A 55,907-nucleotide genomic window follows, 5' to 3' on the forward strand; every position below is an offset into this window, starting at 1 on the left:
TCTTGTTCCGGTGTGCACACCGGAGCGCATTTTCACTTGCGCATGTGGCCGCGCATCTCCAGCGCATGCAGGTAGGTGCCCGAGATCGACGATGCGCCGTGATGCACGATCTTCTCGTCGATGAGCGCCCACACCGACTTGCCCGCCGCGCGCACGCGCCGGCAAAACGACAAATCTTCCGAGAGGTACACGCCTTTCTCGCTGACGGTGTCGAAGAACGCATGGAACTTGCCGTCCGGCAGGTAGCCCGCGTACTGCGCGGGGGGCCGGTAAAGCGCCGTGTGTGCCGCGATCGCCTCCAGCGCGTCGCGCCGCACGAGGAAGATGCCCGTGCCGACATGACTTACTTCGGCCCAGCCGTCCGACACGACGCTGCTGCCCGCTTCATCCGCGAGGATCGCCGTGTTGTAGTCCACGGTCTTTTCCTGCCATTCGCGCAGCGTGAGCCCGACGTCGGCGCTCGTGATCCGCTGTTCCCGGTCGAAAAAGCGGTACGGGCAGGCAATGCCGGCCACGGGCTTGTCGCCGGCGAGCAGGCGCAGAACCGCTTCGCGCGAGAAGTCCATGTCCGTGTCGAGAAAGAGGAGATGGCTGAACTCGCGATGGCTCAAAAAATAATTCGCAAAGAAATTGCGCGCACGGATGATGTGCGACGAGGCCGTGTGGATGTACTCATAGCGGATGTGGCGTTCCTTGAGCGCCTCCATGAGCCGCGCGAGGGCCATGGCGAAGTCGAAATGCACGGCGTTGTCGTAAGTGGGCAGCGCGATCAGGATGTTGAGTGCCGCGTTCGGCGTGGAGGAGATGGGGGCGGGATTGCTTGGGGTCATGATCGAACTGACTGCTCGCGATGTAAGATATTTCTCATTCTTGACGGCGGCTTGTGCTCGAACAATCGGAGATCTCTGAAAATTCCGCGTCCGGCGTCATCGGGATGACATGGATTGCTGCGGGTTACTGCGCTAGCGACGCCGCAGCGCCGGTACAATCGGTCCTTTGAATTTGCGGCCCCGGGGTTCTCTGCCACCGCCGCGCCACTTCGGTCCATCGATGCCTATCACCTACAAGTCTGCCGACGATCTCGCCCGCCTGCGCATTTCGGGCCGGCTCGCCGCCGACGTGCTCGCGATGATCGGCGAGCACGTGAAGCCGGGCGTCTCCACCGACGACCTCGACGCGATCTGCAACGACTACATCGTCAACACGCTCAAGGCCGTGCCGGCCAATGTCGGCTACCTCGGCTTTCCGAAGACGATCTGCACGTCCGTCAATTCCGTGGTCTGCCACGGCATTCCGAGTCGCGGCGAGGTGCTCAAGGACGGCGACATCATCAACATCGACGTGGCCGTGATCAAGGATGGCTATTTCGGGGACACTAGCCGCATGTACTGCGTCGGCACGCCGAGCACGGTTGGCCGCCAGCTGATCGACACGACCTACGAGGCGATGCTCGCGGGCATCCGCCAGGTGAAGCCGGGGGCGACGCTCGGCGACGTCGGCAACGCCATCCAGAAGCGCGCCCAGGCGGACGGCTTCTCGATCGTGCGCGAGTATTGCGGTCACGGCATCGGCAAGGTCTACCACGAGGAACCGCAGGTGCTGCACTACGGCCAGCCGGGGCAGGGCGTGCGCCTGAAGCCGGGCATGGTCTTCACGATCGAGCCGATGGTCAACGCGGGCCGCGCGGGCACGTCGGTGCAGCGCGACGGCTGGACGGTCGTCACGAAGGACCGCTCGCTCTCGGCGCAGTGGGAACACATGGTCGCGGTTACCGACGACGGCTACGAGCTCCTCACGCCCTGGCCGGACGGCACAGGCGCCTACGCGGCCCCGTGAGCGTGCCTGTGCGGCCTCTGGGGCCGGCTGTCAAGGCTCGCGCGCAGGGCGTCGCGTGCCGGCGATTGTCAAATAAGGATTTGACTCTCAAGCCAGTTCGGTTAAAGCTACGCGTTAGCGCTTTATTGGGGTTTACGACTGCATGAGTCCGTCACTGACCGTTCGCCGTATCGCTGCCGATCAGGGTGCCGTGCTCCGCGAGCTTCGAACAGCTTCGCTGCGCGACGCGCCTTATGCATTCGGCGACACGCTCGAAGACGCGCTATCCGCCGATGCCGCCGTTTTCGACGCCGCGGCGGCCCGGCATGCGGTCTCGCACACGGGCACGTCGTTCATTCTCTATACCGAGGGCCATCCGGCCGGTCTGATCGGCGCGAGCTTCGAAAGCGCGCCGGCGCGCCGCGCGTTCGTCTCGGCGCTGTGGGTCGCGCCTGCGGTGCGTCATCTGAGCGGCGGCGAACTGCTGCTGAACAGCGCCATCGACTGGCTCGTGAGCGAAGGCGCCACGCAGGTCTACGCCTGGATCACCGACACGAACGCCACGGCCATGCGCTTCTACGAGCGCCTCGGCTTCGTGGCCACCGGCGATCACGCGCGCAGCCAGCAGCAGCCCGAGCAGTGGGAAACGCTGCTCATGCGCACGCTCGGCGAACACACGAAGTCCGCCTCCTCGCCGTAACGCCGGCGTTCGCGCCGCTGCGCGCGGCGGCGGTCGCGTTTAGCTTCATTGCGTACGACACGCCGAACGGGCAACGTTTGTGCACGTATGGCGTGCTCGCGCTTCGCGCGCTTTTTTTTGCGCCATTTTTGTCAGTGCGTATCTGGCAGCGAATTTGGCCGAATACACCATTAAAAATAATGGCCGTGTGCGCCCGCGCCTGTAAAATACGCAAAATTTTTAGCCGAACGCCATGTCGCCCAAGAAATCGCCATATTTTGAACTGAAGAGCGGTTCAGTCGATACGCTTCTGTTCGTGGTCAAGACGACCGAGCTCGATGCCATGCGCGCCGAACTCACGCGGCGCTTCGAGGCGACGCCCGAATTCTTCGCCAACGACACCGTCGCGATCGACGTGCGGCGTCTCGCCGGCGGCGAGCGGGTCGCGCTCGGCGACATCGCGCGTCTGCTCGAAAGCGTGCGCATGCGTCCGGTAGGCGTGGTAGCGCAGCCTGAACAACACGACTGGGCCGCCGCGGCTGGCCTGCCGCTCCTCGAAGCACGCGACCGCCGCGGCCCGGGCGCGAAGTCTTCCGCCGAAGAAGGCGCCAGCGACGGCGAGGCAGCGAATGCTTCGGCCACCGCTTCTGCGAGCGCTTCGGCCGCGCCGCAAGCCACCGCCGCGCAGCCCGAACTCTTTACCACCGAAACGGACCCGGCCGCCGCCGAAGCGAGCGCCGCGGCCACGGTCAACGCAGCGGCTGCGCTCGACGCCGGCGCATCCGGCGCGCGCGCGGAATCCACGCTCGTGATCGACCGGCCGTTGCGCTCGGGCCAGCGCATCTACGCGAAGGGCGACGTGGTCGTGCTCGGCCTCGTGTCCAACGGCGCGGAAGTGATCGCCGAGGGCAACATCCACATTTACGCGCCGCTGCGCGGCCGCGCGCTCGCGGGCGTGCACGGCAACCACGACGCACGCATTTTCTGCACGAGCCTCGAGGCGGAACTGATTTCGATTGCGGGCATCTACCGTACCACTGAAGTTCCACTCGCCGACGACGTGCGGGGCAAGCCGGCTCAGATCCGGCTCGAGGAAGAAAAGCTGTTGATCGAACCGTTGAGGCTCACCTGAGTCGCAGCTCGAGCGTCGTGCGCAGGCGAGCAGGGGCATGAGCGGCACGCGATGAGACCAAACTGAGAAACTGACGAACGCAAGGTAAGGGAATGGCAAAAATCATTGTGGTGACTTCGGGCAAAGGCGGTGTCGGCAAAACGACCACGAGCGCGAGTTTCGCATCGGGCCTCGCGTTGCGCGGCCACAAGACCGCGGTCATCGACTTCGACGTGGGCCTGCGTAATCTCGACCTCATCATGGGTTGCGAGCGCCGCGTCGTGTACGACCTGATCAACGTGATCCAGGGTGAGGCGAACCTCAATCAGGCGCTCATCAAGGACAAGAAGTGCGAAAACCTCTTCATCCTGCCGGCCTCGCAAACGCGCGATAAAGACGCGCTCACGAAAGAAGGCGTGGAGAAGGTGATCGAGGACCTGCGTAAGATGGACTTCGAGTACATCGTGTGCGATTCGCCCGCGGGCATCGAGTCGGGCGCGCTGCTCGCCATGCACTTCGCCGACGAAGCGCTCATCGTGACGAACCCGGAAGTCTCTTCCGTGCGCGACTCGGACCGTATCCTCGGCATGCTGTCGTCGAAGACGAAGCGCGCGATCGAAGGCAAGGACCCGATCAAGGAGCACCTGCTCATCACCCGCTACAACCCGAAGCGCGTGAGCGAAGGCGAGATGCTCTCGCTGAACGACATTCAGGAAATCCTGCGCATTGAACTGATCGGCGTGGTTCCCGAATCGGAAGCGGTGCTGCACGCGTCGAACCAGGGTCTGCCGGCAGTGCATCTGGACGGCACCGACGTCGCCGAGTCGTACAAGGACGTCGTGTCGCGCTTTCTCGGCGAGGACAAGTCGCTTCGCTTCACCGATTACCAGAAGCCAGGCCTCTTGCAGCGCCTCTTCGGTAGCAAGTAAGGGAGGCGAACGTCATGTCGTTTCTTTCGTTTTTTCTCGGCGAGAAGAAGAAGTCCGCCTCGGTAGCGAAGGAACGCCTGCAGCTCATCATTGCTCACGAGCGCGCAGGCGGCCATCCGCCCGCCGACTATCTGCCGGCCCTGCAACGCGAACTGGTCGCGGTGATCTCGAAGTACGTGAAGATCTCCGATGAAGACATTCGCGTGAGTCTCGAACGTCAGGACGATCTCGAAGTGCTCGAGGTCAAGATCGAGATTCCGCAGGCTTGAGTTTCAACGCGCGCAGCCGCTGCGCTGCGCGCGTCGTTCGTCGCGCCGTTCGTCGCGTCCTCCTCATATCGCGCGCTTTTTCCCTCCGCGCCTTTCTTCTCGCGCGTTGCGCTTTGGCGCGGCCGCCCGCCTTGCCGAAATATTCCGTTTCACTTCACCCTTCGCCGTAACACTGCCACTGTCAGCGCAACGCCATGCTCGCGCATTGATCGGGTAACGCCAATCAAGGCGTCAAACAATCAAGGGTGGCCAACATGAACAACTCCATTCGCCTCTTCATCGCCAAGGCCGCAATCGTTGCCGCTGGCACCTGCGCGGTCGCGGCTCCGGCGCTTGCCGAAATCGTCGTGGTCGAGCCGACCGCGCCGCCGCCTGCCGAACGTGTGGAAGTCGCGCCGGCGCCGCGCGTGGGCTACGTGTGGGACAAGGGCCACTGGCGCTGGGACCACGGCCAGTACGTGTGGGTGAGGGGCCACTGGCAGGCCGAGCGTGTCGGCTACCACTGGGTGCCGGGCCACTGGATCGCGCACGGTCCGAACTGGCGCTGGGTCGAAGGCCACTGGGCTGCCTGATCTTTCAAGCCTCAGGGAGCCCTATCATGAGTAAAAAACTGCTCGCGGCGGCAATGCTCGCGCTTATGCTGGCGGGCTGCATCGTCGTGCCGGCGCGGCCCATGTACGTGAGAACCGCACCGGTCGTCGTCTACTAGTCGTCGACCGTTATTATCGATCCCTCGACGGATCGCCCCGACTGGGCCCGGCGCGCATAGGCGTGTCGGGCCCGGCGCGTTTTGCGGCGGCCTTTTGTCGCAGTTGCCCGGGGCATCGGTAAGAAAGGGACAGATTTGGCTCGTCCTGGAGTGCCATTGCGACCTTGCTCCCTCGCCTGACGGTCTCCCAGGTCGCACAGCGCATCGAGGATTGCGCGCTCGTGGTCGGCACCGACACGGGCTTCGTGCATCTCTCGCACGCGCTCATCAAGCCGACCGTGATGGTCTTCGTTTCGACCGACGCCGAGCACAGCGGCGTGCGTGCGCCCAATCGCTCGATTTCGATCGGCGACGGCCATCACGTGCCGTCCGTGCAGGTGGCGATCGATGCCGTCGATCGCATCTACCCGGCGCGCGCCGGCGGCGCGTCGGCGCCGTCATCGCGCGTTCACGCGGCTTGAGTTTTAGCGCGTCGGCATGTGCGTTGAGGCGTGCTTTCCCCGCCGTTTCCCATTACGAGCTTGTTAAAAGTGTCGCGCTTGTATTGCAGGCGCGGGCCTGAAAGCGCTCGCAAAAGGCTTTGAGCGCCCGTGCTGTTACACGGGCCACACCCCTGCTTACAAATTGCAACGCCGCACGCCTTCGCCGTCGTGTTCAATCGTAACCGTCCTGCCCGACATTGCATGGCCGGACACGTACACTGACTTGAAGGGAGAACACTGTGAAACGATTGACGCTTACCCTCATCGCCGGCGCCGTGCTCGCGGCTTCGCTGGGCGGCTGCGTCGTGGTGCCGGCCGGCGGCTACTACGGCGGCGGCTACCATCACGGCTACTACTATCGCTGATCGCCGCCGGTCGGAGCCGTAGAAACGGCACCAGCGGCAGGGCGGCCGTCAGGCAAGCAGCATTTCAATCGCGACGACCGCGGCAATTGCCGCGGCGTTCGCCGCCACTGCCTCGAGCAGGACCGCACGCCAGTTCGCGGTGCGCAGGCGAAACGCCAGCAGGAGCGAAATGCCCAGGGCGAGGGCGATCATCAGAACAATATCGGCGTTGCTCAGATGCAGGTTCATCATCGGCTCCCCGGAAGATCGCTCCCCGCTTGCTGATTCGAGTATAGACACGCATCGCGCGTACCCAAAGCGGTCAAAGAAGGCATGAAAAAAAGCGGAGGCCGCTTGGGCGGCCTCCGCTTTTTGTCGAGCGTTTTCGTCGATGTGGCGATGCGTTACGAGAGCGACATATGGCGCGTCTCGCGCATGCACAGGACACCGAACAGGCTCACGCAGGCGGCGATCGACACATATGCGCCGACCCACGAGAGACCGCCGCGCGCGGCAAGCACCTGCGCGATATACGGCGCAACTGAAGCGCCGAGAATGCCGCCCAGGTTGTAAGCGACGCCCGCGCCCGTGTAGCGCACGCTGGTCGGGAACAGCTCGGGCAACAGCGCGCCCATCGGCGCGAACGTGGCGCCCATCAGGAACAGCTGGATCACGAGGAAGAGCAGCACGAGCGGCGTCGCACCGCTGCCGAGCAGCGGCTCCATCGTGAAGCCCGAGAGAATCGCCAGAATGCAGCCGACGATCAGCACGGGCTTGCGGCCGAAGCGATCGGAAAGCCAGGCCGAGATCGGGGTAGCGATGCCCATGAACACCACCGCGATGCACAGCATGCCCAGGAAGGTCGGACGCGGAATGTGCAGGGCCGTCACACCGTGCGAGAGCGAGAACACTGTGGCGTTATAAAAGAGCGTGTAGCACACGACCATGGCGAGCGCGCCGAGCAGCGTCGGCCACCAGTACTGCGAGAGCAGCGTCGCGAACGGCACCTTGACGCGTTCCTCGCGCTCGACAGCGGCCTTGAAGGCGGGCGTTTCGGCGATCTTCAGGCGCACGTAGAGACCGAGGGCGACGAGCACCGCCGAGACGATGAACGGCACGCGCCAGCCCCAGTCGCGGAATTGCTGGTCGGACAGCGTCGAGGCGAGGCCGAAGAACAGGCCATTCGAAGCGAGGAAGCCCACCGACGGCCCGAGCTGCGGGAACATGCCGAACCAGCCGCGCTTGCCTTGCGGCGCATATTCCGTCGCTAGCAGCGCGGCGCCGCCCCATTCGCCGCCCAGACCGATGCCCTGGCCGAAGCGCAGGATGCACAGCAGGATCGGCGCGAGGCTGCCAATCGCGTCATAGCCGGGCAGGAAGCCGATCAGCGTCGTGGAGAGGCCCATGACGAGCAGCGACGCTACCAGCGTCGATTTACGGCCGATGCGGTCGCCGAAATGGCCGAAGATGAAAGAGCCGATCGGCCGCGCGACGAACGCGATGCCGAAGGTGACGAACGCCGAGAGTGCCTGCGCCGTGGCCGAACCGTGCGGGAAGAACACGGGACCGATCACGAGCGCAGCGGCCGTTGCGTACACATAGAAGTCGTAAAACTCGATTGCGGTGCCGATAAAGCTCGCAAAGATCACGCGTGCGGTGCTTTGCTGCTTCGCTGCGTCTGCCTGATCGGCGCGCGCGGGCGAAATGGGTGAGATGGACATCCAGGGTCTCCAGTCGTTGTGACGCGCTTGCGCCTCGCTTGCGGCTGAATCTTGCGAGGCTTGCGTGGGCGTCTTTGTTCAGGCTCGAAGCGTGGCCGGCGCTCGACGCTGCGGCAGCGTCCGTCAGGCGGCGACGCCTCGTCAGTATGCATCGCACGGCGCGAGCCGCGCGCGTTGATTCCTGACCGGCCGGGGCGCGCGCCGATAGGCGCAAAAGGGCGAAAGCGCGGTCGAAGCCTCGCACGGCGGCGCGGATGGCGCGTGGCGAGAGGCATAGCCGGCGGGCGCCGGCTGGGGATAGCGAAAAATTATAACGACCGTGCGCGCGGTGCGGCAAGGCGGGCGTAAGCACGCGGCCGCGCGTCAGGCACTAGCAAAGCTGGCTGGTCACTGGTAGTTCTGCGCCTGCGGCGAAGCGAGTGTGCGCAACTGGAACTTGCCGTTGTCGTTGAAGAGCCAGTCCTCGAACATTTCGAGCTGACCCGCGGAATTGAGCAGGCCGCCCGGCGGCGGCGGCAGCGGCGCGGCGCGGCGCAATGTTGCGAGGGCGGTGGCTTCGGCTTCGTCGTCGCCGTTGGTCCGGTAAACCGACGACTTCACGATCTGGCCACTGCGATTGACCGTGAACGACACGACCACGAGCGAGCGCAGCATGGCCTGGGGTGCGCCGTGCAGAACGTAGGACGGGTTGTGCGCGACGATGTGTTTCGCGACCGTGGTGCGGTAGTCGTCGAGCGTGACGCTGTTGATCACAGCGGGGGGAATGACGAGGAGCGGCCTGGCCGGCGGCGTGATCGTGCAGGCGCCGAGGCAGCCGAGCATCGCGAGCAGCAAAACCAGACCGGGGCGCCGTGCGAGGGAGGCGCGAAGTGCGGATGAACCGCAAGACCACTGGACGCGGATGAGCATGTCGACCAAGCTCGGAAGCGGGACGTGAATCGAGCTTAGACGATACGCAGCGGGAAGCAATCAGAACTGTCCCGCGTAGTCACGGGACGTGCGAAACGGCGAGGATGCCTGAGGCTGCTTATTCGACTGGGAACTGCGCGCAGGGATCGGCCGCGGTCGTCGCGCAGGCGTACGAATACTCGCCGCTCTTCAGGAACAGCTCCTTGCCGACCTGGAAGTTGTCACGCAGATTGGGCGAGCTTTCCCACGCGATGTAGCTTGAGCACATCACGGCGAACAGGACGACAAGCGAAAACGCGAATTTTTCGAACACTTGGTATTGGTGCGGCATGGCAATCTTTCCCATCTGAATGCGTGGGATTTTACTTCATGATTAGGGTTTTCACCTAGTGAATTGGACGCAATTTGCCGAGTCGATTTTTGAATTTGACCCTTTGAATGCAATCGCGGTGGCTGATACGCTCCGCGCGAGTGCGATCTACCGTCGCAAATGACTGGCAGTCCTGATTATTCATGATGCGATGTTGACGAGGCATGCTTGCGTGGTGCAAGGGCAGTATTGCGTTGATCAGTGGCGCATCGGCCTGACGGTCGGCACTTTGACGACACGCTGGCGCTGGGATGCGCCAGGTTTCACGAATTGGCGGAGGCGGTGAGATTCGAACTCACGGAAGGGTTACCCCTTCGCCGGTTTTCAAGACCGGTGCATTCAACCACTCTGCCACACCTCCGAAGCCGCGCATTGTAACCCGAAACGCACACGCGACGGCAGTCGCCCGGTCGATCCAGGCCGACCTCAGTGCGGGTCCTTGAGGAACAGCGCCTGCAAATCGTTGAGGAAGCGCTGCCCTAATTCGGTCGGCGCGATCTTCTCGTAATCGCGCGTGATAAGCCCGCGCCGCTCGGCTTCCTGCAGCGCGGGTTCGATCGTCGTGATCGGCAGTCCCGTGCGCTCGATGAAACGATGCACCGGAAACCCTTCCACGAGTCGCAACGCATTGAGCATGAACTCGAACGGCAAGTCGCGCGCGCTCACTTCGTGCTCTTCCTGGACCGGCGTGCCCGCCCGCGCCTGCTCGATAAAGGTCGCCGGATGCTTGTAGCGCGCCTGGCGCACGATGCGGTTCGGAAACGAGAGCTTCGTATGCGCGCCCGCGCCGATCCCGAGGTAGTCGCCGAAGCGCCAATAGTTGAGGTTATGCCGGCATTGGCGATCCGGCTGGGCGTAAGCCGAAACCTCATAGCGTCCGTATCCCGCTCCCGACGTGCGCTCGTGAATCCAGTCCTGCATGTCGGCGGACTGGTCGTCGTCGGGCAGGGCAGGCGGAAACTTGGCGAACAGCGTGTTCGGTTCGAGCGTCAGGTGATACAGCGACAGATGCGGCGGCTTGAACGAGAGCGCCGTCTCGATGTCGGCCTCGCATTCGGCGAGCGTTTGCTGCGGTAACGCGAACATCAGGTCGAGATTGAAGTTGTCGAAGGTCTTCGCCGCGACCTCGACCGCATGGCGCGCCTGCGCCGCGTCGTGAATGCGTCCGAGCGCTTTCAGATGTGCCTCGTTGAAGCTCTGGATGCCCACCGAAAGCCGGTTCACGCCGCTCGCGCGAAACTGCGCGAACTTCGCGGCTTCGAACGTGCCTGGATTCGCTTCGAGCGTGATCTCGGCGTCGGCGTCGAGTGGCAGCAGGGCGCGCACGTCCGACAGCATTCGATCGAGACCCGCTGCGGAAAGCAGGCTAGGCGTTCCCCCCCCGATGAACACCGTATGCACCTGGCGTCCCCAGACAAGCGGCAGCGCCTGTTCGAGATCGGCGCGCAGCGCGTCGAGGTAATCGTCTTCGGGAAAGCGCTCGCCTTTCCATTCATGCGAGTTGAAATCGCAATACGGGCACTTGCGCACGCACCACGGAAAATGCACGTAGAGCGCGAGCGGTGGCAGCGAAGTAAGGCGAATGCTGCCAGGCATCGTGAACGACTGGACCACTTCGATGCCAATTCGATGCTGCTGGCTCACGCTTCCTCCTGGAGTCGCGCGAGCAGTTGGCGCAGGGCAATTGCGCGATGGCTCGACGCGTTCTTGAGCGCCGGATCGAGCTCGGCCGCCGTGGCCTCGAGCTCTGGAACGTAGAAGTAGGGGTCGTAGCCGAAGCCGTTGTCGCCCCGCGGCGCGTCGAGCACCACGCCGTGCCAGCGGCCTTCGGCGATGAGCGGCTCCGGGTCGTCGGCATGGCGCACGAGCGCGAGCACGCAGTAGTAGTAGCCGCGGCGATCCGCGTGATCCTTCAGGTTCGCGACGAGCAGCGCGTTGTTCGCCGCGTCGCTCTTCTCGCCGCCTGCTAGCTGCGCGTAACGCGCCGAATACACGCCCGGCGCGCCGAGCAGTGCGCGCACACACAGGCCCGAGTCGTCGGCGAGCGCGGGCAGGCCCGTGAGCTTCGCCGCTTGGCGCGCCTTGGCGAGCGCGTTTTCCACGAAGGTCGGATGCGGCTCCTCGGCTTCGGGCACGTTGAGCGCGCCTTGCGGTACGAGCTCGATGCCGGCCGCGCCGAGCAGCGCCGCGAACTCGCGCAGCTTGCCCGCGTTGTTCGAGGCGAGCACGACGCGTGCGAACGCGCGAGCCGCGGTTTTAGCCGTTGAATCCGGCTGTAGATCAGCCATGCGAAATCTCCAGCGCCGCCTTCTGCTTTTCGATCAGCGCACGGATGCCGTTTTGCGCCAGATCGAGCAGCGCATTCAGTTCTTCACGCGAGAACGGCGCGCCTTCTGCCGTGCCCTGGACTTCGACCATACCGCCCGAGCCCGTCATGACGATGTTCATGTCGGTGTCACACTGCGAGTCTTCGTCGTAGTCGAGGTCGAGCACGGGCACGCCTTCGTACACGCCGACCGAAATCGCGGCCACGTAGTCGGAGATCGGCGAGCGTTCGATCCGGCCCGTGGCCAGCAGCTTCGAGACGGCGTCGTGGGCCGCCACGAACGCGCCCGTGATGCTCGCCGTGCGCGTGCCGCCATCGGCTTGCAGCACGTCGCAATCGAGGTTGATGGTGCGCGCACCGAGCGCTTCGAGGTCGAACACGGCGCGCATCGCGCGGCCGATCAGGCGCTGGATTTCCTGCGTGCGGCCCGTTTGCTTGCCGCGCGCGGCTTCGCGGTCGCTGCGCGTATGCGTGGCGCGCGGCAGCATGCCGTACTCGGCGGTGAGCCAGCCTTGGCCCTTGTCGCGCAGGAACGGCGGCACGCTTTCGGACACGCTCGCGGTGCACAGCACCTTGGTGTCGCCGAACTCGACGAGGACCGAACCTTCGGCGTACTTCGTGTAGTTCCGGGTGATGCGGACTTCGCGAAGCTGGTCGGCGGCGCGGCCGGAGGGGCGCTGGATGGATTGGGTCATCGTGAAGGTGCGCGAGGGCACGAGAGGGAAGGGGAAACCGTGATTTTACCGCCTCCGCGCGCCATGCGAGGGGAGCGCCCGGAAGGCGGCGGGACGGCGACCGGGGAGCGGAAAAGGGGCCGCCCCGGCCGGAAGCGGCGTGCAGCCCGCGCTTGCGGAGGCGCGCCCTCAAAAATGGGATAATGCGGTTTCTCCGCCCCGCGCTTTTCGTCCATTCGCGACAACACGCCGGGCGCCTCGATTTCTTCGCCGTGACCCGCGCGCCCAGCGCACGACGCCACGGCTTTCTTCGCGAGACGAACCATGATTTACAGCATGACCGGCTATGCCAGCGCCACGCGCGAGCTTGCTGCGGCTTCGGGCACGGGTGGCGCGAGTGTCTCCGTCGAATTGCGCACGGTGAATTCGCGCTTTCTTGACCTGAACTTCCGCATGCCCGAAGACGTGCGTGTGTGCGAACCCACACTGCGCGAAATGCTGATGACGAAGCTCTCGCGCGGCAAGGTAGACATCCGCATCAACATCCAGAAGAGCGAGCAGGGCGCCAACGCGGGCGCGCTCAACCGCGACGCGCTCGATCAGCTCGCCGGGCTCGAGCGCGCCGTCCTCGAAGCGTTTCCCGAGTCGGGCCGTCTGCGCACGGGCGAGATCCTGCGCTGGCCCGGCGTGCTGGCGGAAAGCGGTGTGGCGCCCGAGGTGCTGCGCGACGCGGTGCTCGGCTGCGGCAAGCAGGCCATCGCCGATCTGATCGAAGTGCGTGCTCGCGAAGGCGCGCAGCTCGCCAATATGCTGCTCGCGAACGTGACCGAGATGGAGGCGATCGTCGCGCGCATCACGCCGCTCGTGCCGGAGTTGATCGCGAAGCACCAGCAGAAGATAGTCGAGCGTCTGCAGGAAGCGCTCGGCATCGCCGCGCCGGACAGCAATGGCAATGGCGGCAGCATCGGCAACATCTCGCGCGAAGAAATCGCCGAGCGCATTCGCCAGGAGGTGACGATGTATGGCATTCGCATCGACATCGCCGAAGAGCTCTCGCGCCTCACGGCGCATCTGAACGAAACGCGCCACGTGATCGACAAGGGCGGCCGCGTCGGCAAGCGTCTCGACTTCATGATGCAGGAGCTCAACCGCGAAGCGAACACGCTCGGCTCGAAGGCGGCGGCGAAGGAACTCGCGGACGCCTCGATGACGCTCAAGCTGCTCATCGAGCAGATGCGCGAGCAGGTTCAGAATCTCGAATGAAGGAAGCAACGAACATGACCGACCAAAGCAGCGCCCCCAAAACGGACGCGAAGCACGACAAGAAGCGCAATCCATACGCGGGCATGTATCCCGGCAACCTCTTCATGGTGGTGGCGCCTTCGGGGGCGGGCAAGTCGACGCTCGTGAACGCGCTGCTCGCTGAAGACAGCGCGATCCGCCTGTCGGTTTCGTACACGACGCGCGCGCCGCGTTCGAAGGAGCGCGACGGCGAGCACTATCACTTCACGACCGTCGACGACTTCCTCACGCGCCACGCCGCGGGCGAGTTTCTCGAGAGCGCGGAAGTGCATGGCAATTACTACGCCACGTCGCGCGTGTGGATCGAAGACCAGATGAAAATCGGTCACGACGTCCTTCTCGAAGTCGACTGGCAAGGCGCGCAGCAAGTGAAGAAGCAGTTCCGCAATGCGGTGGAAATCTTCATCCTGCCGCCGTCGCTCGAAGCGCTCGCCGACCGCCTGAAAAAGCGCGGCGAAGACGAGCCGAACGTCATCACGCGACGCCTGCTCGCAGCGGGCAGCGAGATCGCGCATGCGAGCGAATCTGAGTATGTCGTGATCAACGAGAACTTCGATCGCGCGCTGCAGGAACTGCGTAACATCGTGAGCGCCACGCGCCTGCGTTTCGCTTCGCAATACGCACGGCACACCGAGCTCTTCGTGCAGCTCGGTATCCACCAGCCGCAGCCCGGCGCGTCGGGCACATAAGGTAGAATAAGAATCTGCTGAGAATGAGAAGGAAACCGACATGGCCCGCATCACCGTCGAAGACTGTCTGAAACAGATTCCGAACCGCTTCGAACTGGCGCTCGCCGCGACGTATCGCGCCCGCCAGCTCGCACAAGGTCACACGCCCAAGATCGAAAGCCGCGACAAACCAACGGTTGTCGCGCTGCGCGAGATCGCGGCTGGCCAGGTCGGCCTCGAAATGCTGAAGAAGGTGCCCGTCTAAGGGCGCGTTCCGAGGCATTGTCGATCGCCATGTAGTTCGTACCGCCGCAGCCGCTTTAACCGTCAACGCCAAACCTGATACGGAGGGGAACATGAGCACCACGCCCTCGCCGGCCACCGACGTGGACCAGGAAGCCGAGACTGCGAGCCCTGCGCGCAATTACATCGACGCGGTCCTCGAACAGTCGTTTCGCCATCTGTTCGGACCGACCGCGACGCCGGAGCAGCCCCGCAAGCACGGGGTCGTCTCCATCGCCAATCTGACCGCTGCGCTCTCCGGTTACCTCACTCCCGAGGAAATCAAGGAGGTCAAGGCGGCGTTCCACTTCAGCGATGAAGCCCACCTCGGGCAATATCGCCAGAGCGGCGAACCCTATATCACCCATCCCGTCGCCGTCGCGGAAATCTGCGCCGGCTGGAAGCTCGACGCGCAGTCCATCATGGCCGCGCTCCTGCACGACGTGATGGAAGACCAGGGCGTGACCAAGGCGGAACTCGCCGAGCGCTTCGGCGCGAAGGTCGCGGAACTGGTCGATGGCCTGTCGAAACTCGACAAGATGGAGTTTCGCAACCGCGAGGAAGCGCAGGCGGAGAACTTCCGCAAGATGCTCCTCGCGATGGCGCGCGACGTGCGCGTGATTCTGGTGAAGCTCGCCGACCGGCTGCACAACATGCGCACGCTCGGCGCGGTGCCGCCCGAAAAGCGCCGCCGCGTGGCGCGCGAGACCATCGACATCTACGCGCCCATCGCGCACCGTCTTGGCCTGAACAACACCTATCGCGAGCTGCAGGACCTGAGCTTCGCGAACTTCAATCCGAATCGCTACGCCACGCTCGAAAAGGCGGTGAAGGCCGCGCGCGGCAATCGCCGCGAAGTGGTGAGCAAGATTCTGGAAGCGGTGCAGCGCGCGATTGCCGACGCGAAGCTCGACGCCGAAGTCACCGGCCGCGAGAAGACCATCTTCAGCATCTACAAGAAGATGCGCGACAAGCAGTTGTCGTTCTCGCAGGTGCTCGACGTGTACGGTTTTCGCGTCGTGGTCGAGTCGGCGCTCGAGTGCTACACCTGCATCGGCGCGCTTCATGCGCTCTACAAGCCGGTTCCGGGCAAGTTCAAGGACTACATCGCCATTCCCAAGGTGAACGGCTATCAGTCCCTGCATACCACGCTCGTGGGCCCGTTTGGCGCGCCGATCGAGTTCCAGGTGCGCACGCGCAAGATGCACGAGATCGCCGAAGCCGGGGTCGCGGCGCACTGGCTCTACAAGAACGGCGGCGCGGACCTCAACGACGTGCAAAAGCGCGCGCACCAGTGGCTCAAGTCGCTGCTCGACATCCAGAGCGAGGTGGGCGACTCGAGCGAGTTCCTCGAACACGTCAAGATCGACCTGTTTCCGGACGCCGTCTACGTCTTCACGCCGAAGTCCAGGATCATGGCGCTGCCGCGCGGCGCCACGGCGCTCGACTTCGCTTATTCGATCCACAGCGACCTCGGCAACCAGTGCGTGGCCGTGAAGATCAACAACGAGCTGCTGCCGCTGCGTACGGAATTGAAGAGCGGCGACATCGTCGAGGTGATCACGGCGCCGTACTCCAAGCCGAATCCGGCGTGGCTCGGTTTCGTGCGCACCGGCAAGGCGCGCTCGGCGATCCGGCACTACCTGAAGACGATGCGTCTCACGGAGTCGGTGCAACTGGGCGAGCGGCTCGTCGATCAGGCGCTCAAGGGTTACGGCTACCAGCTTTCAGAGGTGACGCCGGAAGTGTGGGAGAAGCTGGTCCTGTGGACCGGCAACAAGAACCGCCAGGAAATTTTCGCCGACATCGGTCTTGGCCGGCGCGTGGCGGCGGTCATGGCCAAGCGCATCGAAGTGCTGATGAACGGCCAGGACGCCGACGACGCCGAGCATCATCATCCGCCGCGCGACCCGAATGCGCCGCCGGCGCCGCCTGTCGTCATCACGGGCACCGAGGGCATGTCGGTGCAGCTTTCGGCTTGCTGCCGCCCGATTCCCGGCGACAGCATCATGGGCTATATCGGCATCGGCCTTGGCATGGCGATCCATACGACCGACTGCCGCGTGGCGCAGCGCATCCACCGGCGCGACCCGGGCCGCTGGATCGACGTGGCGTGGGCGCCGCAGCCGGGTCGGCTGTTCGACGTCGCCGTCAAGGTGCTGGTGAAGAACACCAAGGGCGTGTTCGCGCGCGTGGCGGCCGACATCACGTCGGCGGACGCCAACATCGTCCACATCGCGATGGACGACGATCTGGCACAGGAATCGAACATGTTGCGCTTCGTGATCCAGGTGAGCGACCGCGTGCACCTCGCGAACGTCATGCGCCGCGTGCGCACGAATCCGGACGTGATGCGCATTGCGCGCGAGCGTTCGAGCGACGACGGGCACCATCGCCACGACGGCGGCATGCGCATCGAGCGCGAGCGCGCGGACTATTGATCGGGGCGCGTCGCTGCAGGCGGCGAGCTCGCGGCGCGTACGCCATCTTCCTTCGAACCGAAACGAGGGACTCGCAATGAACGTAGCTGAACTGACCGGCCTCGCACTCGACTACTGGGTGGCGCGTAGCCTGCCCGACTTCGTGCGTGAAATTTATTTCACCGACAGTGGCGAGACGGTTGCCGTGCGCGGCAACGACCGCGGGCGTCCGTGGGATGGCCGCTTCATGCCCACCGATTCATGGGAGGCGGCCGGCGTGGTACTCGACCGCGCGAGCCGCGTCGAGCTGCGCGAAGGCGAGCCGGCTTCTTGTGTGGCCGAGTTCGAAGGGGAGTCGGGCGCAGTCGTGGAAGCCTACGGAGAAACCACGCGCGAGGCGCTGCTGCGGGCGTTCGTCGCGAGCCGCTTCGGTAAGACGGTAGGAGAGATGCTCCGGCAGCCCCAGGCGTTGCTGGGTATGGGCATGGAGCCCGTAGCGGAGCCCAGCGCGATTGGCGACGTGGAGGACCTGCCGCGTCCCGACGCCCAGATCGGCGACATCGGCACGCCGCCGCGCTAGGGTTTCGCTTGTCGGGAGACGCCAGGCGCACCCAATTCTGCAGCTGAAAAGACAAAGGGCCTTTCCATTCGGAAAGGCCCTTCATTTGGTGGCGCGGCTGGCAGGATTCGAACCCACGACCCCTTGGTTCGTAGCCAAGTACTCTATCCAACTGAGCTACAGCCGCACGCTAAAACAATACTACTCGCAACACTATACTGCTTGAAACCTTTCCCGGATCAAGCCGCCGGAAAACGCTTCGAATAAATGGCGCGGCTGGCAGGATTCGAACCCACGACCCCTTGGTTCGTAGCCAAGTACTCTATCCAACTGAGCTACAGCCGCACGCAGAAAAGAGATTATAGCAGGGCTTTGAAAAAAGGGAAGGCCCTTATCGTGATTTGTCTTCGGGCGAGGTTCGTGTACGCTGGCAGTAGTGAGTGAATCAGTACACATAACGCAGTGATCCCATCATGAACAAGGCCTTTGTCAAAGAGTCGACCGACAGCGAGGACGACGATCTCGAAGCCGGTCTCCCGGAGATTCCCGCCGGCACGAAGAACTACATCACGCCCGCCGGCTACGAGCGCATGCGCGGCGAACTGCTGCACCTGATAGACGAGGAGAGGCCCGAAGTGGTCAAGCTCGTCTCGTGGGCGGCCTCGAACGGCGACCGTTCCGAAAACGGCGACTATATCTACGGCAAGCGCCGGCTGCGCGAAATCGACCGGCGCATCCGCTTCCTCACGAAGCGGCTGGATCTGGCCGAAGTCGTGGACAGCAGCCGGCAGGAGAGCGTCGATCAGGTGTTCTTCGGTGCAACGGTCGAGTACGGTACCGAGGACGGCCAGGCGCATACGATCACGATCGTCGGCATCGACGAGGTCGATCTCGACCTCGGTCACGTGAGCTGGGTTTCGCCCGTCGCGCGAGCGCTCCTGAAGGCGAAGATCGGCGATCAGGTCACGCTGCACACGCCGGCTGGGCCGGAGCCGATCGACGTGCTGGACGTGCGTTATCCGCCGCGCGCCTGAGTGCATCCGTTGTTGGGGAAATAAAAAAAGGCACCCGAGGGTGCCTTTTTCAGCTGCAGTGCTGGCCGAGGCGGCCAGCAGCGTGCTGCTTAGAAGCGGTGACGCATACCAACCGTCACAGCAACCTGGTCTTGACGGGTCGAAGCCGAACCCAGACCGTTCAGGTACGCGCCGATGTTCTCCGGGTTCGACGACACGTGCTGCCAGTCGCCTTGCAGGTAGACGTCGGTGCGCTTCGACAGTGCGTAGTCCGACTGCAGTGCGACCGTGTTGTAGTTCGGGTTCACACCGCCGCCGAGGTTCGCACGGGTGTACGTGTACGCGCCAGCCAGGCTCAGAGCCGGGGTCAGTGCGTAACGGATGTTGCCTTCAAAGTTCTGGAAGCGTGCGCTGTTCGCGTTGAAAGCGATGCCGCCCGTCGTGGCCGAACCCGTACCCGATTGCGTACCCGAGATGCCGCCGCCGTTTGCGTTGCTCAGGTTCGTCTGCGTGTACACGAAGCCAGCCGTTGCCGGGCCGAACGTGTAGTTGATGCCGCCGCCGAACGTGCGCTGACGGCCTGCCAGGAACGTCCACTCACCCGTTTGTGCGCCTGCTGCGCTCGAGGTCGGCGAGTTTGCTGCCGTGCCGAGTGCGCCGTGGAACGTAGTCGACGTAACGTCGTTGTTCAGTTGCAGGTAGGCTGCGGCAAAGTTCAGGCCGCCCCAATTGTAGTTTGCGCCGAAGCTGTATGCACGGTTGTTCGCGAAGTTCGTGCTGTTCGAGAACGAGTACGTACCGCCGAACTTGAAGCCAGCGTAGTTGACGCTCGAGTACTTGATCGTGTTGTTGAAACGAACCGAGTTGTTCAGGTTGTCGTTGTCAAACGGGTGCGCGGCGATCGTGCCACCGTATTGCGTGCCGGTGTTCGACAGCGGTGCAAGGTAGTCGACCACGGAGTCGTACTGACGACCGAGGGTGACAGCACCGTACTGGTCGCTTGCGAGACCGACGAACGCCTGACGGCCGAACATGCGAGCCGACTGGCTAGCCGTGCCGTTCATGATGTTGAAGCCGTTTTCCAACGTGAAGATGGCCTTCAGACCGCCACCGAGGTCTTCAGCGCCGCGCAGGCCCCAACGGCTGCCGTTGACCGTGCCGCTCGATGCCTTCCAGAGGCTGTGGCCGCCGGAGTTGTTTGCGTACGTGATGCCTGCGTCGATCAGGCCGTACAGCGTAACGCTGCTTTGCGCGTGTGCAGCCGTTGCAAAAACGCCCGTCAGGGCGGCGACCATGAGAGTCTTTTTCATCTTTGTAAACTCCGAGAACAGAGGTGGGTTTCGTTGAACCCCGTTTGGGAAACCGTCTATGCGAAGCGCAGCGAGAGGCAAGTTCGCGTGGTACGAATTAATTCGTCGGAGACAATCCGTCCGAGACAATTCGTCCGTGTCGGTTTCCAGACAGGCAGAGTGTAGAGAGGGTGCTCGAAGAGGGGGTATTCCGAAATCCGCAATAAAGTATTGCGCCATCGGAAATGATTATTTCGCTCGTCTTAAGCCCTGCTGGCAAAGGCTTTGAGCGGTTTTCTGAGGGAGGGGAGGAAGCTGTCAACCGCTGGAGCGTTGTGCAATCGCTACAACAATTGATTGCGAAAAACGGCTTAAAACAGTCTCAACTGATTATTGCGCCCGGCGTAACAGATGATTGTGCGTCGCATGCTTAATCCTCAGACGTGGGTCCGGCTATACTTCGATGGCTGCTTTCCGAAGCAGACTTTTTCGTTGACGAAAAAGATCTCCAAACCTTTGTCGGCGCGGCCTTTCAGCCGCGCTTTTTTTTGCCCGTCTTCAGGCCACGCGTGCCACGTGAACCCCTATCGGGGCCCTCTTGCGGCGGCTCGGGCTGCAGGCTCCAGTCTTCCATCACGTAGTGCCTCGCGTCCATAGGGGAACACAGCAGGTTGTGCCAGTGATCCCCATGCCATGCGCCATAGGCTTCGGCTTCTGCAGCCGGTGACGCAATCCCGTCTGTTTCTACGAGCCAATGAATCCATCGCCGCAGTGCTGTCAGCATGATGACCTCCGATGCCGCTAACAATATGGATGATGAATTGAATGTATTACTCGAACAACCGGGAGAAACACTTACGTTTGACACGAATTGTTACAGTTCGGGAAAACTTCCCTGTACAAATGACGTGGCGAGATAATCGAGTAAAAATGACGCAGCTCTATATTCGATTCCGCTTGCATACGATTTTCTTGCCGCTTTTTGATGCGTACCGCTTTTATCGTTGAATCGGGAATGCTGTTATAAAAAATTCGCTTGACTGGCGATTGACGTTCCCCGTATAACGGCAAGGCTGATTTTCGTTCTGCTGCAATTTCAAAACGTGGAATTCGCTGGGGCGGGACAGCGGGAATTGGCTGGATACGGCGTGAGGGTTATTACCCGCGTCATTAAAATCTCGAGGGAAAACTGAAACATGGAAACCGGTATCGTCAAGTGGTTCAATGATGCGAAAGGCTTTGGCTTCATCACGTCTGACGCCGGCGGCGACGATCTGTTCGCGCACTTCTCGGAAATCCGTGCCGACGGCTTCAAGTCGTTGAAGGAGAACCAGCGTGTGTCGTTCGACGTCAAGGTCGGTCCGAAGGGCAAGCAGGCCGCGAACATCCAGCCGCTGTAAGTACAGCGTGCGAGCGCTCGCTGTGCGAACGCTCATGCGACACCAGGCCCCGGGCAAACCCGGGGCTTTTTTATTTTTGACCTATTGTTATTTGGTTAAATTTACGGGTTACGTCTTTACTCCCGAATTAATCGGGAAAACCCTGGGAATTCACGATTTTCTCGATTCGGGTTTTCACTAAAAGCCGAAAGTCGCATCTACGCTGCCGGAACCGTCGGCGCGTGGCGTCCAAACGGTGCATACTTGGGCCGTTTTCCATTTCCCTGTCGTTTTTCCCATGTTTGAATCCCCCTTGAGCGCCGCACAGGCCGCCGGCGACCTTCCCATCGTCTTCGTGGACCTCGAGACGACCGGCGGTTCGGTAGCCGAGCACCGCATTACCGAAGTTGGCGTTGTCGAGGTGGCGCAAGGGCAGGTCACACGATGGAGCACCCTCGTCGATCCGGGCCAGCCTATCCCGCCCTTTATCCAGCAACTCACGGGTATTACGGACCGGATGGTGCGCGGCGCGCCGCGCTTCGCCGAAATTGCCGCGGAACTCCATGGGCGACTCGTCGGCAAGCTCTTCGTCGCGCACAACGCGGCCTTCGACCGTGGCTTTCTGCGCGCGGAGTTCGAACGTGCCGGTTATTCCTTCAGCCCCGATGTCTTGTGCACAGTGCGCCTGTCACGGGCGCTTTTTCCTGGTGAGAAGCGCCATGGGCTCGACGCGCTGGTCGAGCGCCACGCGCTCGTGCCGTCGGATCGCCATCGCGCGCTCGCCGATGCCGATCTCCTGTGGCAGTTCTGGCAGCGCCTGCCGACGCTTGTGCCCAGGGAAGCGCTGGCGTCGCAGATCGAGCGCACGACGCGCCGTCACGTACTGGCCGGCGACATTACCGACGAACTGATCGACACGGCGCCGGCAGGCCACGGCGTGTATGCGTTCTTTGGCGAGAACGACGCACCGCTCTACGTGGGGCGCAGCGTCCGGGTGCGCCAGCGTGTGCGCGCACATCTTTCGGGTGAGCGGCGCTCGTCGCGCGAACAACGGATGGCGCAGCAGGTCCGCCGCGTGGAGTGGCGTGCGACAGGCGGCGAGCTTGGCGCGCTGCTTGTCGAGGCGCAGTGGATTGCCACGCTCAAACCCTCGTTCAACCGCGTGCCGCGTGTGTCGAAGCGCGACCCCGCGGACCTTGCGGCGGCGCCGTGGCCGTTCGGCGGCGCACTGGTCGTGTTCGAGCAGGACTCGACGAACGGCGCCGACGTTTATCACCTGATCGATCGCTGGTGCTATATGGGCGCCTTTCCAACTACAGCCGAGGCAGAGGCGCTGATGGACAGCAGCGCCGAGCGGGTGTTCGAGCTTGCGACCTGGCGCATCCTGCAGACGCACTTCGAACGCGGCCTGCGCGTGCAGGTGCTGCAACCCTCCGAGGCTGACGGCGTTACGAGCGCGGCATAATAACCCCGCTCAGGCAACCCCGCCTACGCCGCCCGATTCGCACACATGCTCCAGGGCCTGATTCATCGCATTCGTGCGCGCGGAGTCGTAGCGCGTGAGCTCCTTCCAGTTCGCAACCGTTCTTGCGACGCGCGCCGGACAGTCCGGTGCGCCGCGCAGCGGTTGCACCCGTGCGAGCGCGCCGATCAGTTGTCCGGTGAGTCTGTCGAGTTGCGGCCGCGTCGCCGTGGCGAGATCCGGTGCCGGGTCGCTTGGCCCCTGGGAGGCACGCCACGTGTCGAATAGCGACTTCTGCATTTGCGTGCTGGCATCGATCTGATCGCGGAAGAACGCACGCGCAAACGCGGGATCGACGCCGGCCGTCGTGGCGCGCTTCTGCACGTCGGCGAGCAGGGCGTCTTCACGGGGCGTGTCGGTGATCGGTTTGTGATGCTGCCATTTCCAGTGCGCGACCGGTTCGGCGAGCGCCAGCCGCTGCGAAACGAGCGCGACGAGGTTGGTCAGGGCGGTGTCGTCACCGTCGGCGTGGACGGATGCGATCGGCAGGGCGAAGAGCAGCGCAGCAGCGCAACGCGCGCTCGCGCGGGCAAGCAATGTCATCGAGTGGAAGAAAGACGCCGGCAATGAAAACCGAAGCATAGCCGGTTATGGTGCGCTTGCGTCTAACGGCGCTGGGGTCGAATCGAGATGGCCGCATGGAGACGCGCCAACCATCAAGCGCGCCGGGTGCTGGCTGCTACGGCGCAAAACTGCGCGCACAGCACGACACGCGCGTCCCCGAACTACGCGTGTCTTTATGCACACCAACGTCTATCGTGCGCGTGAGCCCGCGAGCGCGTACGTGTGCGTTTCCCCGTTACTTCTGTTCGTGTGCCTTGCGTTGCTCGTCGAGGAATGCCCGCACGTGAGCGGGCAATTCGTCGCCGAGAAACTCAACGGCCACCGGTTCCGGATCCGGGCTGAAGACTTGGTCCGGGGTCGGAATCCTTGGCGGTTTGGCGTCCATGATCTTTCTCCTATGTAAGCCGATTATCCGGCTCGGTACTTCTGCTGCGCTAGCCCCGCCTACGGTAACGATGCTTTTCTCGCACGCGTGTTGCTTCTTCGCACGGCCATACAAATGATTAACGGCGCGGGAATATAATTGTTGAGATGTCCTTCGCACTCCCGCATGCTGCGTGAATCGCGCACGCTCCAAACTCTTCCAACTCTCGCGCGCACCCTCTGCTGCACTCGCACAACGCCTTGAACGCCTTTCCCCCGGCTCTGATCACCGCACGCGCCCTGCCGTCTTGCCGCGTGCGTGTTGCGCGGCGCCGCAAGTAAGGGCGGTCCCTACGGGGGGCTTCACCGTGCACCATCACTCGTCTACAACGGTCGATTATGCCTGGCCGTTGACGTCCAAACGTTAATAAGAATTAAAACTATGTAAGCGAGCGTTTCTATTCGATTGCGCAATTAATCTTTGTTGCGTTCCTGCCGCCGCCATTTAAAGACCGAACGTGCGTAAATAGCCGCGCATTCGGGCACGGCGTATTGATGCACTCCGATAATCCGTTACGTTCAGGCCTCCGGCGCCGCCGGCACGCGCTGCACGTGAGCATGGTTCGCGGGCGTCGCGCGCACGTCCACCTGGCCATGAATGCGTGACTGGTGGCCGTCCGCGAACATGTAGTAGGGAAACGGGTGGGCGGGCTCGGAGGCCGCGTCGAGACGCGCGACCAGTTCGGGCGCGAGCGTGAAATCGAGCGCGCAAAGCGACTCTTCGAGTTGCGCGGCTTTGGTCGCGCCCACGATGATGCTCGCCACGCCGCGCTTCTGATACAGCCAGTTCAACGCAACCTGGGCCATGGGGCGGTTGGCCTCGCGCGCGACCTGCTCGAGTTCGGCGACGATCGCGAAGTTGCGTGCCGAGAGCTTGTCGAAGCCGGGCGGCGGCTTTGCACCCACCGTCTGCAAGCGGCCAGCACCGCTCACTCCCTCGCTTGCCTGCGACGGCCGATATTTCCCCGAGAGCACGCCCATGCCGAGCGGACTCCACGGCACGAGCCCCATGCCGAGCTGCGTCGCGAGATCCGCGAATTCGTGTTCCGCGTTGCGTTCGATCAGCGAGTATTCGAGCTGCATGGCCGCTACCGGCTCGAAGCCGCGCCAGTCGGCCAGCGTCTGTGCGCGGCCCGCGTACCAGGCGGGCACGTCGGAGAGACCCACGTAGCGGATCTTGCCCGCACGCACCGCGTCGTCCATGGCGCGCATCACTTCGTCCGCAGGCGTCATGCGGTCCCACGTGTGCAAGTAATAGAGATCGATGTAGTCGGTCCCGAGGCGCGTGAGCGAGCCGTCGAGCGCACGCAGCAGGTTCTTGCGATGGTTGCCCCCGGCGTTCGGATTGCCCGCTTGCGCGTTGTACGAATACTTGGTGGCGATGACGAGCCGTTCACGCAGACCGCGTGCCGCCGCGAAGCGTCCCACCCAGGTTTCGCTCGTGCCTTCTGTGTAGAGGTCGGCGGTGTCGATGAAATTGCCGCCTGCGTCGACATAGAGATCGAAGAGGCGCTGTGCAGTGGCTTCCTCGGTGCCCCAACCCCATTCGGTGCCGAACGTCATCGTGCCGAGGGCGATGGGGCTGACGCGCAGGCCCGAGCGGCCAAGCAGGGTGTAGCTATCGAGTTTCATGGCGGTTTCCTCAAGGAGTGAGTGGCGAACGCGAACTCATCTTGCGCCTTTCCTTTTTGTGGAAAAATCGGGTTCACCTGAAAGCACTGTGAAGCCCCGCTTCACAATGGAGACACCATGGCCCCGGTTTCCGCTAAGACGTTCGCGCAGCCCGCCATATCGGCACTGGCGGGACGCCTGCCCGCACTGCTCGCGGTGACGGCTGTTGCCCGCCATGGCAGCTTCACGCGTGCGGCGTCCGCTGCGGGTTACTCGACCTCGGCGCTATCGCAAACCGTGCGTGCGCTCGAAGCGCAACTCGGCGTGAGGCTCTTCAATCGCACGACGCGCCGGGTCGCGCTGACCGAGGCGGGCGCACAGTTTCTCGCGCGCGTTCAGCCCGCACTCTCACAGATCGAGGCGGCGTTCGATGCGCTCGACGCCTCGCGCGACGCCCCGGCCGGCACGCTGCGCATCAACCTGCCGCGCGTGGCGAGCGAGTTGCTCGTCATGCCGCACCTTGCGGAATTCCTGTCGCGCTATCCGCAGATCAAGCTCGAACTCGCGCTCGACGACGGTTTTGCCGATCTGGTGGGCGACGGCTACGATGCCGGCATCCGCCTGGGCGAATCAGTTGCGCCTGGCATGGTGGCGGTGCCGATCGGCGGGCCGATTCGCATCGTCGTGGTCGGCTCGCCGGCATACTTCGAGCGGCACGCGCGGCCCCTCACCCCTGACGACCTGGCCGCGCATGACTGCCTGCATTATCGCTTCGCGACCGGCGGCGTCTACCGCTGGGAGTTCGCGCAGCCGGGCGAACCTGGGCGCGTGTTCGATGTGGTCACCGAGGGACGCTTCGTGACCAACGACCTACGTACGATGGTGCGTGCTGCGGAGCAGGGCGTGGGTCTGCTGCACGTGATCGAGGATTACGTGCGTGCGCAACTGGAGGAAGGCCGGCTCGTGCCGGTGCTCGAGTCGTGGGGCGCGTCGTTTCCGGGGTTCTATTTGTATACGGCCGGGCGTGCGCAGTTGCCGCCCAAGCTGCGTTCGTTCATCGACTTTCTGCGCGAGAAGCGTGAGAGCGCGTAAGCTCACGCGGCGTGAGCTGGGGCGATGGGATGAGGTGATCGAAGAGGTGAGGCGCAGTGTACGGAGCGCCGCACGCCGACGATACAAAGCAAAAAGCCCAGTCCGAAGACTGGGCTTTTTGCTTGAATCCTGGTGCCGGAAAGAGGAATCGAACCCCCGACCTTCGCATTACGAATGCGCTGCTCTACCGTCTGAGCTATTCCGGCGCGCTTCAGAGAAGAAAGATTATAGGAAGTTGCCGCGAACTATGCAAGCCTTTCCTCGCCTTTTTTCATTTTTTCGCTTCGTGGTGGTAGCGCGTGACGCGCTCGACCTCGTTCTTCGAGCCGAGGAACACGGCGACGCGCTCATGCAGGCTCTTCGGCTGGATGTCGAGAATGCGCTCTTCGCCATTGGTCGCCATGCCGCCCGCCTGTTCGACGATGAACGACATCGGGTTCGCTTCGTACATCAGGCGCAGCTTGCCCGGCTTCGACGGATCGCGCTTGTCGGCCGGATACATGAAGATGCCGCCGCGGTTCAGAATGCGGTGCACGTCCGCGACCATCGACGCAATCCAGCGCATGTTGAAGTTCTCGCCGCGCTCGCCGTCCTTGCCGGCGTTCAACTCGCCGATGTACTTCTGCACCGGTTCATACCAGTGGCGTGCGTTCGACGCATTGATCGCGTATTCGCGCGTCTCTTCCGGAATGCGCATATTGCTTTGCGTGAGCACCCACGAGCCCAGTTCACGGTCGAGCGTGAAGCAGTTCACGCCGTGGCCGGTCGTGAGCACGAGCACCGTTTGCGGGCCGTACACGGCGTAACCTGCGGCGACCTGCTTCGTGCCGGGCTGCAGGAAAGATTCCTCGCTCGCCTGCTGGCCGTCCGGGCAGCGCAGCACCGAGAAGATCGTGCCGATCGACACGTTCACGTCGATGTTCGACGAGCCGTCGAGCGGATCGAACACGAGCAGGTATTCGCCTTTCGGATAGTTGGCCGGGATCGGGAAGAACGTTTCCATTTCCTCCGAGGCCATCGCGGCGAGGTTGCCGCCCCATTCGTTGGCGTCGAGCAGGATTTCGTTCGAGAGGATGTCGAGATTCTTCTGCACTTCGCCCTGGACGTTCTCGCTGCCGGCCGTGCCAAGGGCGTCACCGAGCGCGCCCTTGCTGACGTTGAAGCTGATCGCCTTGCACGCGCGCGCGACGACTTCGATCAGCAGACGCAGGTCGGCGGGCAGGTTGCTGTGCTGGCGCTGTTGCTCGATCAGGTACTTGGTAAGGGTGGTGCGACGTTGCAAAGCCATTGCAGTACTCCGGATACGCTTGGGGATGTCGCAATTCTACCCGCTCGACTGTGACCGCCCGCCGCACAGCCGCGCAAAATATAGCGCCGGGGCGCGGCCGGGCTGTCTGGAGCGGCTTTGGGCGCGGTGCCGGGTCGCTTCGCGCCGCCAAAAATAATCGTAAAAAAAAGCGCAAAAAAACCGGCGCGAAGGCCGGTTCGTGGATCGACGCGCGGCGCTGCTCAGGCGCCGCGCATGGTGTGCCGATTCGTGCGGTTTCGTCTGATCAAGCCAGCGCTTTTTCGACGATCTCGCGCACGTCGCGCGATTTGGCTTCAGCGGCGACGCGCTCGAGCGCCGCGCGCATCGCGTCACGCAGCGCGGGCGTGAAACGGCGCCACAGTTCGAGATTGCGGGCGAGGCGCGCCGCGACCTGCGGATTGAGCGCGTCGAGCGCGATCACCTGGTCGGCCCAGAACGCATAGCCCGAGCCGTCGGCGGCGTGGAACTGCGCGGGGTTCGCCGCGCAGAAGCTGAAGATCAGCGAGCGTGCGCGGTTCGGATTCTTGAGGTTGAACGCCGGGTGGCCCATCAGCGCGCGCACCGTCTCGATGGTCGGGTGGTGCGCCGTGCCTCGTTGCGTGGCTTGCAGCGCGAACCACTTGTCGATCACGAGCGGTTCCTTCTCGAAGCGCACGTAGAAGTCTTCGAGCGCGCGGCGCGCGACGTCGCCGCCCGTGGCCGCTTGCACGTTCAACAGCGCGGAGAGCGCCGCCGAACGGTCGGTCATGTTGTTCGCGGCATCGTATTGCGCCGTGGCGAGCCGCACGGCCTGCGCGGAGTCGTCGAGTTCCGAGAGATACGAGAGCGCGAGGTTCTTCAAGCCGCGGTGTCCGGCCGCCTCGGGCGTCGGCTCGTACGCGCCCGGCGTGACATTGCGCTCATACGCCGTGAGCCATTCGCCGTGCAGCGCCGTTGCCAGTTGCTTGCGCACGAACTGGCGCGCGGCATGCACGGCGGCCGGATCGGATTCGGTCATCTGCTCGGCAAGGTACGTTTCCGAAGGCAGCATGAGCGCAAGCTCGCGGAACGACGGCGAGAGCGATTCATCGGTCAGCACGCGTCGGAAGGCATCGACGAGCGCGTCGTTGATTTCGAGCGGGTGGCCCACGGCGGCGCGCCCGGCAAGCGCGAGCAGTTCGCGCGTGGCGAGGCGCTGCCCCGCTTCCCAGCGGTTGAATGCATCGCTGTCGTGCGCGAGCAGGAACGCGAGTTCGTCGTTGCCGTAGTCGTAGTCGACGATGACGGGCGCCGAGAAGTTGCGCAGCAGCGAGGGCAGGGGCTTGGCCATCACGTCGGCGAACGTGAAGGTCTGCTGCGTGTCGGTCAACTCCAGCACGCGCGTCGTGCCGTGCGCGGCGGCTTCGCCTTCGAGGCGCAGCGGCAGGTCCGCACCGCCCGGGCCGATCAGGCCGATCGCAAACGGAATGTGCAGCGGGCCCTTCTGCGTTTCGCGCGCGGCGGGCGAGCCGTTGGCATAGCCCTGCGTGAGCGTCACGCTGTAGCAGCGCGTGCCTTCGTCATAGCTCGTGCTCACGCTCACGCGCGGCGTGCCCGCCTGGCTGTACCAGCGCTCGAACTGCGCGAGATCGCGGCCATTGGCGTCGGCCATGGCGTGGCGGAAGTCGTCGCAGGTCACGGCCTGGCCGTCGTGGCGCTGGAAGTACAGGTCCATGCCTTTACGGAAGCCGTCGCGTCCGAGCAGCGTTTGATACATCCGCACGACTTCCGCGCCCTTTTCGTAGACGGTCATCGTGTAGAAGTTGTTGATCTCGACGTAGCTCTCGGGGCGCACCGGATGCGCCATCGGGCCCGCGTCTTCGGCGAACTGCATCTGGCGCAGCACGCGCACGTCCTCAATGCGTTTGGTCGCGCGCGCCGCTTCGTTCTCGTCGCCGCCCGACATCGCCGCCGAGAACTCCTGGTCGCGGAACACCGTGAGACCTTCCTTCAGGCTCAGCTGGAACCAGTCGCGGCAGGTAACGCGGTTGCCGGTCCAGTTGTGGAAGTACTCGTGACCGACCACGGCCTCGATGTTGGCGAAGTCGACATCGGTGGCCGTTTCCGGATTCGCGAGCACGTACTTCGTATTGAAGATGTTGAGCCCCTTGTTCTCCATCGCGCCCATGTTGAAGTCGCTCACGGCGACGATCATGAAGCGATCGAGATCGAGCTCGAGGCCAAAGCGCTGCTCGTCCCAGTGGATCGAGTGGATGAGCGAGTCCATTGCGTGGCGCGTCTTGTCGAGATCGTGCGGCTCGACCCACACCTGCAGCAGCTTTTCCTTGCCCGAGCCGCTCTGGATGCGCTCTTCCAGCGCCACGAGCTTGCCGGCGACGAGCGCGAACAGATAGCTCGGCTTGCGGAACGGGTCTTCCCATTTCGCATAGTGACGGCCGTCGGGCAGCTCGCCTTCGTCGATCAGGTTGCCGTTCGAGAGCAGCACCGGGTACGCGGTCCTGTCTGCGCGCAGCGTGACCGTGTAGGTTGCCATCACGTCAGGGCGGTCGAGGAACCAGGTGATGCGGCGAAACCCTTCGGCCTCGCACTGCGTGAAGAAGTTGCCGCTCGACACGTACAGGCCCGAGAGCGTGGTGTTGGCGGCGGGCGCGCACGCGCCGGTGAGCGTGAGCGCGAAGGCCTCGGGCACGTTCTCGATCGTGAGCCCGTGTTCGTGCGCGCGCACATTCGCGTAAGGCTTGCCGTCGATCGCCGCGCCGATGAATTCGAGCTGTTCGCCCATGAGTTCGAGATGCGCGCTGGGTGGCGCGTCGGGATTGCGACGCACGCGCAACGTGCTCTTGACGATCGTACGCTCGGGCACGAGGTCGAATTCGAGGTCGACGGTATCGATCAGAAACGCGGGCGGCGCGTAGTCTTCGCGGCGGATCACGGTGGGCGTGGCGGTATCGGACATGGTCGGGATAGGGGCGTGTCGGATCGGTGTGGATCGCTCGGTGGATCGGATTGGCCGGCCGCGGCGGCGTGTACGCCCGCCGGGCGCTGCCTGCCGTCGCGGAGCGCGGCGGATCGCCCCATTGTACAAAGGCTCGGGCCGCTTTGTCCGCCGAGGCCCGGCCTCCGAACTTTCGCGCCGCGCCACGAATCAGTATGATCAGGCCCTGCCGCGCGGCTGGCTGAGCCCAAAACAAGACGCGACCAGCGCGGAATGCGCCCTGAACGGACACTGAATAAGCGCGGCGCAACGATCGTATCGGAGAGAGCGGCCCCACGACTGCACTTTTCCAACTGAAGCAACACTGCTACGAGAAGACCATGATGCAAGACAGATGGACCCGCCGCGCCCTCCTGATGCTGGCAGCGCTCGCCCTCACGCTCTCCGGCTGCACGACATATGTGACGAGCCAGGTGACCGCCTTCTCCGCTTGGGACGGCGCCAGCGACGCCACGCGCACCTTCGCGTTCAAACGCAGCCCTGAACAGAACCAGAGCATCGAGCAGAGCACCTACGAGCAGTTCGTCGCCAACGGGCTCGCCATGCACGCGTTCCGCCTCGTGCCCGAGCCGCAGGCGCGCTATCTGGTGGGCCTCGCCTACGGCAGCCGCACCGACACCGTGACGGTCGCGCAGCCCGTGTTCTACAACCCCTGGCCGGGCCCGTACTGGGGGCCGTGGAACCCGTGGGGCGCGTGGGGACCGTATCAGCCCGCCTACGTGAACCAGAGCTATCCCGTGTATTCGCATGCGCTCGGCATTCGCATCACGGAAAAGGCGAGCGGCAAGGAGGTCTATAACGTGCAGGCGCGCACCTCGGGCGACGATCCCTCGCTCGTGCGCGTAATGCCTTTTCTCGTGCAGAGCGCGCTGGGAAATTTCCCGCTGGCCAACGGCACGGTCACGGAGGTCAAGATCCCGGTCGGCAAGAACGGCGGCGCGCCGAACGAGACAGCTGCGGCTGCGGCGGGTGCGGGGCAGGGCGGTGCGGCCGCGACGGGGAACGCGCCGGCGAAATAGGCACGTGTCGTCGTGCCCGCCCAACGAACGACGCGCCGGGCCTTGTGTCCGGCGCGTTTTTTTATGCCATGTGCAACAGCACGTCAGAACCCCACGCTGGGCGGGACTTTCAGCGGCGCGCGCTCTCGCGGCTATGCACGCGCTTGCCTGCCGCGTAGGTCTCGAACACGGCGCGGTCGTCGCCGAGCAGGGCGAGCGCGAACAGCAACTCCTCCAGCGACTCGGCGCGCGCCGTGCGCCGTGCGAGCAGCGGCGTGGCCTGCGCATCGAGCACGACGAAGTCCGCTTCGCTGCCGGGCGCGAGCGTGCCGATCTTGTCGGCGAGATCGAGCGCCTGCGCCGCGCCCGCCGTCGCGAGCCAGAACATGCGCGTGGCCGTGAGGTGGTGGCCGCCCATGCGCGCGACCTTGTGCGCCTCGTTCATGGTTTGCAGCATGGAGAACGAGGTGCCGCCGCCCACGTCGGTGGCGAGCGTGACGGGCATCGACGATTCGGCCGCCTTGTCGAAGTCGAACAGGCCGCTGCCAAGGAACAGGTTCGAGGTCGGGCAGTGCGCGGCGACCGAGCCCGTATGCGCCATGCGGCGGCGGTCTTCGTCGTCGAGCCAGATGCAGTGCCCATACACGGCCCGCTTACGCAGGAGTCCATAGTGATCGTACACGTCGAGGTAGCTGCGATGGCCAGGGAACAGTTCCTTGACCCACTTCACCTCGTCCGGGTTCTCGGCCACGTGGCTCTGGATGAAGACGTCGCCATGCGCCTTCGCGAGCGCGCCGCACGCTTCGAGCTGCGCCTCGGTCGAGGTGGGCGCGAAGCGCGGCGTGAGCGCGTACATCTGGCGCCCGCGGTTGTGCCAGCGCCCGATTAGCTCGGCGCTGTCGTCGTAGCCGGTTTGCGGCGTGTCGCGCAGGAACTCGGGGCAATGTCGGTCCATCAGCACCTTGCCCGCGACCATGCGCAGGTTCTTCGCTTCGCTTGCGGTAAAGAGCGCGTCGGCGGACTGCTTGTGCACGGTGCAGTACACGAGCGCCGTGGTCGTGCCGCAGGCGAGCAGTTCGTCGACGAAAAAGCGCGCCGTGTCCTGCGCCACCGCTTCGTTTTCGAAGCCGCGCTCGGTCGGGAAGGTGTACGTGTCGAGCCACGGCAGCAGACCTGGCGCGGGCGAGGCGATCATGTCCGTCTGCGGATAGTGGATGTGCGTGTCGATGAAGCCCGGCACGATCAGCTTGTCGCGCAGATTGTGAACCGTCGCGCTTTCATCGACGCGCGACTTGAGCGCGGACCACGCGCCCGAGGCGACCACGTGGCCGTCTTCGACGATCACGACGCCGTCTTCGTCAAAGACAGCGGCGTCGGACGATTGCGCAGGGTCGCCGGTGAACGTCAACAGTTTTGCGCGGTAAGCCGATTGAGTCATGGGAACTTCGTCTCCGATAAATTCAGGTATTCGTCCAATGCATGCCCCGCATCGCGCGTGCCGCTCCTGAACGTGTCGACCAGAGTTGGCGCTTCAGCGCTTACTCCGGTCCCATGCCAGAAGGGCACGCGCGAGAGGGCCCACGCTCCGGCGCTCGCGCGCTGGACCGGATCGGTGTGACAGCCCGGGTTGGGGCTTGCTGTGCGGACGAGTTCGCTTTTTAGTCTGCGCCAGAGTTCACGCCTTAAGCCGGTGCGCGACTCCAGTTCGCGTCGAGCTTCGCGATCAGCGCGGCGCGCTCTTCGGGCGTCACGAACGAAGCCTCGAAGCCGTTGCGCAGGATCGTGTACACCTCGTCGTCGTCGAGCTCGAGCGCTTCGATGATGGCGCGGTAGTTCTCGTTGACGTAGCCGCCGAAGTAGGCGGGATCGTCGGAATTGACGGTCACCGCGACGCCCTTGTCGAGCAGGGCCTTGAGCGTGTGCTGCGTCATGTCGTCGAACACGCACAGCTTGGTGTTCGAGAGCGGGCATACCGTGAGTGCCACGCGCGTGTCGGCCAGACGCGTGACGAGCGCCGCGTCTTCGATGCTGCGCACGCCGTGATCGACGCGGTCGACCTTGAGCAGATCGAGTGCTTCGTAGATGTAGGAGGGCGGCCCTTCCTCGCCTGCGTGCGCGACGAGCTTCAGCCCCATCGCCCGCGCATTCTCGAACACGCGCTCGAATTTCGAAGGCGGATGACCGCGCTCCGACGAGTCGAGGCCCACGCCGATCAGGCGCGCATAGCGCTCGAACAGCCCACGCGCGGCCTCAAAGGTGGCGAGCGCATCGGCTTCGCTCAGGTGGCGCAGGAAGCACAGGATCAGCTTGCTCGTGAGGCCGCGCTTTTCGGCGTCGGCAAGCGCGCGGTCGATGCCCGCCACCACGGTTTCGATCGGCACGCCCCGTTCGGTGTGCGTTTGCGGATCGAAGAAAATTTCGGTGTGCACGACGTTGTCGGCGAGCGCGCGCTCGCAGTACGCCATCGTCATGTCGTAGAAGTCCTGCTCCGTGAGCAGCACGCTCGCGCCCGCGTAATAGATGTCGAGGAACGACTGCAGGTCGGTGAACGCGTAGGCGGCGCGCAGCGCGTCGATCGAGTCGTAGGCGAGCTTCACGTTGTTGCGCTGGGCGAGTGCGAAGATCAGCTCGGGTTCGAGCGAGCCTTCAATATGGATATGCAGCTCGGCCTTCGGCGCGTTGGCGGCCTTGTCGACGAGCGCCTTTGCGTTGGCGGCGGTATTGGCGGTGGTCGTGATCGTCATGTTCGGTTCGATTCGCTTATGGGTTCTTCGGTGTTTTGCATCACGCGCAATGGGCGGCGGCATGCGCCGCGCTCGTCAGCTTCGCCGCTTCGATCGCCTGCAGCAGTTGCGCGGCGGCCGAGACGGCGATGACTTCGGGCGACTTGTCGACGATACCGTCCACGCCGACGGGGCAGTTCATGCGCGCGATCTGCATGGGATCGATGCCGCGCGCGGCGAGCCGGTGCTCGAACTGCTTGCGCTTCGTGTGCGAGCCGATCATGCCGAAGAACACGAAATCGCCGCGGCGCAGGATGCGCTCGGCGAGATCGAGGTCGCGCGAATGATCGTGCGTCATCACGATGAAGCTCGTGCCGGGCGGGGCCGTGTCGACGGCCTCGTCGGGCGCGTCGTTGGCGTCGATCGCGACGTTGGGCGCGTTCAGCAGCGCGAACGCCTCGGGCGTCGGAAACGCCGCGTCGCGCTCGTCGACCCACAGCACGCGGCAGGGCAGCGTGCCGAGCACGCGCACGAGCGCCGCGCCCACGTGGCCCGCGCCGAACAGCACGACGGGAAAGTCGTTCGGCGCGATGGTTTCGGTGAGGAGCAGCGCGCCGCCCGCTTCCCAAAGCAGGCAGTCGGGCGCTTCCACGCCCGGTTCCGGCTCGGAAAGCATGGCCGGATCGGCCGCGGTGCCAACGCCTTCGGGGCTGCCGTTCCGCGAGGAGCGAAATGATACGCTACGCACGGTCGACGCGCCTGCCGCGAGACGGCGCGCGAGCGTGGCGAGCCAGCCGAGATCGGCCACGTCGAGGCGCTCGAACGAGAGCACCACGGCGCCGCCGCAGCACTGGCCGAGGCTCGGCCCGAGCGCGAGACGCTCGAGGCGCCGCGCGTGCGGCGTGCGCATACCGTCGCGCAGCACCTGGCGCGCGATTTCGATGGCCTTCCATTCGAGGTGGCCGCCGCCGATGGTGTGGCGGGCCGCTTCGCGCGTGACGATCATCTTCGTGCCGGCCTCGCGCGGCGCCGATCCCTCGACGCGCGCAACGGTGACCAGCACGGCGGCGTCGCCGTGCGCGAGCAGTTGCTGCAGATCGGAAAGCCAGGCTTGCATCTGGCGCTTCTCCCTACGGGGCGGCACGTTCTTGCCTGTGCCGCCGGTTAATCTTCGTGGCTTCGCGCGGGCTGCGCTTCGCGGTTGGAGTGTGCGAAGCGCCGGCCGGTTCGCGCGGTCAGTTCATTTTGCGGCTGTTTGCCTGCAGCGCATCCAACGCATCGAGAATCGCTTCAGGCGTCGCGGGCGCACGCAGCGGCGCGGCCTCGCGCGCCTCGGGCACCGCCGCGCCCACGGCGTCGCGAATCGCGAGAAACACCGAGAACGGCAACAGCAGGGGCGGTTCGCCCACGGCCTTCGAGCGGAACACCGTCGCCTCGACGTTGTCGTTGCCGCCGCTGCGATAGAGCTTCACGTTGAATGCCTCGGGCGTGTCGCTCACCGCCGGAATCTTGTAGGTGGACGGCGCATGCGTCATGAGCCGCCCGTCGCGGTTCCACCAAAGCTCCTCGGTGGTGAGCCAGCCCATGCCCTGAATGAAGCCGCCTTCCACCTGGCCGAGATCGATGGCCGGATTGATCGACTGGCCCGCGTCGTGCAGCACGTCGGCGCGCACGAGCTTCCATTCGCCCGTGAGCGTATCGACGACCACTTCGGATACCGCCGCGCCATAGGCGAAGTAGTAGAACGGATGGCCGGTCAGCGTGCGTGCGTCCCAATGCACTTTTGGCGTGGCGTAGAAGCCATCGGACCACAGTTGCACACGCTTCATGTAGGCGAGTTCGACGAATTCGCCAAAGGCGATTGCCGTGCCGTTCGCTCGCACCAGGCCATCGTCGAACACAACGTCTTCGGCCGCGCCGCCGTATTGTGCAGCCGCGAACGCCGCGAGGCGCGCGCGGATCGTGAGCGCTGCGTCTTCGGCGGCCTTGCCGTTGAGGTCGCTGCCCGTGGAGGCGGCCGTCGCCGACGTATTGGCGACCTTCGAGGTATCGGCGGCGCTCACGCGCACGCGTGCGAGCGGCAAGCCGAGCGTGCCCGCCACGACCTGCGCGACCTTGGTGTTGAGCCCCTGGCCCATTTCGGTGCCGCCGTGATTCACGAGCACCGAGCCATCGCGGTACACATGCACGAGCGCGCCCGCCTGGTTCAGATGCGGCACGTTGAACGAGATGCCGAACTTGACCGGCGTGAGCGCCAGGCCGCGCTTGAGCACGGGGCTCGAGCGGTTGTACGCGGCGATGGCCGCGCGACGCTCGTGATAGCGGCTCGACGCGAGCAGTTCGTCGGTGAGCGGCGCGAGCACGTTGTCCTCCACGCGCTGGCCGTACGGCGTGATGTCACGCTCGCCGATACCGTAGTAGTTCGCGCGCCGCACATCGAGCGGATCGCGGCCCAGCGCCCTCGCGATCTCGTCGAGCATCACCTCCATCACGAGCGCGCCTTGCGGGCCGCCGAAGCCGCGAAACGCGGTGTTCGACTGCGTGTTCGTCTTGCAGCAGAGCGCGACGATTTCGACATCCGGAAGATAGTAGGCGTTGTCGAAGTGACATACCGCGCGCGTGGCGACCGCGCCCGAAAGATCGGCGGAATAGCCCGCGCGCAGCGCGATCTCCACGCGCGCGCCGAGCAGCCGTCCTGCGTCGTCGTAGCCCGCTTCGTAGGTGTAGCGCGCATCGTGGCGCTTGCCCGTGATCATGAAGTCGTCGTCGCGATCCGCGCGCAGCTTCACTGGGCGCTGCAGCTTGTGCGCCGCGAGCGCGGCGACGCACGCGAACAGCGCCGACTGCGATTCCTTGCCGCCGAAGCCGCCGCCCATGCGCCGGCATTCGCAACTCACGCGATGTGCGGACCAGCCGAGCAGATGCGCGACGACCTGCTGCATTTCGCTCGGATGCTGCGTCGAGCTGTAGACGAGCATGCCGGTCTGCTCTTGCGGGAGCGCGTAGGCCACCTGGCCTTCGAGATAGAACTGTTCCTGACCGCCCACGGCAAACGTGCCCGCGAGGCGATGCGGCGCAGCGGCGAGCGCAGCATCGGGCGCGCCGCGCATGAGACGCAGCGGCGGCAGCACGTAGTGCTGGCGCGTGCGCGCCTCTTCGATGGTAAGAACCGGCTCGAGCGGCGCGTAGCGAACGACGTCTTCGCTCTGCGCGAGCGCCGCGGCGCGGCGCGCGAGTTCGTGGCTCGTGGCGATCACCGCGAACACGGGTTGCCCGAGATACTGCACGACTTCGCTCGCGAGCACCGGATCGTCGTGCACGACCGGGCCGCAGTCGTTCTCGCCGGGGATGTCGGCGGCGGTCAGCACCGCAAGCACGCCCGGCGACGAGCGCACGCGGTCGAGATCCAGCGCGACGATGCGCGCGTGCGCATGGCGCGCAAGGCCGAGCGCCGCGTGCACGGTGCCATGCAGTTCGGGGATGTCGTCGGTGTAGCGCGCCTCGCCGCTCACGTGCGCATCGGCGGATTCGTGCGGCAGCGGCGCGCCGAGCGCGCGCTCGTGGGCGTGCACATCGCCTTTCTGCGGGCGCATGACGAGCGCTTCGGCCTGATCGTTCATGGCGTGACTCCGGCGGCAGCGGTCACGAGGCCATCGTCGTCGCCTTCGGCGAAAGCGAACGCGTTGACGTCGCACAGCGCGAGCGGGGCCTCGTCGCGTGTTTCGAGCCAGCAGCGCCACAGCAGATTGCGCGCGACTTTCATGCGATAGGCGCCGCTCGCGCGCATGTCCGTGAGCGGCTGATAGTCGGTGGCGAGCGCCTCCATCGCGCGCTGCGCGCCGGCTTCGTCCCAGCGTGCGTCCGTGAGCGCAGCTTCGGCAAGCGCAGCGCGCTGCGGAATCGCGGCCATGCCGCCGTAGGCGATACGTGCGCTCGCGAGTGTGCCGTCCTCGCGCACGTCGAGTGCAAACGCCGCGCACACCGCAGAGATATCCTGGTCGTAGCGCTTCGAGACCTTGTAGGTGCGAAAGCGCAGCGTCGGCGCGGGGCGGGGCACGCGGACCGCTTCGACGAATTCGCCCGCTTCGAGCGCGTTCTTCTGATAGCCCGTGTAGAAGGCCGCAAGCGGCAGCGTGCGCACGCGCCCCGCACGGCGCAGCACGAGCGTGGCGTCGAGCGCGAGCAGCGCGGGCATCGAGTCGCCGATCGGCGAGCCGTTCGCGACATTGCCGCCGAGCGTGCCCGCGTTGCGAATGGGCAGCGAGGCGAAGCGAGCCCACAGCTCCGCGAGTTCGGGGTAATCGATGGCGAGCGCGGCGTAGGCATCTTCGAGCGAGACGGCTGCGCCGATCGTGAGCGTCTGGGCGTCGCGCGAAACGCTCGCCAGTTCCGCGACGTTGCCGGTGTAAATGAGGTCGCCAAGGCCGCGGAACTGCTTCGTGACCCACAGGCCGATATCGGTGCTGCCCGCGAGCACGCGCGCGTCGGGATGCGCGGCACGCAGCGTCGCGAAGTCTGCGAGCGTGCGCGGCGCGTAGAACGTACTTTCGCCGTGCGCGGCGCCTCGCACGTCGGGGCCGCGATATTCGAAGGTGCCGGTGCGCTGCAGCGCGCGCAGTTGCGCCTCGACGCGAGCGCGATCGAGCGCCACGCGCGCATGGCAGGTTTCGTCGAACATGCGCAGCGCCGCTTCGATGATCGGCCGGTAGCCGGTGCAGCGGCACAGGTTGCCCGAGAGCGCCTCGTTGATTTCCTCGCGGCTCGGCAGGCCCGCGCCGGCAGGCTGGTTCTCGTAAAGCGCCCACAAGGACATGACGAAGCCCGGCGTGCAGAAACCGCACTGCGAGCCGTGGCAATCGACCATCGCTTGCTGGACCGGGTGCAGTGCGCCGTCCGGCTGGCGCAGGTCTTCGACGGTATAGAGCGCGCGGCCGTCGAGGGTCGGCAGGAACTGGATGCAGGCGTTGACGGCCTTGAGCGCGAGATGGCCTTCGCTGTCGAGTTCGCCCACGACGACCGTGCACGCGCCGCAGTCGCCTTCCGCACAGCCTTCCTTGGTGCCGCAGGCGTGCAGATCCTCGCGCAGGTGCTGAAGCACCGTGCGGGTGGGGGGCAGGTCGCGCACTTCGTGCACGGCGCCTCGGTGGAGGAAGCGGATGGTTTGCGTTGTCATGGTGAACCCGGGGACATTGCGGATCAGGCGCGCGTTACGAGAGGGGCGCGCCAACACCGGCCTCGCGCACGTAGATCGCCATCCAGTTCCGAAGATAGCACCGCTTGCCGCAGGAAAGTATTTCCCCCGCTAGATGGGGGTTATGTGACTTGGGTCATGACGCCGTCACAGCGCGCCTGGCGGCGCAAGGCGATTGGGTGCGGCGATCGCGCTCGGAGGGAGGGGAGGGTGCGGAAGACCTGCGTGATTCGATGCTGCCGTGCGAAGCCGACGCTCGATTCGGGCTGGCGTGCGCGCCGCCCGATGGCTGGGCGCGCAAGCGCTAGAAGAGCCGGCGGAGGCTGAAAAGGCGCGGTGCTGCCTTTAGCCGGTCAGCGGCGGATGCCGGGCCACGACACCTGGCGGCGCCGGTTGCGCCACAAGCTCAGGATCACGGTCAGGAACACGATGACGAAGGCGAGCAGCGACCACACCGGCATGGTCAGGCCGAGCGTCGGCGGATAGGTGGTTTCGCAAAGGCCTTGGACCTTGAAGACGCCGGGCAGCCAGTGCGCGAACGGCAGGCCATCGACGATGGGCTGCAGCGTGTCGAAACCGCAGCTGTAGTTGGGGAACGCCTGCACCCAGACGAGCTTCGCGGACGCAATCGCGCCGCCTGCCGCGGAAAGGACCACTAGCGCTTCGAGCACGCGCACGCCTCGCCAGCTCGTCATACGCGCGCCGAGAAAGGCGAAGACCGCGATCAGGATCAGGAAATAACGCCCCAGGATACACAGCGGGCACGGGTCCTGATGTTCGACATACTGGAAATACAGGGCGCCGCCCAGGAGCGCGAGGCAGATCAGGCCAAGGAGGACCAGCAGGCCGCGCTCGCGGCGCAACAGCGCGTTATCGTCGTTCATGAGGCTCGTTCGTTCGGGTTATCTGGCGCAGCGCACAGGCGGCTGCGACGGCGTGACGGGATTCTAGCGCGAAGGGTGCGCGCGGCGCGGACGTGTCTTGCCCGCGCGCAGGGGGTGCTCCAGCGATTCCCGCTCAAATCAGCGCAGCGGCGCGAGCACGGCCTCGACGCCGCGGCCAATGGCGAGCAGCGCGTCGTCGTTGTCAGGCGCGGCGGCGAGCATCAGCCCGACTGGCGCTGCGCCATAGTGGTGGCATGGCAGCGAGAGCGCGCAGGCATCGAGGAAGTTGAATGCGCTCGGGTTGCGCAGCGCGAGCGCGTTAGTGCGTGCGAAGACATCGTCGTCGGCGGCAAGCGGGGCGACGGGAGGCGGCGCGATGGGGACGGTCGGCGCGATCACGGCGTCGAAGCGCGACCAGAGCGAGGCCTGGGCCTCGGCCATGACCGACGCGCGCGCGGCGATCAGGTCCAGATAGTCGGTGGCCGTCGCGTGCTCGCCCTTCAGGATGCGCACCAGTACGCGCGGGTCGTACTGGTCCCGATGCTTCGCAATCAGCTCGCGATGCCACGCATACGCTTCCATCGGAGAAAAGCCAATGCGGTTGATTTCCGCGAAGCGCTCGAAGGCCGCGAAGCGGACTTCGCTCACGATCGCGCCGGCCGCATCCAGATGCTTGAGCGCCGTATCGATCGTCTCCGCGACTTCGGGGTCCACGCCGTCGGTCACATAGTTGGTGAGCACGCCGAGGCGCACGCCTTCGAGGTGGCGCGCGGCCGGCACGTGCGGCGCGAGCCCGGCGAGCACGCGGTCCGTGAGCGCGCAGCACGCCACCGTGTTGCCGATCGGGCCAAACGAGTCGAGCGTGGGGGACAGCGGCACGCCGCCTGTTTTCGGAATGCGCTCGGCGGTGGGCTTGAAGCCCGTGAGGCCGCAGAACGCGGCGGGAATGCGGATGGAGCCGCCGGTGTCGGTGCCGAGCGCGACGGCGGCCATGCCGTCCGCGACCGAGGCCGCCGCGCCCGAGGACGAGCCGCCCGCCACGCGCGCATCGCCTGCCACGCCGCGGCGCCAGGGCGAGAGCGGCGTGCCGTAGTGCGGATTCAGGCCGAGCCCCGAGAACGCAAATTCGCTCATGTTGGTGCGGCCGACCAGCACCGCGCCCGCATGGCGCAACCGCGCGACGGCAATGGCGTCCTCTTTGGCGGGCGCCGCAGTGGCTAGCGCCGTGGAGCCCGCGCGCGTGACTTCGCCCGCCACGTCGAACAGATCCTTCACAGAGACGGGGATGCCCGCGAGCGGCGAAAGCACGGTGCCGGCCGCGCGCAGGCGGTCGTGCGCGTCGGCAGCGGCGCGCACGCGCCCGGCATCGACGTGCGTGAAGACGGTCGCGCCCTGGCCGGCCGGGTCGGCGATGCGCTCGAGCGCGGCTTCGGCGAGCGCGCGGCTCGTCGTGCGGCCCGCGGCGAGATCGGCCGCGAGCTGGGCGAGGGGAGGGAACGGGCTAAAAGCGGTGGTCATGGCGGCGGAAGACTCGGTCGATGCGCGGCGGCGCGCTGCGCGAAGTTCAGCGAAGCCGGCGGGGGGCCGCCGGCGAAGGGCGCCGACGGTGGGCGGCGCCCGCAAGGGTCGCATCATTGTAGGTCGGCTTTTTTCCATGCGTGCGATTTGGCTCACGCCGTGCATCGGGTAACATGCTCAGACTCGATAGCTATTTGTAAGGAACGACCTTCATGCATCACGGAATCGGCTTCATTCAGGATCTGGCAGTCGTGATGGCGCTGGCAGGCGTCGTCACCGTGCTGTTTCATCGCCTGAAGCAGCCGGTCGTGCTCGGCTATATCGCGGCGGGCGTGATCATCGGGCCGTACACGCCGCCGTTCCAGCTCATTCACGACGAGCAGACCATCCAGACGCTCGGCGAGCTCGGCGTGGTGTTCCTGATGTTCTCGCTCGGCCTCGAATTCAGCCTGCGCAAACTCTTCCAGGTGGGCGCGACCGCCATCGTCGCGGCGCTCTCGGAGATCGTGCTGATGCTGTGGATCGGCTACGAGATCGGCCGCGCATTCGGCTGGGCCACGATGGATTCGCTGTTCCTCGGCGCGATTCTCGCTATCTCTTCGACCACCATCATCGTCAAGGCGCTCTCCGATCTCGGCGTGAAGCGCGAGCCGTTCGCACAGCTCGTGTTCGGCATCCTGATCGTCGAGGACATTCTCGGCATCGCCATGCTCGTGCTGCTGGGCGGCATTGCGCAGACGGGCGAGCTCTCGCCGGGCATCGCGCTCGTCACGCTCGGCAAGCTGCTGCTCTTCATGCTGGTCTCGCTGCTCGCGGGCATCCTGATCGTGCCGCGCGTGCTCGGCTATATCGCGCGCGTGGGCAACGACGAGATGCTGCTCGTCTCGGTGCTGGGCTTTTGCTTCGGCTTTTGCCTGCTCGTCGTGAAGCTCGACTATTCGATCGCGCTCGGTGCGTTCCTGATCGGCGCGGTCATGGCCGAGTCGCGCCATCTGCATCGCATCGAGCATCTCGTCGCGCCGCTGCGCGACGCGTTCTCCGCCATCTTCTTCGTGACGATCGGGCTCATGCTCAACCCGCTCGTGCTGGTCGATTATGCCTGGCCGATCGCCGTGATCTCGATTGCGGTGGTGCTCGGCAAGCTCGTGTCGTGCGGCCTCGGCACCTTTCTCGCGGGCCGCGACGGGCGCACCGCCATGCGCGTGGGCATGACCGTCTCGCAGATCGGCGAGTTCTCGTTCATCATCGCCTCGCTCGGACTCACGCTGAAGGTGACGAGCGGGTTTCTCTATCCGATCGCCGTGACCGTCTCGGCCATCACGACGCTCACCACGCCTTACCTCATCCGCATCGCCGATCCGCTCTCGCAGCGCCTCGCGCGCGCCATGCCGCCCGCCGTCTCGAACGTGTTCGGCATGTACAGCCAGTGGCTGCGCTGCCTCGTGCCGCGCTCGAACGGGCCCACGATCTTTTCGCTCACGAAGCGCATCGTCGTGCAGATTGCCGTGAATCTCGCGCTCGTCTCGGCGATCTTCATCGGCGTTTCGTATGGCGCGCGCTACGCGTCGCCGTTGCTGGCGCACTGGATCGGCGACGAGCGCATTCAGCGTGTCGTGCTGTGGAGCGCGGCGCTCGTGCTCGCGATGCCGTTTCTCGTGGCGGTGTGGCGCAAGACGCAGTCGCTCGCGCTGTTGCTCGCCGAAGTGAGCGTGCAGCCGGAGAAGGCAGGGCGCTTTACGCGTGCGATTCGTCATGTGATTGCCGAACTGGTGCCCGTGGTCTCGATGTTCGGCGTGTTCCTGCTCGTGGCGGCGCTTTCGGGGACGATCCTGCCGCCCACGGGCTTCCTCGTCGGCGTGCTGGTGGGTGCGGCGGCGCTGACCATGCTGCTGTGGCGCTGGTGCGTGAGGATCCACGCGTCGATGCAGATTGCGTTGCGCGAGACCTTCGACGAGCGGCCGGATGCCTGACCCCGGCGTGTTCGGGGCGCGCGTGACGTGACGGGATGTGAGCAATTGTGTGCGGGGGTGGCGGCGGCGTGCCGTGCGACGGATAATCGAAGCCTGTTCATTCGTTCGCGCGTCGCGCGCCTGACCCCACGTCATGAGCGATAACAAATCAGACCACCCCGAGGTCCCTGACGGCGCACGCCGTCCTGCTGATGCCGGTCCTGCCGGCGCCCCCGCGCCCTCGTCCTCTCTTCCCGCCGGCTCTCCCGGCCCCTCCGCTGGCTCTCCTTCTGCATCGCCCCCCGCTTCTGCGTCCGGTTCACCCTCCGGGCAAGCCGCGCAACGCGCTTCGACCGATGCGCCTGAAAGCGCTTCGACCGTGACGCCCAGCGCTGGGGCGGCAGCGGCTTCCACGCCCGGCGAATTGCCGAAAGAGGCGCCGGCGGGCACCACGCCGAGTATTCCGATCAGCGAAACCGCCGAGGCCGGCAAGGCTGCGCCCGCGCCGGCCCGGCCTACCGAACCGGCGAGCACGGGCGAGGCGGCAACCTCCGCTGCGCCGCAACGTCCTGGCGCCGCGCCGGCCGGCTTCGGCCAGGCGCCCGACTTCACTGCGCATCACCCGCCGCCGCCCGGCGCCATTCCGCCGGAACCGCCGCGTTATCTGCGCGCGAGCGATTCGGCCTGGGCCGTGTTCGGCCGCATCGTCGCGGCGCGTGCGCGGCAAATGTTCGACCGCGCCGGTCAGCGCATCACGCAGCGCACGCTGCGCATCGGCGTCTCGGCCCGGATCTTCCACCCGGAGCCGGGCGCACAAGGGCTGCGCGGCAAGACGCTGCAATACCTGGAGGAATCGATCGCACACTGGGTGATGTCCCGGGACGTCATCGTGTTCATGATCCCGACGGTCGGGCACCAGGGGATGCTGCACCCGAGCAATATCCGCCTGCGCGATTACGCGAAGCATCTCGACGGCTTGCTGCTTCAGGGCGGCGCCGACGTCTCGCCGCAGACGTATGCGGAAGTCTCGCCGCGCCCCGAATGGCCGGGCGACCGCGTGCGCGACATGTACGAACTCGAACTGCTGCATGAGTTCGTCGAATCGGGCAAGCCGGTGCTGGGCGTGTGCCGCGGCTGCCAGCTCATCAACGTGGCGTTCGGCGGCACGCTTTATCAGGACATCGCGAGCGACGTGCCGACGGCCGGGGTGCACGTGAGCGAGCATTACGACCAGCATCGGCACGCGGTCACGTTCCCGCAGGGCTCGACGTTCGCGACCATGTTCCCCGGGCGGCGCGAGGCGATCGTCAACTCGATTCACCATCAGGCCGTGAGGAATCTCGGACGCGATCTGACTGTCGAGGCCGTTTCGGCCGGCGATGGGCTCATCGAAGCGGTGCGTTACCGGCGCTCGCCGTTCGTCGTGGGCGTGCAGTGGCACCCGGAGTTTCATCGCGCGGGCGGCCCCGAACTGCTCGACTGTACGCCGCTGCTCGATAACTTCTTGCGAACCGCGCGCGAAACCCGCTTCTGATTGCGAACCGCGAGCGGTCACAACGCATCACAGCAATCCCATCCTGGCCGCGCGCAACCTGCGCGCGGCTTTTCTATTTCGGTCTTCTTCCTCGGAGTCCTACCTGATTCCGAGCTCGTCGAGCCGGTAGACGTAACGCAGTGCCGTGATGTCGATGCCGCCCATGCGGTCGGGCTCCGAGCCCGAATAGGTCCAGCCCTGGCGCTCGTAGAACGCAATGGCGGGAGTATTGCCGTCGAGCACGTACAGATAGAGCTGCGTCTCGCCCTGGGCGCGCGCCCAGTCCTGCGCCGCGCGCATGAGCCGCTTGCCGACGCCGGTGCCTTGATGTGCCGGCAGCGCATGGAGATTGTCGAGCAGCACGCCCCAAGGGGAGCCCGGCTGGCGTTCGACGCATACGAAGCCCACGGCCGCACCCGATGCAAGCTCGGCGATCAGCACGAGCCGCCGTTCGCCGCCTGGCGCCTCCATGCGCGCGCGCCAGTAAGCCGCGCGCTCGGCGTCGACTTCGCGTTCGAGAAACGCGGCGGGCAGCAGCGCGCGATACGTGGCCTGCCAGCTTGCGGCGTGCATGGCGGCGAGCACGGGAGCATCGGCGACGGTGGCCGGACGCAGCGTGAGGGCTGGGATTTCGGTCATGCGGATGGCGGACGTGGGGGCGTCTGGATCAGGGCGCGCGTCGGGGGCCGCGCGCCGAGCCCTGCTGCAAGGTATTTTGCCCCATTCGAAGACGCTCGCGGCGGGCTTGCCCACCATGAAAGAATAATGAATTTATAGCGTAATAAAAATGGAAGAAATGGCGCACATTGATGCTTTTTGCTAGCCTCTTTTAAGGAAATCCCCGAATATCTGAGGCCCGGCGCGTAACGCACACTAAATGCCCGCGCGCGCGCCCGCGCGACCCTCGCTTTACCGCGAGTGATTGTTTTCCACTGTCCCGCGAGCCGCTTAGGCTTCCCGGACAGTCTCTTCAGAGAGTGTCATGTCTACCGCGTCCCACGCATCCCCAAGCGAATCTAAATTCCGGACCGTTTTCCGCGTCGTCAGCGGCAACTTCCTGGAAATGTACGATTTCATGGTCTACGGCTACTACGCTTCGGCGATCGCCCGGACCTACTTCCCGAGTGACAATCCGTTCGCTTCGCTGATGCTCACGCTGTCCGTGTTCGGCGCAGGCTTCCTCGTGCGCCCGCTCGGCGCAATCATCCTCGGCGCGTACATCGACCATCACGGCCGCCGCAAGGGCCTCATGCTCACGCTCGGCCTGATGGCGTTCGGTACGCTCGCCGTCGCCGTCGTGCCGGGTTACGCGACCATCGGCATACTTGCACCGGCGCTCGTGCTGTTGGGGCGTCTGCTGCAGGGCTTCTCGGCGGGCGTGGAACTGGGCGGCGTCTCGGTCTATCTCTCCGAAATCGCGACCAAGGGCAACAAGGGCTTCTACGTCTCGTGGCAGTCGGGCAGCCAGCAAGTCGCCGTGGTGTTTGCCGCGCTGCTGGGCGTGCTGCTGCATCGCCTGCTGCCCGTCGAGCACATGACGAATTGGGGCTGGCGCGTGCCGTTCCTGATCGGCTGCCTCATCGTGCCGTTCCTCTTCATCATTCGCCGCTCGCTCCAGGAAACGGAGGAGTTCGCGAAGAGGAAGCATCGTCCGTCGATGGGCGAAATCATGGCGTCGATGGTGCAGAACTGGGGCATCGTGATCGCCGGCATGGGCATGGTCATCATGACCACCGTGTCGTTCTACCTCATCACCGCCTACACGCCGACCTTCGGCAAGGAAGTGCTCAGGTTGAACGAGATCGACACGCTGATCGTGACGGTCTGCATCGGCTTGTCCAACCTCTTCTGGCTGCCGGTTTCCGGCGCGGTTTCGGACCGTGTGGGCCGCCGCCCGATGCTGCTCACCTTCACCGTGCTCACGATCCTCACCGCCTATCCCACGGTGCAGTGGCTCGTGGCGGAACCGTCGTTCGGCCGCCTGCTCACGGTCGAGTTGTGGCTGTCGTTCCTCTACGCCTGCTACAACGGCGCGATGGTCGTGGCGCTCACCGAAGTCATGCCCGCCGACGTGCGCACCGCCGGCTTCTCGCTCGCCTACAGCCTCGCGACGACGATCGGCGGTTTCACGCCGGCGATCTCGACCTACCTCATCCACGTGAGCGGCAACAAGGCGGCGCCGGGTGCGTGGATGGGCGTCGCGGGCGTGTGCGGCCTGATCGCGACGCTCGTGCTCTATCGCACGCCGGAAGCGCGCAATCAGTACAAGGCGGCTTGATCGATCCGGCAATCTCGCGGCGAATGCAACGGGGCGCTCAGGCGCCCCGTTTTTATTGTGCCCTTACGCGTCGCGCAACTCGCGCGCGACCGTTTCCACGACGTCCGCCCACGCATGCGGGCGCGGCTGACGCACGAGTCGCGCGCGCGGGTACCAGGGGCTTTCGTCGGTGCCCGCAAACCAGCGCCAGTCCGCGGCGAACGGCAGCATGACCCAAAGCTTCGCGCCCAGCGCGCCCGCGAGGTGGGCGATCGAGGTATCGATCGACACGACGCCGTCCAGGCGTTCGATCACGGCCGCGGTATCCGCGAAGTCGTGCAGCTTGCGGCCCAGCCGGTGGATCGAACGCGCTCGCGGATGCGCGTCGAGCGCCGCGTGTTCAGCGGCGCTGAGTTCGGGCTGCAGGACGATCCAGTCGATACCGTCGAGCGCGAAAAGCGGTTCGAGCGCGGCGAGCGCAATCGCACGATTCTCGTGCTTCTGGATGCGTCCGGACCATGCGAGGCCAATTTTGCGGCGCGCCTGGCCGCCCAGCGAGCCGCGCCACTTGCGCCTGTAGGCAGTGCTCGCGTTGAGGTAGGGCGTGCGCGCTGGCAGTGTGTCGATGCTCGTGCCGAGCGCGAGCGGCAGCGAGAGGAGCGGGCAGTGCAGGTCGGCGGCCGGCCGCGGCGCGCCCTGCTCGACGAGCGTGACGCGCCAGGCTTCGGCCGCGGGCGCGATGAGCGGCGCGAGCGCGCGCTGCACTTCGAGCACGACGCGCGCGCCGGTTTTCTGCGCGGTTGCCACGACTTGCGGCACGAAGCGCACGAATTGAAGCGTGTCACCGAAACCCTGTTCCGCCTCGATCAGCAGCGTGCGGCCGTTCAGGGGCTCGCCGTGCCAGCGCGGCAGCGCGCTTTGCGGCGGTCGTGGCGCACTCGGTGCACTCATCTGCGGGGGCGGGGCGTAGCCAGCGCCTCGAGGTGCGTTGGCGTGCGCCTCGTCGCGTGCGGCCGGGTCGAGCCGCCATTCGTACTCGGGCAGTCCACGCCGGAAGTCGCCGAGCGTGAGCCACGTGAGCGCGCGATTCAAATGCGCGGCGGCCAGATCGGGCCGCACGCGCAGCGCTTCGTCGAAGGCGCGCAGGGCGGCCGCGTGCCGGCCGAGCGCGTGATGCGCCGCGCCGAGCGCGAGCCAGGCGAGGGCAAATTTCGGATCGAATCCGATTGAACGCTCGTAGGGTCCGATGGCTTCGTCGTGGCGGCCGAGCGCGGCAAGCGCATTGCCGAGCCCGAAGAGGGCCGGCGCGAAATGCGGCTGCAGCGCAAGCGCCGTTTCGAAGGCGGCCACGGCCTCGCCATGATGGCCGGTCGCATCGAGCGTATTCGCCAGATTGAAGTGCGCGGCGACGAAGCGCGGCTGCACGCGCAGCGCCTTCTGGAACTGTTCGACCGCGCCCGCGCTGTCGCCGAGCGCGTTGAGCGACATGCCGAGGTTGTTGTGCGCCCCTGCGTGGCCCGGACGGATCTTGAGCGCTCGGCGAAACGAGTCGGCGGCTTCGGCATGGCGGCCGAGCGCGTGCAGCGCGTTGCCGAGATTGTTGTGCGACGAGGCGTCGCCGGGCTGCAGGCGCACGGCCTGGCCGAACGCGTACATCGCGTCCTCGTGCCGGCCAATCGCCGCATAGGCGTTGCCGAGGTTGTAATGCGCGAGGGCGAAGGCGGGCGCGAGCGTGAGCGCGTTGCGAAAGCGCTCGATCGCGCCTTCCAGTTCGCCGAGCGCCTTGAGCGCGTTGCCGAGGTTCAGCTGGAGCGCGGCGTCGTCAGGGCGCAAGGCGACCGCGCGACGCACGAGGTCCGCGGCCTCGGCGTGCTGGCCTCGCTGATGCCGCAGCACGCCGAGCAGATGCAGCGCATCGACGTGCACGGGATCGGCGGCGAGCGTCGCGCGGTAGTCGCGCTCGGCGTCGTCCAGCCGGCCGTCGCGATGTGCGGCGTAGGCGCGGACAAAAAGCTGTTCCATGACTGAAGAAGCAAAACGATCGAGACGCAAAGGCGGCATTTTCCCACACTCGCGGACCCCTTCCCGAAGTTGGCCGAATGTTGACCGAAAGTTGACCTGCATCCGTTGCTGAACTAACATATGAACACTTGTTCATATATATCGCATATATACATGACCCCAATTTCCGACGACGAGCGGGTCGTTCCGCTCGCCGACCTCTTCCGTCTGCTCGGCGACGCCACGCGCCTGCGTATCGTCCTCGCCTGTGTTCAGGACCGGATCGCCGTGGGGACGATTGCCGACACGCTCGGTCTGTCCCCGTCGCTCGTGAGTCACCATCTGCGGCTTTTGCGCGCCGCGCGCGTCGTGCGCGCCGAACGCGAGGGCAAGCAGGTGTTCTACACGGCCGCGGATGCGCATATCAGCGCGATGATCGCCGGCATGCTGGAACACGTGGCCGAGCCTTCGGCGCAGTGGCAGGAGGGCGCATGAGCGCAGCGGATCACGAACCCGCGCATGACGGAGGCGCCGGGAAGCGCGACCACGGCCACGCGCATGATCACGCCCACGACCATGCGCACGACGCCCACGCGCCGCACGGGCACGGTCACGCGCACGGCCACCATCACCATCATCACGCGAGCGTCGCGGGCCACGGCCGCGCGTTCGCCATCGCCGTCGCGCTAAACGTCTTCATCGTCGTCGTACAGGCGGTGTACGGCGTGCTCGCGCATTCGACCGCGCTGCTCGCCGACGCCGGCCACAATCTCTCCGACGTGCTCGGCCTGCTGCTCGCGTGGGGCGCCGCGTGGCTCGCAACACGCCGTCCGTCGGCGCGCTTCACGTTCGGGTTCGGCAGCTCGTCGATACTCGCCTCGCTCGCCAACGCTGCGCTGCTCCTGCTCGCGTGCGGCGCGATCCTCGCGCAGGCGCTTGGCCGGTTGTTCAATCCGGCGCCGGTCGCGGGCTTCGACGTTTTCGTCGTGGCGACCATCGGCATGGTGGTCAACGGCTTTTCGGCGTGGCTGTTCATGCGCGGGCAAAAGGACGACCTGAACATTCGCGGCGCCTTCCTGCACATGGCCGCCGACGCCGGCGTTTCCGCCGCCGTGGCCGTGAGCGGCCTGCTGATCTTCGCGACAGGGTGGAGCTGGATCGATCCGGTCATGTCGATCGCAGTGGTGCTCGTGATCGTGTACGGCACCTGGGGGTTGCTGCGCGAGTCGGTGCGGCTTGCCCTCGCGGCCGTGCCCGAGAACGTCGACATCGTGCGCGTGCGCGGCTTCCTCGCGCAGCAGGAGGGGGTCGTCGACGTGCATGACCTGCACGTCTGGGCGCTTTCGACCACGGGCTGTGCGTTGAGCGCGCACCTCGTGATGCCGGCGGGGCACCCCGGCGACGCCGCGCTCGATCATATGGTCGAGTCGCTCCAGGTCCGTTTCGGCATGCGGCACGTGACGTTGCAAGTGGATCTCGGCACGAGCGTGCACCGCTGCGCGCTGGAGATGCCGGACGGCGCGCGCAGGCACACGCCAGCGCACGGGCATCCGCACGCGCACTGAAGCGCGGCAAGACGCGCAGCGACTTCTCGCGCCATTCAGACCGCATTTGATGCGCTGCCGCGCGACCGGTCCCGGCGCGGGCGATACACTACGTATCGTGTCGAGCGCATGGAGGTCTGCATGGCCGTGGCTTCTTCTCTCGCACCCGTGCTCATCGTGGGTGCGGGACCCACCGGGCTCGCCGCCGCGATGAGTCTTGCGCGCGCGCATATCCCCGTGCGTCTGATCGATCGCGCGCCGCAGCCCGGACGCCACTCGCGGGCGATCGGCATTCAGGCGCGCACACTCGAACTGTTCGAGCAGCATCGCATCGTCGAGCCGTTTCTCGAACTCGGCCACCGCGCGCATATCGCGAATCTCTATTCGAACGGCCAGCGCCGCGCGCGGCTCGACTTCGATCCGCTCTTCACGCGCTATCCCTATCTGCTCTTCATTGAGCAGACGGTTACCGAACGTATCCTCGGCGAGCATCTCGCGACGCTCGGCGTGGAGATCGAGCGCGGCTGCGAACTGCTGGAGTACACCCAGGGGTCGGCCGGCGCGAGCGCGGAAGTGCGCCGGCCGGACGGCCGCGTCGAGTCGGTACGCTGCGCTTACGTGATCGCCGCCGACGGCGCGCACAGTACCGTGCGCCATCGCCTCGACATGAAGTTCGACGGCGAGACGATGGCGCAGTCGTTCCTGCTCGCCGACCTGAGCGCGAGCACGCCCTGGTCCGACGACGAGTTCCACATCTTCGCCTCGGGCGACGGTCTCGCCGCGCTCTTTCCGTTCGGCCACGGCCGGTACCGCCTGATCGCCGATCACAAGGCCATGCTGCCCGCCGCGCCCGAAGGCACGATCCCCGTGCCCACGCTGGAAGAATGCCGCGACATCATCCTGCAGCGCGTGCACCATCCGGTGTCCGTCTCGGACATGAGCTGGGCTTCGTACTTCAGCGTGAACAGCCGCATGGTGCGGCAGTTGCGCGTCGAGCGCACCTTCTTTGCCGGCGACGCCGCGCACGTGCACAGCCCCGCAGGCGCGCAGGGCTTGAACACCGGCATCCAGGAAGCCTTCAATCTGGGTTGGAAGATCGCCCGCGTGCACGCGCGCGGCGCGCCCGAGCGCCTGCTCGACACCTATCACGCGGAGCGTTATCCGATCGAGCGGCTCGTGCTGCAGCAGACGAGCTTCATGACGCAACTCGTGGAGGCCGATCACGGCCCGCTCAAGCTGCTGCGCGAGCGCGTGATGCCGGCGCTCGTCGCGCTCGGGCCGCTGCGCGACGCGGCGCGCCAGGCGGTGAGCGAGCTGTCGATCCAGTATCGCCGCAGCCCGCTCACGCTCGAGCGCGTGCTGGACGGCGGCCCCCGCGCGGGCGAGCGCGCCCCGGACGCCTTCGTGCGCGTGGTGGACGGTCCGCTAGGCAAGGCGCCGGGCAAGGGGCGCATCTTCGATCTCCACGATCCGGCGTGCTTTTCGTTGTTCCTGCTAGTGGAGGGCGACGCCGACGCTGCAGCGGCGAAAAACGGCGCAGAAGTGAGCGCCGCGCTCAAGCGATTTGCCGAAGCCGTCGAGCGGCTGTTTCCGCAGGCGCTGCGGATCTGGTGGATCGCCGATCTCGCCAACGGCGAGACGCCGCTGGCGGGCGAGGGCGCGGCCTCGCTAAGCGAAGCGTACGGGCGCACGCGGCCCGCGTATTATCTGGTGCGGCCCGACGGCTATATCGGCGCGCGGGGGCGTCCCGCGTCGGACCTCAATGCGCTGCTGCGCCACTGCGAGACGTGGTACGCAGCTGCGGGCTTTGGACAGGCGCCGCCGGTCTGAACCGCGCGGCGCCGTGCGTCTCGTGCGACGGGCCGCTGGCCGGCTCAAGCCGCCGCGGGCATCAGCGCCTCGCGATGCTTCGTGAGCGAGGCGAGCACGATCTCCGTGAAGCCCGCTTGCTCGCCTTCGCCATCGAGCGCCGCGAGCAGCGTGCGGCGCATGCGCGGCTCCCAGAACTTGCGGATGTGCTCCGCGATTCCGGTGAGCGCTTCCTCGCGATCGGGCAGCGAGTCGAAGAACATGCCTATCTGGTTCGCCATTTCGATCAAGTGATCCGCTTTCATCGCCTTATTTCCCTGAGGTTGTAAGCGGTTCGCGCTGGCTCAGCAGCTCGAGCTGGATCGTATTGAAGCGCGAGTATTCGCGCTGCCACTCCGAGGGCTGCTGCACGTGGCTGACCTGCACGGCCGTCACCTTGTACTCGGGGCAGTTCGTGGCCCAGTCCGAGGCATCCGTGGTGATGACGTTCGCGCCCGACTCGGGGAAGTGGAACGTCGTATAGACCACGCCCGGCTGCATGCGCGTGCTGACTTGCGCGCGCAGCACTGTATGGCCCGCGCGCGATTCGATGCCCACCCAGTCGCCGTCGCGGATGCCGCGGTCTTCGGCGTCCACCGGGTGGATCTCGAGGCGGTCCTCCTCGTGCCAGCGCGAGTTCTCGGTGCGGCGGGTTTGCGCGCCCACGTTGTACTGCGAGAGGATGCGGCCCGTCGTGAGCAGGAGCGGGAAGCGCCGCGTGACCTTCTCCGGCGAGGCGATGAACTTCGTGATGACGAACTTGCCCTTGCCGCGCACGAACTCGTCGATGTGCATGATCGGCGTGCCTTCGGGCGCTTCTTCGTTGCACGGCCACTGGATGCTGCCCAACTCGTCGAGCTTCTTGTACGAGACGCCGTGGAACGTGGGCGTCAGGCGCGCGATCTCGTCCATGATCTGCGACGGATGCGTGTAGTCCATCTCGTAGCCGAGCGCACGCGAGAGCAGGATCGTCGCTTCCCAGTCCGCGTAGCCGGCAATCGGCGGCATGACCTTGCGCACGCGCGAGATGCGGCGTTCGGCGTTGGTGAACGTGCCGTCCTTTTCGAGGAACGACGAGCCCGGCAGCAGCACGTGCGCGTACTTCGCCGTTTCGTTCAGGAAGATGTCCTGCACGACGATGCATTCCATCGACGAAAGCGCCGCCGCCACGTGCTGCGTGTTCGGGTCGGACTGAACGATGTCCTCGCCCTGGCAGTAGAGGCCCATGAAGGTGCCGTCGAGCGCCGCTTCGAACATGTTCGGAATGCGCAGGCCCGGCTCGCTTTGCAGCGCGACGTTCCAGGCCGCCTCGAACTCGCCGCGCACGGTCGAATCGCCCACGTGACGATAGCCCGGCAGCTCGTGCGGGAACGAACCCATGTCGCACGAACCCTGCACGTTGTTCTGGCCGCGCAGCGGATTCACGCCCACGCCTTCGCGGCCGATGTTGCCCGTGGCCATCGCGAGGTTGGCGATGCCCATCACCATCGTCGAGCCTTGTGCGTGTTCCGTCACGCCGAGGCCGTAGTAGATCGCCGAATTGCCTTGCTGCGCGTAGAGGCGCGCGGCGGCGCGCACCTGCTCGGCCGGCACGCCGGTCACTTCGGCCATCGCTTCGGGCGAGTTTTCCGGCAGCGAGACGAAATCGCGCCATTGCTCGAACGCGCGTGTTTCGCAGCGCTCGGCCACGAACGCTTCGTTGACGAGCCCTTCGGTGACGATTACGTGCGCGATCGAGTTGATCATCGCGACGTTGGTGCCCGGGCGCAGTTGCAGGTGATATTCGGCCTTCACGTGGGCGGTGTCGACGATGTCGATGCGGCGCGGATCGACGACGATCAGCTTCGCGCCCTGACGCACGCGGCGCTTCAGGCGCGAGCCGAACACAGGGTGGCCGTCGGTGGGGTTCGCGCCGATCACGATGATCACGTCGGAGTGATCGACCGAAGCGAAGGTCTGCGTACCCGCCGATTCGCCGAGCGTGGTCTTGAGACCGTAGCCCGTCGGCGAGTGGCAAACGCGCGCGCAGGTATCGACGTTGTTGTTGCCGAACGCGGCGCGCACGAGCTTCTGCACGAGGTACGTTTCCTCGTTCGTACAGCGCGACGACGTGATGCCGCCGATCGAATCGCGCCCGTGCTTCGCCTGGATGCGGCGGAACTCGCTCGCGGCGTAGTTGATCGCTTCTTCCCAGCTCACTTCGCGCCACGGATCGGTGATCTTCGCGCGGATCATCGGCTTCTTGATGCGGTCCTTGTGCGTCGCGTAGCCCCACGCGAAGCGGCCTTTCACGCAGGCGTGGCCTTCGTTCGCCTGGCCGTTCTTGTGCGGCACCATGCGCACGACTTCATTGCCCTTCATCTCGGCCTTGAACGAGCAGCCCACGCCGCAATAGGCGCAGGTCGTCACGACCGAGTGCTCGGCCTGGCCCAGCATCACCACAGTCTTTTCCTGCAGCGTGGCGGTCGGGCAGGCGGCCACGCAGGCGCCGCACGACACGCATTCCGAGTCCATGAACGATTCGCTCGCGCCGGCGGCTACGCGCGATGCGAAGCCGCGACCCGCGATGGTCAGCGCGAACGTGCCTTGCGTCTCTTCACACGCGCGCACGCAACGATTGCAGACGATGCACTTCGACGGGTCGTACGTGAAGTACGGATTCGATTCGTCCTTCGTCTCTTTCAGGTGATTCGCGCCGTCAAAGCCGTAGCGCAC

51 protein-coding genes and 4 tRNA genes (1 of these 55 only partly in view) are annotated in these 55,907 nt (G+C 65.4%); 25 read left to right on the forward strand and 30 right to left on the reverse strand.

Annotation, left to right across the window (positions count from 1 at the left end):
* Nucleotides 1–32: 32 nt before the first annotated feature.
* Nucleotides 33–830, reverse strand: a complete 798-nt coding sequence (locus M3I53_RS11530) for a glycosyltransferase family 2 protein (RefSeq protein WP_254316067.1) — start codon at nt 828–830, stop codon at nt 33–35.
* A 220-nt stretch (nt 831–1,050) separates the two neighbouring features.
* On the opposite strand from M3I53_RS11530, the gene map reads away from it, so the two are divergent.
* From map to M3I53_RS38170, 8 genes are all read left to right on the forward strand, one after another.
* On the forward strand, nt 1,051–1,836 hold the full coding sequence (map, locus tag M3I53_RS11535) for a type I methionyl aminopeptidase (protein ID WP_254316068.1): 786 nt from the start codon (nt 1,051–1,053) through the stop codon (nt 1,834–1,836).
* A gap of 142 nt (nt 1,837–1,978) precedes the next feature.
* Entirely contained in the window at nt 1,979–2,515 is a 537-nt protein-coding gene (locus M3I53_RS11540) for a GNAT family N-acetyltransferase (protein WP_254316069.1), read from the forward strand.
* A gap of 232 nt (nt 2,516–2,747) precedes the next feature.
* On the forward strand, nt 2,748–3,626 hold the full coding sequence (gene minC, locus M3I53_RS11545) for a septum site-determining protein MinC (protein WP_254316070.1): 879 nt from the start codon (nt 2,748–2,750) through the stop codon (nt 3,624–3,626).
* A gap of 92 nt (nt 3,627–3,718) precedes the next feature.
* A complete protein-coding gene (minD, locus tag M3I53_RS11550) occupies nt 3,719–4,534 on the forward strand; it encodes a septum site-determining protein MinD (protein WP_201695484.1) in 816 nt (271 codons plus the stop codon).
* 14 nt (nt 4,535–4,548) lie between these two features.
* Nucleotides 4,549–4,803 carry a cell division topological specificity factor MinE gene (minE, locus tag M3I53_RS11555; protein ID WP_027795398.1) on the forward strand — a complete coding sequence of 85 codons (255 nt, stop codon included), beginning with the start codon at nt 4,549–4,551 and terminating at the stop codon, nt 4,801–4,803.
* Between the two features lie 254 nt (nt 4,804–5,057).
* A complete protein-coding gene (locus M3I53_RS11560) occupies nt 5,058–5,375 on the forward strand; it encodes a YXWGXW repeat-containing protein (protein ID WP_254316071.1) in 318 nt (105 codons plus the stop codon).
* A 301-nt stretch (nt 5,376–5,676) separates the two neighbouring features.
* A complete protein-coding gene (locus M3I53_RS11565) occupies nt 5,677–5,973 on the forward strand; it encodes a glycosyltransferase family 9 protein (RefSeq protein ID WP_254316072.1) in 297 nt (98 codons plus the stop codon).
* A 260-nt stretch (nt 5,974–6,233) separates the two neighbouring features.
* Nucleotides 6,234–6,359 carry a hypothetical protein gene (locus M3I53_RS38170; RefSeq protein WP_302057656.1) on the forward strand — a complete coding sequence of 42 codons (126 nt, stop codon included), beginning with the start codon at nt 6,234–6,236 and terminating at the stop codon, nt 6,357–6,359.
* A 48-nt stretch (nt 6,360–6,407) separates the two neighbouring features.
* Here M3I53_RS38170 and M3I53_RS11570 read toward each other — a convergent pair whose 3' ends face one another.
* From M3I53_RS11570 to rph, 8 genes are all read right to left on the reverse strand, one after another.
* Nucleotides 6,408–6,587 carry a hypothetical protein gene (locus tag M3I53_RS11570; protein ID WP_254316073.1) on the reverse strand — a complete coding sequence of 60 codons (180 nt, stop codon included), beginning with the start codon at nt 6,585–6,587 and terminating at the stop codon, nt 6,408–6,410.
* Nucleotides 6,588–6,742: 155 nt separating this feature from the next.
* A complete protein-coding gene (locus tag M3I53_RS11575; protein ID WP_254316074.1) occupies nt 6,743–8,059 on the reverse strand; it encodes an MFS transporter in 1,317 nt (438 codons plus the stop codon).
* Between the two features lie 387 nt (nt 8,060–8,446).
* Nucleotides 8,447–8,881 carry a TonB family protein gene (locus M3I53_RS11580; RefSeq protein ID WP_254316209.1) on the reverse strand — a complete coding sequence of 145 codons (435 nt, stop codon included), beginning with the start codon at nt 8,879–8,881 and terminating at the stop codon, nt 8,447–8,449.
* Nucleotides 8,882–9,086: 205 nt separating this feature from the next.
* Entirely contained in the window at nt 9,087–9,299 is a 213-nt protein-coding gene (locus M3I53_RS11585) for a hypothetical protein (protein WP_254316075.1), read from the reverse strand.
* A gap of 310 nt (nt 9,300–9,609) precedes the next feature.
* A tRNA-Ser gene (locus M3I53_RS11590) sits at nt 9,610–9,699 on the reverse strand.
* A 65-nt stretch (nt 9,700–9,764) separates the two neighbouring features.
* Nucleotides 9,765–10,934 (reverse strand): radical SAM family heme chaperone HemW, encoded by a 1,170-nt coding sequence (hemW, locus tag M3I53_RS11595; protein ID WP_254316210.1) that lies wholly within the window; start codon nt 10,932–10,934, stop codon nt 9,765–9,767.
* 44 nt (nt 10,935–10,978) lie between these two features.
* A complete protein-coding gene (gene rdgB / locus M3I53_RS11600; protein WP_254316076.1) occupies nt 10,979–11,626 on the reverse strand; it encodes an RdgB/HAM1 family non-canonical purine NTP pyrophosphatase in 648 nt (215 codons plus the stop codon).
* The gene (gene rph / locus M3I53_RS11605) at nt 11,619–12,359 is read right to left on the reverse strand and encodes a ribonuclease PH (RefSeq protein WP_254316077.1); all 741 of its coding nucleotides are present in this window, start codon (nt 12,357–12,359) and stop codon (nt 11,619–11,621) included. Before rph ends, rdgB begins: the two co-directional genes overlap by 8 nt.
* A 303-nt stretch (nt 12,360–12,662) precedes the next feature.
* On the opposite strand from rph, the gene M3I53_RS11610 reads away from it, so the two are divergent.
* The 5 genes from M3I53_RS11610 to M3I53_RS11630 all read left to right on the forward strand — a co-directional run bounded on the left by M3I53_RS11610 (nt 12,663) and on the right by M3I53_RS11630 (nt 17,590).
* Nucleotides 12,663–13,601 carry a YicC family protein gene (locus M3I53_RS11610; RefSeq protein ID WP_254316078.1) on the forward strand — a complete coding sequence of 313 codons (939 nt, stop codon included), beginning with the start codon at nt 12,663–12,665 and terminating at the stop codon, nt 13,599–13,601.
* Between the two features lie 14 nt (nt 13,602–13,615).
* Nucleotides 13,616–14,329 carry a guanylate kinase gene (gene gmk, locus M3I53_RS11615; RefSeq protein WP_254316079.1) on the forward strand — a complete coding sequence of 238 codons (714 nt, stop codon included), beginning with the start codon at nt 13,616–13,618 and terminating at the stop codon, nt 14,327–14,329.
* A gap of 40 nt (nt 14,330–14,369) precedes the next feature.
* Nucleotides 14,370–14,573 (forward strand): DNA-directed RNA polymerase subunit omega, encoded by a 204-nt coding sequence (gene rpoZ / locus M3I53_RS11620; protein WP_006400783.1) that lies wholly within the window; start codon nt 14,370–14,372, stop codon nt 14,571–14,573.
* A gap of 91 nt (nt 14,574–14,664) precedes the next feature.
* Nucleotides 14,665–17,031: a bifunctional (p)ppGpp synthetase/guanosine-3',5'-bis(diphosphate) 3'-pyrophosphohydrolase gene (locus tag M3I53_RS11625; RefSeq protein WP_254316080.1), complete on the forward strand. Its 2,367-nt coding sequence runs from the start codon at nt 14,665–14,667 to the stop codon at nt 17,029–17,031.
* Nucleotides 17,032–17,107: 76 nt separating this feature from the next.
* Complete coding sequence (locus M3I53_RS11630) at nt 17,108–17,590, forward strand: phage protein NinX family protein (protein WP_254316081.1); 483 nt, start codon at nt 17,108–17,110, stop codon at nt 17,588–17,590.
* An 89-nt stretch (nt 17,591–17,679) separates the two neighbouring features.
* Here the strand turns inward: M3I53_RS11630 and M3I53_RS11635 are convergent.
* Together M3I53_RS11635 and M3I53_RS11640 are read right to left on the reverse strand one after the other, a co-directional pair.
* Nucleotides 17,680–17,756 (reverse strand) — tRNA-Arg (locus M3I53_RS11635).
* 81 nt (nt 17,757–17,837) lie between these two features.
* A tRNA-Arg gene (locus M3I53_RS11640) sits at nt 17,838–17,914 on the reverse strand.
* A gap of 128 nt (nt 17,915–18,042) precedes the next feature.
* Between M3I53_RS11640 and greB the strand changes: the two genes are divergently transcribed.
* Nucleotides 18,043–18,603 (forward strand): transcription elongation factor GreB, encoded by a 561-nt coding sequence (gene greB / locus M3I53_RS11645; RefSeq protein ID WP_254316082.1) that lies wholly within the window; start codon nt 18,043–18,045, stop codon nt 18,601–18,603.
* An 89-nt stretch (nt 18,604–18,692) separates the two neighbouring features.
* Here the strand turns inward: greB and M3I53_RS11650 are convergent, their stop codons facing one another.
* A complete protein-coding gene (locus M3I53_RS11650) occupies nt 18,693–19,892 on the reverse strand; it encodes a porin (protein WP_254316083.1) in 1,200 nt (399 codons plus the stop codon).
* A gap of 224 nt (nt 19,893–20,116) precedes the next feature.
* Between M3I53_RS11650 and M3I53_RS11655 the strand changes: the two genes are divergently transcribed.
* Nucleotides 20,117–20,305 (forward strand): hypothetical protein, encoded by a 189-nt coding sequence (locus M3I53_RS11655; RefSeq protein ID WP_254316084.1) that lies wholly within the window; start codon nt 20,117–20,119, stop codon nt 20,303–20,305.
* Between the two features lie 98 nt (nt 20,306–20,403).
* Here M3I53_RS11655 and M3I53_RS11660 read toward each other — a convergent pair whose 3' ends face one another.
* On the reverse strand, nt 20,404–20,655 hold the full coding sequence (locus M3I53_RS11660; RefSeq protein ID WP_254316085.1) for a hypothetical protein: 252 nt from the start codon (nt 20,653–20,655) through the stop codon (nt 20,404–20,406).
* A gap of 412 nt (nt 20,656–21,067) precedes the next feature.
* Here M3I53_RS11660 and M3I53_RS11665 point away from each other — a divergent pair, with 412 nt between their 5' ends.
* Nucleotides 21,068–21,271 carry a cold-shock protein gene (locus M3I53_RS11665; RefSeq protein WP_028205165.1) on the forward strand — a complete coding sequence of 68 codons (204 nt, stop codon included), beginning with the start codon at nt 21,068–21,070 and terminating at the stop codon, nt 21,269–21,271.
* 277 nt (nt 21,272–21,548) lie between these two features.
* Nucleotides 21,549–22,715 (forward strand): exonuclease domain-containing protein, encoded by a 1,167-nt coding sequence (locus M3I53_RS11670; protein WP_254316086.1) that lies wholly within the window; start codon nt 21,549–21,551, stop codon nt 22,713–22,715.
* A gap of 9 nt (nt 22,716–22,724) precedes the next feature.
* On the opposite strand, the gene M3I53_RS11675 is transcribed toward M3I53_RS11670, so the two are convergent.
* The 3 genes from M3I53_RS11675 to M3I53_RS11685 form a co-directional block, all read right to left on the reverse strand.
* Nucleotides 22,725–23,315, reverse strand: coding sequence for a chorismate mutase (locus M3I53_RS11675; protein ID WP_254316087.1), 591 nt, complete (start codon nt 23,313–23,315; stop codon nt 22,725–22,727).
* A 256-nt stretch (nt 23,316–23,571) separates the two neighbouring features.
* Entirely contained in the window at nt 23,572–23,721 is a 150-nt protein-coding gene (locus M3I53_RS11680) for a hypothetical protein (RefSeq protein WP_027795377.1), read from the reverse strand.
* Nucleotides 23,722–24,278: 557 nt separating this feature from the next.
* Nucleotides 24,279–25,391, reverse strand: a complete 1,113-nt coding sequence (locus M3I53_RS11685; RefSeq protein WP_254316088.1) for an aldo/keto reductase — start codon at nt 25,389–25,391, stop codon at nt 24,279–24,281.
* A gap of 117 nt (nt 25,392–25,508) precedes the next feature.
* Here M3I53_RS11685 and M3I53_RS11690 point away from each other — a divergent pair, with 117 nt between their 5' ends.
* A complete protein-coding gene (locus M3I53_RS11690) occupies nt 25,509–26,462 on the forward strand; it encodes a LysR family transcriptional regulator (RefSeq protein WP_254316089.1) in 954 nt (317 codons plus the stop codon).
* A 130-nt stretch (nt 26,463–26,592) separates the two neighbouring features.
* Here the strand turns inward: M3I53_RS11690 and M3I53_RS11695 are convergent.
* From M3I53_RS11695 to pepN, 3 genes are all read right to left on the reverse strand, one after another.
* Nucleotides 26,593–26,668, reverse strand: a tRNA-Thr gene (locus M3I53_RS11695).
* A gap of 65 nt (nt 26,669–26,733) precedes the next feature.
* Complete coding sequence (locus M3I53_RS11700; protein WP_254316090.1) at nt 26,734–27,750, reverse strand: class 1 fructose-bisphosphatase; 1,017 nt, start codon at nt 27,748–27,750, stop codon at nt 26,734–26,736.
* 265 nt (nt 27,751–28,015) lie between these two features.
* Nucleotides 28,016–30,706 carry an aminopeptidase N gene (gene pepN, locus M3I53_RS11705; RefSeq protein ID WP_254316091.1) on the reverse strand — a complete coding sequence of 897 codons (2,691 nt, stop codon included), beginning with the start codon at nt 30,704–30,706 and terminating at the stop codon, nt 28,016–28,018.
* Between the two features lie 359 nt (nt 30,707–31,065).
* On the opposite strand from pepN, the gene M3I53_RS11710 reads away from it, so the two are divergent.
* Nucleotides 31,066–31,764, forward strand: a complete 699-nt coding sequence (locus tag M3I53_RS11710; RefSeq protein WP_254316092.1) for a DUF4136 domain-containing protein — start codon at nt 31,066–31,068, stop codon at nt 31,762–31,764.
* Nucleotides 31,765–31,873: 109 nt separating this feature from the next.
* Here M3I53_RS11710 and guaD read toward each other — a convergent pair whose 3' ends face one another.
* The 7 genes from guaD to M3I53_RS11745 form a co-directional block, all read right to left on the reverse strand.
* On the reverse strand, nt 31,874–33,181 hold the full coding sequence (gene guaD / locus M3I53_RS11715) for a guanine deaminase (protein WP_254316093.1): 1,308 nt from the start codon (nt 33,179–33,181) through the stop codon (nt 31,874–31,876).
* A 244-nt stretch (nt 33,182–33,425) separates the two neighbouring features.
* Complete coding sequence (locus M3I53_RS11720; protein ID WP_254316094.1) at nt 33,426–34,487, reverse strand: adenosine deaminase; 1,062 nt, start codon at nt 34,485–34,487, stop codon at nt 33,426–33,428.
* 40 nt (nt 34,488–34,527) lie between these two features.
* Complete coding sequence (xdhC, locus tag M3I53_RS11725) at nt 34,528–35,583, reverse strand: xanthine dehydrogenase accessory protein XdhC (protein WP_254316095.1); 1,056 nt, start codon at nt 35,581–35,583, stop codon at nt 34,528–34,530.
* A 118-nt stretch (nt 35,584–35,701) separates the two neighbouring features.
* Nucleotides 35,702–38,059 (reverse strand): xanthine dehydrogenase molybdopterin binding subunit, encoded by a 2,358-nt coding sequence (xdhB, locus tag M3I53_RS11730; RefSeq protein ID WP_375542508.1) that lies wholly within the window; start codon nt 38,057–38,059, stop codon nt 35,702–35,704.
* A 23-nt stretch (nt 38,060–38,082) separates the two neighbouring features.
* Nucleotides 38,083–39,639 carry a xanthine dehydrogenase small subunit gene (gene xdhA, locus M3I53_RS11735; protein WP_254316097.1) on the reverse strand — a complete coding sequence of 519 codons (1,557 nt, stop codon included), beginning with the start codon at nt 39,637–39,639 and terminating at the stop codon, nt 38,083–38,085.
* Between the two features lie 371 nt (nt 39,640–40,010).
* Nucleotides 40,011–40,541 carry a disulfide bond formation protein B gene (locus M3I53_RS11740; protein ID WP_254316098.1) on the reverse strand — a complete coding sequence of 177 codons (531 nt, stop codon included), beginning with the start codon at nt 40,539–40,541 and terminating at the stop codon, nt 40,011–40,013.
* A gap of 138 nt (nt 40,542–40,679) precedes the next feature.
* Nucleotides 40,680–42,059 carry an amidase gene (locus M3I53_RS11745; RefSeq protein ID WP_254316099.1) on the reverse strand — a complete coding sequence of 460 codons (1,380 nt, stop codon included), beginning with the start codon at nt 42,057–42,059 and terminating at the stop codon, nt 40,680–40,682.
* A gap of 212 nt (nt 42,060–42,271) precedes the next feature.
* Here M3I53_RS11745 and M3I53_RS11750 point away from each other — a divergent pair, with 212 nt between their 5' ends.
* Entirely contained in the window at nt 42,272–44,029 is a 1,758-nt protein-coding gene (locus M3I53_RS11750) for a cation:proton antiporter (RefSeq protein WP_254316100.1), read from the forward strand.
* Between the two features lie 133 nt (nt 44,030–44,162).
* Nucleotides 44,163–45,542 (forward strand): gamma-glutamyl-gamma-aminobutyrate hydrolase family protein, encoded by a 1,380-nt coding sequence (locus tag M3I53_RS11755; protein ID WP_254316101.1) that lies wholly within the window; start codon nt 44,163–44,165, stop codon nt 45,540–45,542.
* Between the two features lie 99 nt (nt 45,543–45,641).
* Here M3I53_RS11755 and M3I53_RS11760 read toward each other — a convergent pair whose 3' ends face one another.
* Nucleotides 45,642–46,181, reverse strand: a complete 540-nt coding sequence (locus M3I53_RS11760; RefSeq protein WP_254316102.1) for a GNAT family N-acetyltransferase — start codon at nt 46,179–46,181, stop codon at nt 45,642–45,644.
* A gap of 343 nt (nt 46,182–46,524) precedes the next feature.
* Between M3I53_RS11760 and M3I53_RS11765 the strand changes: the two genes are divergently transcribed.
* Nucleotides 46,525–47,820, forward strand: a complete 1,296-nt coding sequence (locus M3I53_RS11765) for an MFS transporter (protein WP_254316103.1) — start codon at nt 46,525–46,527, stop codon at nt 47,818–47,820.
* Between the two features lie 63 nt (nt 47,821–47,883).
* Here the strand turns inward: M3I53_RS11765 and M3I53_RS11770 are convergent, their stop codons facing one another.
* Entirely contained in the window at nt 47,884–49,821 is a 1,938-nt protein-coding gene (locus M3I53_RS11770; RefSeq protein ID WP_254316104.1) for a tetratricopeptide repeat protein, read from the reverse strand.
* A gap of 153 nt (nt 49,822–49,974) precedes the next feature.
* Here M3I53_RS11770 and M3I53_RS11775 point away from each other — a divergent pair, with 153 nt between their 5' ends.
* The 3 genes from M3I53_RS11775 (at nt 49,975) to M3I53_RS11785 (ending at nt 53,174) form a co-directional block, all read left to right on the forward strand.
* A complete protein-coding gene (locus tag M3I53_RS11775; protein ID WP_254316105.1) occupies nt 49,975–50,295 on the forward strand; it encodes a helix-turn-helix transcriptional regulator in 321 nt (106 codons plus the stop codon).
* A complete protein-coding gene (locus M3I53_RS11780; RefSeq protein WP_254316106.1) occupies nt 50,292–51,365 on the forward strand; it encodes a cation diffusion facilitator family transporter in 1,074 nt (357 codons plus the stop codon). The genes M3I53_RS11775 and M3I53_RS11780 overlap by 4 nt, the downstream gene beginning before the upstream one ends.
* A 120-nt stretch (nt 51,366–51,485) precedes the next feature.
* Nucleotides 51,486–53,174, forward strand: a complete 1,689-nt coding sequence (locus M3I53_RS11785) for an FAD-dependent monooxygenase (protein ID WP_254316107.1) — start codon at nt 51,486–51,488, stop codon at nt 53,172–53,174.
* Between the two features lie 44 nt (nt 53,175–53,218).
* Here M3I53_RS11785 and M3I53_RS11790 read toward each other — a convergent pair whose 3' ends face one another.
* Together M3I53_RS11790 and fdhF are read right to left on the reverse strand one after the other, a co-directional pair.
* Nucleotides 53,219–53,458: a formate dehydrogenase subunit delta gene (locus tag M3I53_RS11790; RefSeq protein ID WP_254316108.1), complete on the reverse strand. Its 240-nt coding sequence runs from the start codon at nt 53,456–53,458 to the stop codon at nt 53,219–53,221.
* Between the two features lie 4 nt (nt 53,459–53,462).
* Nucleotides 53,463–55,907, reverse strand: the 3' portion of a protein-coding gene (gene fdhF, locus M3I53_RS11795) for a formate dehydrogenase subunit alpha (RefSeq protein ID WP_254316109.1). 492 nt of this gene lie beyond the right edge of the window; only the last 2,445 of its 2,937 coding nucleotides appear in the window; its start codon lies beyond the right edge, outside the window; the stop codon is at nt 53,463–53,465.

Origin of the sequence: Paraburkholderia sp. CNPSo 3272, assembly GCF_024206495.1 — a bacterium.
GTDB lineage: Bacteria > Pseudomonadota > Gammaproteobacteria > Burkholderiales > Burkholderiaceae > Paraburkholderia.

Bases quoted from the DNA above. Each gene is read 5' to 3' on its own strand.
- M3I53_RS11530 (WP_254316067.1), bottom strand. From the start codon at position 830: ATGACCCCAAGCAATCCCGCCCCCATCTCCTCCACGCCGAACGCGGCA.
- M3I53_RS11665 (WP_028205165.1), top strand. From the start codon at position 21,068: ATGGAAACCGGTATCGTCAAGTGGTTCAATGATGCGAAAGGCTTTGGC.
- M3I53_RS11655 (WP_254316084.1), top strand. From the start codon at position 20,117: ATGATTATTTCGCTCGTCTTAAGCCCTGCTGGCAAAGGCTTTGAGCGG.
- M3I53_RS11740 (WP_254316098.1), bottom strand. From the start codon at position 40,541: ATGAACGACGATAACGCGCTGTTGCGCCGCGAGCGCGGCCTGCTGGTC.
- M3I53_RS11770 (WP_254316104.1), bottom strand. From the start codon at position 49,821: ATGGAACAGCTTTTTGTCCGCGCCTACGCCGCACATCGCGACGGCCGG.
- M3I53_RS11765 (WP_254316103.1), top strand. From the start codon at position 46,525: ATGTCTACCGCGTCCCACGCATCCCCAAGCGAATCTAAATTCCGGACC.
- M3I53_RS11570 (WP_254316073.1), bottom strand. From the start codon at position 6,587: ATGAACCTGCATCTGAGCAACGCCGATATTGTTCTGATGATCGCCCTC.
- rpoZ (WP_006400783.1), top strand. From the start codon at position 14,370: ATGGCCCGCATCACCGTCGAAGACTGTCTGAAACAGATTCCGAACCGC.
- M3I53_RS11650 (WP_254316083.1), bottom strand. From the start codon at position 19,892: ATGAAAAAGACTCTCATGGTCGCCGCCCTGACGGGCGTTTTTGCAACG.
- M3I53_RS11585 (WP_254316075.1), bottom strand. From the start codon at position 9,299: ATGCCGCACCAATACCAAGTGTTCGAAAAATTCGCGTTTTCGCTTGTC.
- M3I53_RS11790 (WP_254316108.1), bottom strand. From the start codon at position 53,458: ATGAAAGCGGATCACTTGATCGAAATGGCGAACCAGATAGGCATGTTC.
- M3I53_RS11610 (WP_254316078.1), top strand. From the start codon at position 12,663: ATGATTTACAGCATGACCGGCTATGCCAGCGCCACGCGCGAGCTTGCT.
- map (WP_254316068.1), top strand. From the start codon at position 1,051: ATGCCTATCACCTACAAGTCTGCCGACGATCTCGCCCGCCTGCGCATT.
- M3I53_RS11580 (WP_254316209.1), bottom strand. From the start codon at position 8,881: ATGCTCGGCTGCCTCGGCGCCTGCACGATCACGCCGCCGGCCAGGCCG.
- guaD (WP_254316093.1), bottom strand. From the start codon at position 33,181: ATGACTCAATCGGCTTACCGCGCAAAACTGTTGACGTTCACCGGCGAC.
- M3I53_RS11755 (WP_254316101.1), top strand. From the start codon at position 44,163: ATGAGCGATAACAAATCAGACCACCCCGAGGTCCCTGACGGCGCACGC.
- M3I53_RS11685 (WP_254316088.1), bottom strand. From the start codon at position 25,391: ATGAAACTCGATAGCTACACCCTGCTTGGCCGCTCGGGCCTGCGCGTC.
- gmk (WP_254316079.1), top strand. From the start codon at position 13,616: ATGACCGACCAAAGCAGCGCCCCCAAAACGGACGCGAAGCACGACAAG.
- M3I53_RS11690 (WP_254316089.1), top strand. From the start codon at position 25,509: ATGGCCCCGGTTTCCGCTAAGACGTTCGCGCAGCCCGCCATATCGGCA.
- rdgB (WP_254316076.1), bottom strand. From the start codon at position 11,626: ATGGCTGATCTACAGCCGGATTCAACGGCTAAAACCGCGGCTCGCGCG.
- M3I53_RS11670 (WP_254316086.1), top strand. From the start codon at position 21,549: ATGTTTGAATCCCCCTTGAGCGCCGCACAGGCCGCCGGCGACCTTCCC.
- minC (WP_254316070.1), top strand. From the start codon at position 2,748: ATGTCGCCCAAGAAATCGCCATATTTTGAACTGAAGAGCGGTTCAGTC.
- greB (WP_254316082.1), top strand. From the start codon at position 18,043: ATGAACAAGGCCTTTGTCAAAGAGTCGACCGACAGCGAGGACGACGAT.
- minD (WP_201695484.1), top strand. From the start codon at position 3,719: ATGGCAAAAATCATTGTGGTGACTTCGGGCAAAGGCGGTGTCGGCAAA.
- minE (WP_027795398.1), top strand. From the start codon at position 4,549: ATGTCGTTTCTTTCGTTTTTTCTCGGCGAGAAGAAGAAGTCCGCCTCG.
- M3I53_RS11780 (WP_254316106.1), top strand. From the start codon at position 50,292: ATGAGCGCAGCGGATCACGAACCCGCGCATGACGGAGGCGCCGGGAAG.
- xdhC (WP_254316095.1), bottom strand. From the start codon at position 35,583: ATGCAAGCCTGGCTTTCCGATCTGCAGCAACTGCTCGCGCACGGCGAC.
- M3I53_RS11710 (WP_254316092.1), top strand. From the start codon at position 31,066: ATGATGCAAGACAGATGGACCCGCCGCGCCCTCCTGATGCTGGCAGCG.
- rph (WP_254316077.1), bottom strand. From the start codon at position 12,359: ATGACCCAATCCATCCAGCGCCCCTCCGGCCGCGCCGCCGACCAGCTT.
- M3I53_RS11745 (WP_254316099.1), bottom strand. From the start codon at position 42,059: ATGACCACCGCTTTTAGCCCGTTCCCTCCCCTCGCCCAGCTCGCGGCC.
- M3I53_RS11675 (WP_254316087.1), bottom strand. From the start codon at position 23,315: ATGACATTGCTTGCCCGCGCGAGCGCGCGTTGCGCTGCTGCGCTGCTC.
- M3I53_RS11630 (WP_254316081.1), top strand. From the start codon at position 17,108: ATGAACGTAGCTGAACTGACCGGCCTCGCACTCGACTACTGGGTGGCG.
- xdhB (WP_375542508.1), bottom strand. From the start codon at position 38,059: ATGCGCCCGCAGAAAGGCGATGTGCACGCCCACGAGCGCGCGCTCGGC.
- M3I53_RS11720 (WP_254316094.1), bottom strand. From the start codon at position 34,487: ATGACGATCACGACCACCGCCAATACCGCCGCCAACGCAAAGGCGCTC.
- hemW (WP_254316210.1), bottom strand. From the start codon at position 10,934: ATGCCTGGCAGCATTCGCCTTACTTCGCTGCCACCGCTCGCGCTCTAC.
- M3I53_RS11560 (WP_254316071.1), top strand. From the start codon at position 5,058: ATGAACAACTCCATTCGCCTCTTCATCGCCAAGGCCGCAATCGTTGCC.
- M3I53_RS11785 (WP_254316107.1), top strand. From the start codon at position 51,486: ATGGCCGTGGCTTCTTCTCTCGCACCCGTGCTCATCGTGGGTGCGGGA.
- M3I53_RS11775 (WP_254316105.1), top strand. From the start codon at position 49,975: ATGACCCCAATTTCCGACGACGAGCGGGTCGTTCCGCTCGCCGACCTC.
- M3I53_RS11575 (WP_254316074.1), bottom strand. From the start codon at position 8,059: ATGTCCATCTCACCCATTTCGCCCGCGCGCGCCGATCAGGCAGACGCA.
- M3I53_RS11625 (WP_254316080.1), top strand. From the start codon at position 14,665: ATGAGCACCACGCCCTCGCCGGCCACCGACGTGGACCAGGAAGCCGAG.
- xdhA (WP_254316097.1), bottom strand. From the start codon at position 39,639: ATGACAACGCAAACCATCCGCTTCCTCCACCGAGGCGCCGTGCACGAA.
- M3I53_RS11700 (WP_254316090.1), bottom strand. From the start codon at position 27,750: ATGGCTTTGCAACGTCGCACCACCCTTACCAAGTACCTGATCGAGCAA.
- M3I53_RS11760 (WP_254316102.1), bottom strand. From the start codon at position 46,181: ATGACCGAAATCCCAGCCCTCACGCTGCGTCCGGCCACCGTCGCCGAT.
- M3I53_RS11750 (WP_254316100.1), top strand. From the start codon at position 42,272: ATGCATCACGGAATCGGCTTCATTCAGGATCTGGCAGTCGTGATGGCG.
- M3I53_RS11540 (WP_254316069.1), top strand. From the start codon at position 1,979: ATGAGTCCGTCACTGACCGTTCGCCGTATCGCTGCCGATCAGGGTGCC.
- pepN (WP_254316091.1), bottom strand. From the start codon at position 30,706: ATGTCCGATACCGCCACGCCCACCGTGATCCGCCGCGAAGACTACGCG.
- M3I53_RS11680 (WP_027795377.1), bottom strand. From the start codon at position 23,721: ATGGACGCCAAACCGCCAAGGATTCCGACCCCGGACCAAGTCTTCAGC.
- M3I53_RS11660 (WP_254316085.1), bottom strand. From the start codon at position 20,655: ATGCTGACAGCACTGCGGCGATGGATTCATTGGCTCGTAGAAACAGAC.